This is a genomic window from Bacteroidota bacterium (genome assembly GCA_016722375.1).
Classification (GTDB): domain Bacteria; phylum Bacteroidota; class Bacteroidia; order Chitinophagales; family LD1; genus Bog-950.
The window spans coordinates 57,672-115,342 of sequence record JADKJG010000010.1; the positions used below are offsets into that span (position 1 = coordinate 57,672).

General features: G+C 42.0%; 52 protein-coding genes and 2 pseudogenes (1 of these 54 only partly in view). 17 read left to right on the forward strand and 37 right to left on the reverse strand.

Annotation, left to right across the window (positions count from 1 at the left end):
- Positions 1-37 precede the first annotated feature (37 nt).
- The 10 genes from IPP77_14075 to IPP77_14120 all read right to left on the reverse strand — a co-directional run bounded on the left by IPP77_14075 (position 38) and on the right by IPP77_14120 (position 8,113).
- Positions 38-1,183, reverse strand: a complete 1,146-nt coding sequence (locus tag IPP77_14075; protein ID MBL0310749.1) for a DUF2062 domain-containing protein — start codon at positions 1,181-1,183, stop codon at positions 38-40.
- Positions 1,184-1,218: 35 nt separating this feature from the next.
- Positions 1,219-1,581 (reverse strand): hypothetical protein, encoded by a 363-nt coding sequence (locus IPP77_14080; protein ID MBL0310750.1) that lies wholly within the window; start codon positions 1,579-1,581, stop codon positions 1,219-1,221.
- A gap of 78 nt (positions 1,582-1,659) precedes the next feature.
- Positions 1,660-2,289 (reverse strand): outer membrane lipoprotein carrier protein LolA, encoded by a 630-nt coding sequence (locus IPP77_14085; GenBank protein ID MBL0310751.1) that lies wholly within the window; start codon positions 2,287-2,289, stop codon positions 1,660-1,662.
- 11 nt (positions 2,290-2,300) lie between these two features.
- Positions 2,301-3,068, reverse strand: coding sequence for a polysaccharide deacetylase family protein (locus IPP77_14090; GenBank protein MBL0310752.1), 768 nt, complete (start codon positions 3,066-3,068; stop codon positions 2,301-2,303).
- Complete coding sequence (locus IPP77_14095) at positions 3,061-4,116, reverse strand: beta-ketoacyl synthase chain length factor (protein MBL0310753.1); 1,056 nt, start codon at positions 4,114-4,116, stop codon at positions 3,061-3,063. Before IPP77_14095 ends, IPP77_14090 begins: the two co-directional genes overlap by 8 nt.
- On the reverse strand, positions 4,113-5,309 hold the full coding sequence (locus IPP77_14100) for a beta-ketoacyl-[acyl-carrier-protein] synthase family protein (protein MBL0310754.1): 1,197 nt from the start codon (positions 5,307-5,309) through the stop codon (positions 4,113-4,115). Before IPP77_14100 ends, IPP77_14095 begins: the two co-directional genes overlap by 4 nt.
- A 14-nt stretch (positions 5,310-5,323) precedes the next feature.
- Entirely contained in the window at positions 5,324-5,581 is a 258-nt protein-coding gene (locus IPP77_14105) for an acyl carrier protein (protein ID MBL0310755.1), read from the reverse strand.
- Complete coding sequence (locus IPP77_14110; protein MBL0310756.1) at positions 5,574-6,197, reverse strand: hypothetical protein; 624 nt, start codon at positions 6,195-6,197, stop codon at positions 5,574-5,576. Before IPP77_14110 ends, IPP77_14105 begins: the two co-directional genes overlap by 8 nt.
- Positions 6,198-6,352: 155 nt before the next feature.
- On the reverse strand, positions 6,353-7,321 hold the full coding sequence (gene miaA / locus IPP77_14115; GenBank protein ID MBL0310757.1) for a tRNA (adenosine(37)-N6)-dimethylallyltransferase MiaA: 969 nt from the start codon (positions 7,319-7,321) through the stop codon (positions 6,353-6,355).
- Between the two features lie 63 nt (positions 7,322-7,384).
- Positions 7,385-8,113 (reverse strand): fibronectin type III domain-containing protein, encoded by a 729-nt coding sequence (locus IPP77_14120; GenBank protein ID MBL0310758.1) that lies wholly within the window; start codon positions 8,111-8,113, stop codon positions 7,385-7,387.
- A gap of 264 nt (positions 8,114-8,377) precedes the next feature.
- On the opposite strand from IPP77_14120, the gene IPP77_14125 reads away from it, so the two are divergent.
- Positions 8,378-8,662 carry a hypothetical protein gene (locus IPP77_14125; GenBank protein ID MBL0310759.1) on the forward strand — a complete coding sequence of 95 codons (285 nt, stop codon included), beginning with the start codon at positions 8,378-8,380 and terminating at the stop codon, positions 8,660-8,662.
- A 249-nt stretch (positions 8,663-8,911) separates the two neighbouring features.
- On the opposite strand, the gene IPP77_14130 is transcribed toward IPP77_14125, so the two are convergent.
- Both IPP77_14130 and IPP77_14135 read right to left on the reverse strand, forming a co-directional pair.
- The gene (locus tag IPP77_14130; protein ID MBL0310760.1) at positions 8,912-10,330 is read right to left on the reverse strand and encodes an HD domain-containing protein; all 1,419 of its coding nucleotides are present in this window, start codon (positions 10,328-10,330) and stop codon (positions 8,912-8,914) included.
- Between the two features lie 48 nt (positions 10,331-10,378).
- Entirely contained in the window at positions 10,379-11,920 is a 1,542-nt protein-coding gene (locus IPP77_14135; GenBank protein MBL0310761.1) for a DUF853 family protein, read from the reverse strand.
- A gap of 246 nt (positions 11,921-12,166) precedes the next feature.
- Here IPP77_14135 and IPP77_14140 point away from each other — a divergent pair, with 246 nt between their 5' ends.
- Genes IPP77_14140 through IPP77_14175 form a run of 8 tightly spaced genes read left to right on the forward strand, consistent with a single transcriptional unit; the run spans position 12,167 to position 17,810 of the window.
- A complete protein-coding gene (locus tag IPP77_14140) occupies positions 12,167-13,411 on the forward strand; it encodes a beta-ketoacyl-[acyl-carrier-protein] synthase family protein (GenBank protein ID MBL0310762.1) in 1,245 nt (414 codons plus the stop codon).
- Positions 13,404-13,661 carry an acyl carrier protein gene (locus IPP77_14145; protein MBL0310763.1) on the forward strand — a complete coding sequence of 86 codons (258 nt, stop codon included), beginning with the start codon at positions 13,404-13,406 and terminating at the stop codon, positions 13,659-13,661. The genes IPP77_14140 and IPP77_14145 overlap by 8 nt, the downstream gene beginning before the upstream one ends.
- A complete protein-coding gene (locus tag IPP77_14150) occupies positions 13,662-14,537 on the forward strand; it encodes a lysophospholipid acyltransferase family protein (GenBank protein ID MBL0310764.1) in 876 nt (291 codons plus the stop codon). It abuts the gene before it with no gap.
- Complete coding sequence (locus IPP77_14155) at positions 14,538-14,831, forward strand: hypothetical protein (protein MBL0310765.1); 294 nt, start codon at positions 14,538-14,540, stop codon at positions 14,829-14,831.
- Positions 14,832-14,836: 5 nt separating this feature from the next.
- Positions 14,837-14,992 (forward strand): hypothetical protein, encoded by a 156-nt coding sequence (locus IPP77_14160; protein MBL0310766.1) that lies wholly within the window; start codon positions 14,837-14,839, stop codon positions 14,990-14,992.
- Positions 14,989-15,420, forward strand: a complete 432-nt coding sequence (locus tag IPP77_14165) for an acyl-CoA thioesterase (protein MBL0310767.1) — start codon at positions 14,989-14,991, stop codon at positions 15,418-15,420. The genes IPP77_14160 and IPP77_14165 overlap by 4 nt, the downstream gene beginning before the upstream one ends.
- On the forward strand, positions 15,417-16,544 hold the full coding sequence (locus tag IPP77_14170; protein ID MBL0310768.1) for a beta-ketoacyl synthase: 1,128 nt from the start codon (positions 15,417-15,419) through the stop codon (positions 16,542-16,544). Before IPP77_14165 ends, IPP77_14170 begins: the two co-directional genes overlap by 4 nt.
- A gap of 12 nt (positions 16,545-16,556) precedes the next feature.
- Positions 16,557-17,810: a tryptophan 7-halogenase gene (locus IPP77_14175; GenBank protein ID MBL0310769.1), complete on the forward strand. Its 1,254-nt coding sequence runs from the start codon at positions 16,557-16,559 to the stop codon at positions 17,808-17,810.
- Positions 17,811-18,754: 944 nt separating this feature from the next.
- Here IPP77_14175 and IPP77_14180 read toward each other — a convergent pair.
- The 3 genes from IPP77_14180 to IPP77_14190 form a co-directional block, all read right to left on the reverse strand.
- On the reverse strand, positions 18,755-19,474 hold the full coding sequence (locus tag IPP77_14180) for an oxidoreductase (protein ID MBL0310770.1): 720 nt from the start codon (positions 19,472-19,474) through the stop codon (positions 18,755-18,757).
- A gap of 202 nt (positions 19,475-19,676) precedes the next feature.
- Complete coding sequence (locus IPP77_14185) at positions 19,677-20,357, reverse strand: leucine-rich repeat domain-containing protein (protein ID MBL0310771.1); 681 nt, start codon at positions 20,355-20,357, stop codon at positions 19,677-19,679.
- Positions 20,358-20,364: 7 nt separating this feature from the next.
- The gene (locus IPP77_14190; protein MBL0310772.1) at positions 20,365-21,528 is read right to left on the reverse strand and encodes an aminotransferase class I/II-fold pyridoxal phosphate-dependent enzyme; all 1,164 of its coding nucleotides are present in this window, start codon (positions 21,526-21,528) and stop codon (positions 20,365-20,367) included.
- Between the two features lie 132 nt (positions 21,529-21,660).
- Here IPP77_14190 and IPP77_14195 point away from each other — a divergent pair, with 132 nt between their 5' ends.
- Positions 21,661-23,931, forward strand: coding sequence for a TonB-dependent receptor (locus IPP77_14195; GenBank protein MBL0310773.1), 2,271 nt, complete (start codon positions 21,661-21,663; stop codon positions 23,929-23,931).
- Positions 23,932-23,978: 47 nt separating this feature from the next.
- On the opposite strand, the pseudogene IPP77_14200 reads toward IPP77_14195, so the two are convergent.
- From IPP77_14200 to IPP77_14215, 4 genes and pseudogenes are all read right to left on the reverse strand, one after another.
- Positions 23,979-25,039: pseudogene (locus IPP77_14200) on the reverse strand (anthranilate synthase component I family protein).
- Positions 25,040-25,303: 264 nt separating this feature from the next.
- The gene (locus IPP77_14205) at positions 25,304-26,590 is read right to left on the reverse strand and encodes an adenylosuccinate synthase (protein MBL0310774.1); all 1,287 of its coding nucleotides are present in this window, start codon (positions 26,588-26,590) and stop codon (positions 25,304-25,306) included.
- Between the two features lie 39 nt (positions 26,591-26,629).
- Positions 26,630-26,968, reverse strand: coding sequence for an STAS domain-containing protein (locus IPP77_14210; GenBank protein MBL0310775.1), 339 nt, complete (start codon positions 26,966-26,968; stop codon positions 26,630-26,632).
- Entirely contained in the window at positions 26,952-27,482 is a 531-nt protein-coding gene (locus IPP77_14215; protein MBL0310776.1) for a transcriptional repressor, read from the reverse strand. Before IPP77_14215 ends, IPP77_14210 begins: the two co-directional genes overlap by 17 nt.
- A gap of 183 nt (positions 27,483-27,665) precedes the next feature.
- Here IPP77_14215 and IPP77_14220 point away from each other — a divergent pair, with 183 nt between their 5' ends.
- From IPP77_14220 to IPP77_14230, 3 genes are all read left to right on the forward strand, one after another.
- On the forward strand, positions 27,666-28,103 hold the full coding sequence (locus tag IPP77_14220) for a clan AA aspartic protease (GenBank protein MBL0310777.1): 438 nt from the start codon (positions 27,666-27,668) through the stop codon (positions 28,101-28,103).
- 1,020 nt (positions 28,104-29,123) lie between these two features.
- Positions 29,124-30,059, forward strand: a complete 936-nt coding sequence (queG, locus tag IPP77_14225) for a tRNA epoxyqueuosine(34) reductase QueG (protein ID MBL0310778.1) — start codon at positions 29,124-29,126, stop codon at positions 30,057-30,059.
- A gap of 33 nt (positions 30,060-30,092) precedes the next feature.
- Positions 30,093-30,452, forward strand: coding sequence for a hypothetical protein (locus tag IPP77_14230; protein MBL0310779.1), 360 nt, complete (start codon positions 30,093-30,095; stop codon positions 30,450-30,452).
- A 3-nt stretch (positions 30,453-30,455) separates the two neighbouring features.
- Here the strand turns inward: IPP77_14230 and IPP77_14235 are convergent, their stop codons facing one another.
- On the reverse strand, positions 30,456-31,037 hold the full coding sequence (locus IPP77_14235) for a tRNA-(ms[2]io[6]A)-hydroxylase (GenBank protein ID MBL0310780.1): 582 nt from the start codon (positions 31,035-31,037) through the stop codon (positions 30,456-30,458).
- Between the two features lie 87 nt (positions 31,038-31,124).
- Between IPP77_14235 and IPP77_14240 the strand changes: the two genes are divergently transcribed.
- Positions 31,125-32,138: a glycosyltransferase family 9 protein gene (locus IPP77_14240; GenBank protein MBL0310781.1), complete on the forward strand. Its 1,014-nt coding sequence runs from the start codon at positions 31,125-31,127 to the stop codon at positions 32,136-32,138.
- Positions 32,135-32,818, forward strand: coding sequence for a uracil-DNA glycosylase (ung, locus tag IPP77_14245; GenBank protein ID MBL0310782.1), 684 nt, complete (start codon positions 32,135-32,137; stop codon positions 32,816-32,818). Before IPP77_14240 ends, ung begins: the two co-directional genes overlap by 4 nt.
- A 15-nt stretch (positions 32,819-32,833) precedes the next feature.
- Here ung and IPP77_14250 read toward each other — a convergent pair whose 3' ends face one another.
- Positions 32,834-33,268, reverse strand: coding sequence for a universal stress protein (locus tag IPP77_14250; GenBank protein ID MBL0310783.1), 435 nt, complete (start codon positions 33,266-33,268; stop codon positions 32,834-32,836).
- Positions 33,269-33,938: 670 nt separating this feature from the next.
- On the opposite strand from IPP77_14250, the gene IPP77_14255 reads away from it, so the two are divergent.
- Positions 33,939-35,219, forward strand: a complete 1,281-nt coding sequence (locus IPP77_14255) for an alpha/beta hydrolase (protein ID MBL0310784.1) — start codon at positions 33,939-33,941, stop codon at positions 35,217-35,219.
- 269 nt (positions 35,220-35,488) lie between these two features.
- Here the strand turns inward: IPP77_14255 and IPP77_14260 are convergent, their stop codons facing one another.
- The 16 genes and pseudogenes from IPP77_14260 to IPP77_14335 form a co-directional block, all read right to left on the reverse strand.
- Complete coding sequence (locus IPP77_14260; GenBank protein MBL0310785.1) at positions 35,489-36,304, reverse strand: alpha/beta hydrolase; 816 nt, start codon at positions 36,302-36,304, stop codon at positions 35,489-35,491.
- A gap of 1,029 nt (positions 36,305-37,333) precedes the next feature.
- Positions 37,334-39,421, reverse strand: coding sequence for an OmpA family protein (locus IPP77_14265; GenBank protein MBL0310786.1), 2,088 nt, complete (start codon positions 39,419-39,421; stop codon positions 37,334-37,336).
- A gap of 54 nt (positions 39,422-39,475) precedes the next feature.
- Complete coding sequence (locus tag IPP77_14270; GenBank protein ID MBL0310787.1) at positions 39,476-40,525, reverse strand: PorP/SprF family type IX secretion system membrane protein; 1,050 nt, start codon at positions 40,523-40,525, stop codon at positions 39,476-39,478.
- Between the two features lie 56 nt (positions 40,526-40,581).
- The gene (locus IPP77_14275; GenBank protein ID MBL0310788.1) at positions 40,582-44,166 is read right to left on the reverse strand and encodes a gliding motility-associated C-terminal domain-containing protein; all 3,585 of its coding nucleotides are present in this window, start codon (positions 44,164-44,166) and stop codon (positions 40,582-40,584) included.
- Positions 44,057-45,295 (reverse strand): hypothetical protein, encoded by a 1,239-nt coding sequence (locus tag IPP77_14280; protein ID MBL0310789.1) that lies wholly within the window; start codon positions 45,293-45,295, stop codon positions 44,057-44,059. The genes IPP77_14275 and IPP77_14280 overlap by 110 nt, the downstream gene beginning before the upstream one ends.
- Positions 45,274-45,615: a hypothetical protein gene (locus tag IPP77_14285; protein ID MBL0310790.1), complete on the reverse strand. Its 342-nt coding sequence runs from the start codon at positions 45,613-45,615 to the stop codon at positions 45,274-45,276. Before IPP77_14285 ends, IPP77_14280 begins: the two co-directional genes overlap by 22 nt.
- A 1,166-nt stretch (positions 45,616-46,781) precedes the next feature.
- Complete coding sequence (locus IPP77_14290; protein ID MBL0310791.1) at positions 46,782-47,510, reverse strand: hypothetical protein; 729 nt, start codon at positions 47,508-47,510, stop codon at positions 46,782-46,784.
- Between the two features lie 207 nt (positions 47,511-47,717).
- Complete coding sequence (locus tag IPP77_14295; protein MBL0310792.1) at positions 47,718-49,274, reverse strand: hypothetical protein; 1,557 nt, start codon at positions 49,272-49,274, stop codon at positions 47,718-47,720.
- 30 nt (positions 49,275-49,304) lie between these two features.
- Positions 49,305-50,282: an MCE family protein gene (locus tag IPP77_14300; GenBank protein ID MBL0310793.1), complete on the reverse strand. Its 978-nt coding sequence runs from the start codon at positions 50,280-50,282 to the stop codon at positions 49,305-49,307.
- 106 nt (positions 50,283-50,388) lie between these two features.
- Positions 50,389-52,158: a tetratricopeptide repeat protein gene (locus tag IPP77_14305; GenBank protein MBL0310794.1), complete on the reverse strand. Its 1,770-nt coding sequence runs from the start codon at positions 52,156-52,158 to the stop codon at positions 50,389-50,391.
- A gap of 9 nt (positions 52,159-52,167) precedes the next feature.
- A complete protein-coding gene (locus IPP77_14310) occupies positions 52,168-52,920 on the reverse strand; it encodes a class I SAM-dependent methyltransferase (protein MBL0310795.1) in 753 nt (250 codons plus the stop codon).
- Positions 52,920-53,852: pseudogene (locus tag IPP77_14315) on the reverse strand (glycosyltransferase family 2 protein). Before IPP77_14315 ends, IPP77_14310 begins: the two are co-directional and overlap by 1 nt.
- Positions 53,853-54,932, reverse strand: coding sequence for a DegT/DnrJ/EryC1/StrS family aminotransferase (locus IPP77_14320; protein MBL0310796.1), 1,080 nt, complete (start codon positions 54,930-54,932; stop codon positions 53,853-53,855).
- Positions 54,929-55,306 carry an FdtA/QdtA family cupin domain-containing protein gene (locus IPP77_14325; protein MBL0310797.1) on the reverse strand — a complete coding sequence of 126 codons (378 nt, stop codon included), beginning with the start codon at positions 55,304-55,306 and terminating at the stop codon, positions 54,929-54,931. The genes IPP77_14320 and IPP77_14325 overlap by 4 nt, the downstream gene beginning before the upstream one ends.
- Positions 55,307-55,481: 175 nt before the next feature.
- Positions 55,482-55,844, reverse strand: a complete 363-nt coding sequence (locus tag IPP77_14330; GenBank protein MBL0310798.1) for a hypothetical protein — start codon at positions 55,842-55,844, stop codon at positions 55,482-55,484.
- Between the two features lie 119 nt (positions 55,845-55,963).
- Positions 55,964-57,475 (reverse strand): N-acetylmuramoyl-L-alanine amidase, encoded by a 1,512-nt coding sequence (locus tag IPP77_14335; GenBank protein MBL0310799.1) that lies wholly within the window; start codon positions 57,473-57,475, stop codon positions 55,964-55,966.
- A 195-nt stretch (positions 57,476-57,670) separates the two neighbouring features.
- Here IPP77_14335 and IPP77_14340 point away from each other — a divergent pair, with 195 nt between their 5' ends.
- Position 57,671 carries a 1-nt sliver of a hypothetical protein gene (locus IPP77_14340; protein ID MBL0310800.1) on the forward strand. It continues 2,603 nt past the right edge of the window, so only 1 of the gene's 2,604 nt is visible here; the start codon is cut by the window's right edge — 1 of its three bases falls inside, at position 57,671; its stop codon lies beyond the right edge, outside the window.

Here is a 57,671-nt window from a genome sequence, read left to right on the forward strand (position 1 = left end):
TTTACTTTCCCAGGAATATAATGGTGGCAAAACCAAGTTAGACTACCCTTCTTTTCAATGACTTAACTAGAAGATAGGTTAAAGAACCTGAAAGAAATGCCAAAATAGTTGCCAAGGTGAAACTACCTATCACATATTGAAATACGTTTTGCTGAAGTATTTCAGGTTTAAATTGTTGGCTTAGATTCCAATTCATGTTATTTCCACCCAGCCAAATCCGGCCACACTGATAACTGGCGAAAACAATAATGGGAATCATGGGCGGAATACTGATATTGGAACTTAGAATGCTCAATCCTTTGTTTAATCGGAACACCCAAGCAAAGAAAAGGACAAACCAAATTTGGAAACCCCAAAACGGCGTAATGCCAAAAAAAACACCATTTGCCACCGACCAAGCTTTTACTTCGGCGGTTTCGTGTGAGCGTATCAGGTAATCCTCCAACAAGGCATTGAAATTTTTGGAGAAAAGCGAGCGAACAAAATCTCGGGGCTTGATATATGCAAAGGTCCAGAAGACAAGAACTGTGTTCAATACGCTGATTCGTGAAAAGTCTTTGAAAGGTCGGAAATGAGAGATACGTTCATCTGCAGACGGATAATATACTTTCACCGAAATTGTAATGACATCCAAACCATTCCATGCACCGCGCACAATAACCTCAATCTCAAATTCATATTTGCGGGTAAAAAAACGAATCTTCTCTAATTCACGAATTGGGTACAAGCGATAGCCGGATTGGGTATCAGGCAGAGAGATACCCGTTTCAAGATTAAACCAAAAATTGGAGAACTTATTACCAAAACTGCTTCTGCCCGGCACAGAACTTTGCTCCATATTTCGGGCACCAATGATAATTGCATGCTTATTCTTCTCCAACGATTCAAGCATCGCAGGCAGGTCGTCAGCAAAATGTTGACCATCTGAATCAAGGGTGATAGCGTAATCGTAGCCATTTTTTCTTGCCAAATCGAATCCCTGACGAAGCGCCCAGCCTTTACCCACATTTTTCTGGTATGAATAAACCTTGACCGCAGGAAATCCCATTAATATTTCTGAAGTGTTATCAGTAGATCCATCGTTTACCACAAAAACATCATCGCAATATTCCAATACCCCCGAGAGAACCGATGCAATGGTGACACCGTTGTTATAAGTAGGAATCAGCACACAACAGCGCAGGTCTTTAAACTTTTGCCGATAGTTGTGTTGGTCCATTAATGAACTTCACCTTTAAAACGAAAGAATATTTCCTCCGGCGTAGAATAAGTGGCCGATATATACAGTTCATTGCCCTCCTCCTTTTCAATCTTGATATCCATCATCAGACGTTCCACTTTTTCAGGATTTAGCAAAGCCAGAAATTTAATATGATGAGCACGTTTGATTTCAACGTTTCGTTGCAACAGATGAGAAAGCGTCTCCATCAACATCTGCGTTTGGCAAACACCAGGCACCACAGGTAAATGAGGAAAGTGCCCTTTAAAAATAGGGTGCTGAGCATCAACAGCTACTTCCACGCGAAAATTCTGTTCATCTCTGTCAGATTGAAGGATTTTGAAGAAAGTTCCAAGTAGCATGTCGAAAGCGCTGTATTTTGTTTAAGGACTAAATTAGGAAATGGATGGATGATTGAAGTATTGCAATAATAAAGAGAATTACCTGACGGCAAAGAGAGAATCGTTGATCTGGGTATTTATCTCCTTGCCACTAAAGGTGAGAACAGTATTGTCACCGGAAGGTTCGTTCATCTCAATTCGCAAAGCGGTGAAATCCTTTTTTTCTAAAACAAGAACAATTGTTGAAAGAAATTTCTTTAGCGCGTTTGTTAAAGGCGTCAATTCAACCTTTACTAAAGTTGAATTTTCGAAAAAGCGGGAAGAAAAATCACTCCCCGAAAACAACGTGCTGTTAATTGATCCAAGGATGACGTCATTCAGTTGTCGGAAAATACGATTGCGGTGTACATCTATCTGACTTGATTTCTTTCCGTCCGCCACTAGCATCTTTCCATTATTCATGACTAGCAGGTTTTTCTTTGGCTGCAAATATTCCAACCGTATCTTTCCCTCTTTCTTGAAATAAAATTTTCCTTGCGAAGCCGCTTTGTCAACAAGCATACTAAGATTCTTTTCCTGTTTAAAATTGCATTGAATGGAGGTGATTTTCTGCGAGGCCTCCGTAATCTCTTTCCGCGTAATAGCCTCATCCTTCACCGGAACAAAAGATTGAGCCGACGAAGAAAGGCAGGAAAAAAGAAGTAACGCAAGTGAAATGATTGGTCTCATATCGAGTTAAATTAAGAATTTACATCGAGCAGTTTATCCAAAGAAACGAATCTATAACCACGCTCTCGAGCCTCGCAGATAAGTTTAGAAAGAATGCTAATGGTATGCTTTCCCCAGTCATGAAACAGAATAACATCACCGTTCTTTAAGTTATTAAGCGTCTTTACCAGCAACTGTTCTGGTGATTTGGCAACCGTATCATACGTGCGCAAACTCCATCCAATACTGGTAAACTTTTGTTCCTGAATAACTTTAGCAATTGTTGGATTGGTTACCCCATAAGGTGGGCGAAACAATTTTGGCGACAAACCGGTCACTCGATTTATCTCTTCATCGCATCGTTTCAAATCATCTATCATTTTCTTATTTCCATTCAGTGAAAACCAGAACCCATGATCAAAACTGTGATTGCCAATTAGGTGACCTTCCTTTGCCATTCTTTCAAGCAATGATTCATTACCTGAAATATTCTTTCCAATCAAAAAGAAGGCAGCAGGCACCTTCTCGACTTTCAGTATATCTAGCACCTCCGGAGTAAAGTTTTTTAAAGGCCCGTCGTCAAAGGTGAGGGCTATTTCCTTTTTAGCCCGGCTCCCATGACAAAGCGATTCGGTGAAATAATTTAGACGAATGAAGTAACTGCCTAAAAAAGTGATGAATAGAAAAGTCAAAACCAGAATCAAATAAAGATACCAAGGTAAGTCAACCAGATAGTCCATTCCAATTAAAACAAGCAAGGCCAACACAAAGACTATGCGGATATACCGATGTTTAAACATGAGCAAAGAGCATCAGTGAATGATAACCCAAATAGCAATTGTAGAAGAGGATATTTCGGGGTCTTCTGTTTTGGTTTTTCAGAATGACCACTTCGGGAATCTGTTGAGTTTTCATCATCTGGGCTGCCAGCCAAAAGGCAAAAGCGGAAGAAGTCATGTATTCGCCGCAAAGGTGCTTGTAGGCAACGATAGTTTGTTCTGAAAAAAGTTCAGCATTCAACTCATCAGCGATTCGGTCTGATATATTATCACCCGACACACCACTAATTACTGTATCTAAGTTCTTTAATCCTATATTGTTCTCCTTCAGGAAAGTTAAAATGCGCCGGACTATATCTTCCTTTCCATCCGGTTTATAAAATGTACTATTGTTTACCAGTGTGCCGTAGGAATTATCATTCCGTTGCTTTGAAAGCACAAAAAAAGCAGCTCCCTCACCGGCTATGACACCTTCACTCTTTTGCTTAAGAATATTAAGACTGCTGCAAGGTTCATTTCTCAATTCTTTCGCCACTAGCATCGCAGCATATTTATAATCGCTGATTTCGTCATAAGCGCCTACTAAAATGTTGTCTAAGTTTTCGGCAGCAATCAGTCTCGCATCGGTTAAAGCGCTTTCAAATGAAAAGCCGCGGTTGGAGAACGTATTATTATGCGCATGACATTTCGTGAGCAGGGCGATATTGGAGCTAATCGTGTTATGTGTAGATTGAATAAATGCCGTAGGACTCACCGTAGTTTCATCCGATTCAATCACATGGCGCAGAAACTTTTGTGAGATTTCCGGTAATCCCAAAGCAGAGCCAGTACTAATCGCTCCGGGGGTAATTATCCCTGCATCCTTCAACGCCATCAAACCAGAAGCAGAACCATATTTCATCAGCCGTCCCATTCTTCGAGCTGCGGCATCGGCGAATAAACCCGCATAATCCGGCTCGATGCATGACAGACGATTCACCATATATTCTTTCACCTCCTTAAGAAACACTTGATTATCGTAAGTATGTTGCGGCGAGATGCAACTCATACCATTAATGTAGAGTTTCATCCTTTTACTTTTGAAAAAATAAGCGATGAACAATTTCCGCCAAAGCCAAAGGAATTAGACATCACATGATTAACTTCCTTGTTCTCCTTCAGTTTAGTTACCGGAACAAAATCCAACTCCTTCATCTTTGTTTGAAAACGAAGATTCGGAAAGATGACTCCTTCTTCCATAGCCATAAGGGAAAATACCGCTTCAATACCTCCGCTGCCTCCAAGGGTATGTCCGGTAAATGTCTTTGTAGAACTCGCATCGGGCACCTTTCCGAAAATCCTTTGAATCGCCACCCCTTCCGATAAATCATTATTCGGCGTGCCGGTGCCGTGCAGGTTAATATAATCTATATCCTTCGGATCCAGTCCACTCATCTCTAGTGCTTTCTTCATCGCCAGAAAATTCCCTTTCCCTTCAGGCGAAGAAGCCGTTTGATGAAAAGCGTCGTTCGCATTTGAATATCCGCTCAATACAATTTCAGGCATTTCCGCTAGTGTAGCTGCTACCTTTTCCGAAACCAGCACGACGTATCCGGCGCCTTCCCCCAAGTTTAATCCCTTCCGGTTTTCATCATAAGGAGTACAAGGATTAGAATCTAGAATCATAAGCGAGTTAAAGCCATTGAGCGTGAAACGCGAGAGCGCATCTGCACCACCTGCCAAAACAACGTCAAGCAAATTATTCTTAATCATTCTGGCACCATACATCAGGCTGCTGGATGAAGAAGAACAGGCTGTGCTGATGGTAGTGATATGGTCTTTGATTCTCAGTTTATCAGCTACCAATTCTGTGACATATCCGGTGTCGTAATTCACCTCATCAATCAACTTTTCCGATGAAGAATCGGCCATATAATCTCCAAAGATATCCTCGGTTTTATCCATCGCGCCAACGGTGTTGGCGGAAATAAAACCTACTCGCCATCTTCCAATTTCAGGGATGGCAGCATCTTTCATTGCCTCCTCGGCAGCAATCATACTCAATAAAGCTGTCCGTGGCGCTTCTTCACTTAAACCCGATAGCTTTGCTAACTCTCTATTATTCAATTTCACCTCAGCCGCAGGAATTTTTCCACCGTAATTAGTGGTCAGCACCGAAATCTTTCCTATGCCTGATTGACCCGTACGAAATGAAGTTAGCGTTTCAGAAACACCCTTACCGATAGCAGAGATGACTCCTTTGCCCGCTATAAATACCCGCATGGAATCTTGTAAAATTATTGTGGTTTGTTTGCCTGAATGTAATCAGCGATAGACTTGACAGACGTAAATATTTTGGGACCATCTTCTGGATTTACCAACTTGATGCCATATTTCTGTTGCAATAATACAATTAGCTCCAGCGCATCAATCGAATCGAGACCCAACCCTTCGGCAAATAAAGGCTCATCATTGCCAATATTTTCTGGCTTAATGTGTTTCAAGTTCAGTTGTTCTACAATCTGCGCCTTTAAGGTTGCTATCAAATCACTCATTAGACTTAAAGATTTTGTTTAAAGTTGCTGAATCGTGTTTCAGCGAATGTTTATGCTCTACTTTCTCTACCAAATAAAAATAAGCCTCTGCTTTGCCATTGTAGTAGTTTGCCCACCCCGAAATACAGGATTTTATTTTTCCTGTTTCAAAAAGCGAGTCCACATAAGCCGACTGAAACAGAGGGTCAAATATATCAAAAACAAAACAGGCTGTTTCGCCCTTCACCTGATGACGGATACACAATTCCCCGATCAGCACATTCGGTAGCGTATAAACGAAAAGCGAAGGACTGGGGGTTCCGGCTATGCTCTCTTCATAACGAATATCTGTATCCAGACTTGAATCTGCATTAGAAATAAAAATTCCCAACTCTTCGGGTGCCAAACCCGCCTTCCAGTCTTGATTTTTCAATAGAATTTCTGCTGCCAAAAACCCCGTTTTGCACAGTTGATCCATCTTGAAGAAACGGGGATAGTTCATCTCAAAAAACTCATAAACCTGATCCAGAAAACCAGTTTCAGCACTGTTCTTGTCCTTATAAAGCAAGTTCCCTTCTCGCCAAACCTCCTGGTCCCGAATGACAACATAAGAAGAAATAAAACAGTTCTCTTTCATTTTAAACAGCCTGCAAGAAAGAAAATATGAGGATATGGACGATGTATCATTAACCAAAACAGATGATAGCCAGTCCAAAGATAAGTTTCATACAGGGAGGCTACTGCCTACTTTTAGAATTAATGTAACAGAGGAATGAAGATGCCAACCGGATTCTATCTATCCTTTAGCCTCACATCAAGAAACTCCACAATCTCCCTTTCCTGTTTTGGCTCAAACCAGTTAACCCCAGCATCTTTTTTAAACCAAGTCAACTGCCGCTTGGCATAATTGCGGGTGTTTTGTTGTATGAGTGCCACGGCTTCGGGCAAAGACATTTTGTCTTCTATAAAATCAAAGAGTTCAGCATAGCCCACTGTATTTAATGCGAGCAGTTTTTTGTGCAGATATAGTTGCTTGACTTCATCGAGCAGCCCTCGATTCATCATATCCTCTACTCTTTGATTGATTCTTTCATACAGTTTTTCTCTATCCATGTTCAACCCGATTTTAATCGGTATGAAATTCCGCTCTGCTTTTTTGCCAATGCGCTGTTCTGAATACTTTTTTCCGGTAGTGTAGATTATTTCTAAGGCTCGTTTCAAACGAACAGGATTTTTTTTATCCACCACTGAAAAATATTCTGGGTCTAAGCGCTCTACCTCTTCCTGTAACCAGCCTAATTCTTTTTCATTCAAAAATTTTCTGGCTGTCCAAAGTTGGTTGTCGTCTGTCTTTTCAAATTTATCAAAACCACTGCACACTGCATTGATGAACAAACCCGAACCGCCCACCATCACCGCAATATCCTTCTTCTCATAGTATTTGTCCAGAAACTCCAGCACCTCCGCTTCATATTTGCCCGCGCTATAGTTTCGGGTATGGATAGAAATGTTGTTGATGAAGTGATGCGGCACTTCTTCTAGTTCTTTCTCAGAAGGCTTCGCCGTGCCTATATTCATCTCCCGATAAAACTGTCGTGAATCTGCCGATATGATTTCAGCATCATAGTGTTTCGCAATGTTGATAGCTAAGGCAGTTTTGCCAATAGCCGTCGGGCCGCAAATCACAATCAGATATTTCCCCTTCGCAGACACGCGATAAACATAAACAATCTGATAATTGTCATGGCTGTGGTGGCCCATTTCTAAAAACAAAAAAGGCGCTCCGGTTAAGGAAGCGCCTTTTAATATACGGATAGATAATACTTAAACTGTAGGCAGGTTCACACGAATCAGGCATAATTCGCTGAAGTTGTTATAACCCGCATGGCTCAAGGTAGCGATACGAAAATAATATGTCAATCCCGGTACAAGGTCGGTAATAGTCGCCGAAGCCTTTGCCGCTTCTATTACTATCGGCCAGCCTTCAGAAGGGTTCATAGAGACTTCGATACGATAGCCCGTCTTTTTCGCAACCGCATCCCATCTCAGTTCAACAGTACCGAGCAGACCACCGTTCAACGCTTTCACATTATCCGGTGCAGGAAGAAAGCCAAGTGGATTTTTCATATCGTTCACATCCATGCCGCTGGTGATAATGATTTCCGGGTTGCCGCCCGAAGTGTACTGCACATAGTATTGCAGCTTTTGCATGATCTCTTCCAGATCCTTCCTTCTGGCATTGCGCACAATGGTCTTGGCGCGAGAGCGATCCATCGCCTGTTCCGCCACAGCCAGCGCATCAATAGCGATGGTCACATCGGCCAGCGTGGGGTTGGGATCGGGGAAGAATGCATTACCAGTCATCTTGGTAACGATGTCCCTCGCCTTTCCGATTTGCTGCAGCGGCGTTAGGTTGGTGAAGTTCAACTTTACGTTAAACAAAATAATTGCGAACAATTCAGCGGCTTCTGCTTTCGAAGCCTTCTTCATTGCTTTCTTGATCTTCAGAAGTTCTTTCTTCTTATAGACCTTCATTTGAAATAAAGATTTCATGTGGTTAAAAAATTTAAGTAAAAAATAGAAACCCGTCTTTACCAGATTTCACCTCCATTGCTTGCCGGCCTTTCTTTTTTTTAAAGCCGCTTCTGCGCCGTTGGTGAGTTCATATACGCCACCTCCCCAAAAAGTGTTTCAGGCCTTGAAAAATATTTTTGCGATAAGCGGCGATAAAAAACGCTGTATATATAATAAGGTATAAAATCACCGGAACCGGTGCTGGAACCGGTTTTATTTTTCACATATTTTTGCATTTTACAAATGTCATTTGTATGCCTGACTGTGGCAAGTCACCAAGTGACTGTGGCAAGTCACCAAGTGACTGTGGACAGTCACCAAGTGACTGTGGTAAGTCACCAAGTGACTGTGGCAAGTCACCAAGTGACTGTGGACAGTCACCAAGTGACTGTGGTAAGTCACCAAGTAACTGTGGACAGTCACCAAGTGACTGTGGACAGTCACCAAGTAACTGTGGACAGTCACCAAGTGACTGTGGTAAGTCACCAAGTGATTGTGGACAGTCATCAAGAGATTTGGGGAAGTTAGCTCGTGCTTTGGGCTAATCAGGTGGTAATTTGCTCACTTTTAAGGGAAAATTGAGTGAAAATGGTTGTTGGTGGTGGTAGTTCTCGCGCTCTTGTTGGAGTTTTAGCTTTCAAATAAGAATAACAGAGCAAGCGCCACCAACAAACAATTCGCATTATGGTTGTTGGTGACGGTCGCTATATTTATTTTTCAAAGGATGAACTAAACACCAACGGCACGAATCAACAACTATCAACCAGCAACCTTCAACTAACCCTTCACGGGTTTCAGTCCCAACTTCTCCCCCAGTTCCAGCATCATCCTAAAAGCCTCTTCATAATCATTTCGGATTTTGCCTTCCAGAATCGCTTCTTTGATTTCTTCTTTAATGATGCCGATTTCTTTGGATGGCTTGATGCCAAAGGTTTCCATAATCAACTCACCGGTTACCGGTGGCTGAAAATTTCTAACCTGATCTTTTTCTTCTACCTCCTTCAATTTCTCACGAACCATTTCAAAGCGCATGAGGTAACGTTTTACCTTTTCGCGATTCTTCGAGGTGATGTCTGCTTCGCAAAGCATCATCAGGTTTTCAATGTCATCACCGGCTTCAAACAACAAACGCCGCAAGGCAGAGTCCGTAATCTCTTCTTTGGTTAAGGCAATGGGGCGCAGATGCAGGAACACCATCTTGCGCACAAACTTCATTTCGGCACCCATCGGCAATTTCATTCTTCCGAAAATCTTTGGCACCCATTTGCTGCCCAATACTTCATGTCCATGAAAAGTCCAGCCCTGACCTGCTACAAATTTCTTGGTTGGCGGCTTGGCAATGTCGTGAAGAATCGCCGCCCAGCGCAGCCATAAGTCCTTGCTTGTTCTGGTTAAATTATCCAGCACTTGAAGGGTATGGTAAAAGTTGTCCTTATGGCCCTTGCCTTCATAATTCTCCACCCCTTTCAGGTTTTGCATTTCAGGGAAAATTAGTTTCAATAAGCCCGACTCTTCGAGCAGGATAAAACCTATAGAGGGCTTTTTTGCCAAAATAATTTTGTTCAATTCATCTGTGATCCGTTCCTGAGAAATGATCGCAATACGTTCTGCATTCTTTTTAATAGAAGCAAAAGTTTCAGGCTGAATGGTAAAGTCTAATTGTGTGGCAAAACGAATCGCCCGCATCATCCTCAGTGGGTCATCGCTGAAAGTGATGTCCGGGTCGAGGGGTGTGCGGATGATTTTGGCCTCCAAATCTTTCAAGCCATCAAAAGGGTCAATCAGTTTGCCGAATGTTTTTTTGTTGAGGCTTACCGCCATCGCGTTGATGGTAAAATCACGACGCAACTGGTCATCTTCAAGGGTGCCTTCCTCCACTACCGGTTTGCGCGAATCTCTTTGGTAAGATTCTTTTCGCGCGCCTACAAACTCTAAATCCAAATCTTCCCAACGGAAATGAGCCGTGCCGTATGTTTTAAACACCGTGACATTCAGTTGTGGGTTTATTTTTTTTGCTGTGGCTTCTGCTAAGTCCATGCCATTGCCAACGCATACAAAATCAATATCCTTACAATCACGTTGAATCAATTGGTCGCGTACATAGCCGCCAACGGCATAGGTTTCAAGCCCAAGCTCTTCGGCAGCTTCGGATACAAAATTAAATACCGGATGGGCGAGGGAAATATTCTTATTCACGCGTCAAACCTACTTGAAAAAGGAAAGAAGGCAAAGAGAATATATAACTTATCTTCTTCTGCCGCCAAAGCCAAGAACACCCAACAAGCCACGGGTTACTTCGCGAATCACCATTTTACCTGTAGTGCTTTTTGCAAAATCACCGAGGGCACCTACACCTTTCTCTACCGTACTTTTTTCTGTTTGTTGAGAAGGAATGGCCGTCTTACCGCTTTCGGGATTATTCTGAACGGGGGAAGAATTGATTTTTCTATTAAGCATTTCAAAAGCGCTATCGCGGTCAATCACTTCATTATACTTTTTTACTAGCGAGGAGCGGTTGTTGATGGCATCTATTTCTTGCGGAGTGAGAATATCCATTCGGGAATGAGGTGCTTGCAACAAAGTAGCAGCCAAAGGCGTGGGATTTCCTTTTTCATTCAAAACAGTAATGAGTGCCTCTCCCATTCCGAGCGATGTAAGCAAAGTTTCGGTATCATAGAAATCGGTCAGCGGATAGTTTTCTGCCGTCAACTTGATTTGCTTCCGGTCTTTGGCGGTGAAAGCCCGTAGCGCATGTTGCACTTTCATCCCTAACTGCGCCAACACATCATCCGGGACATCAGTTGGATTTTGGGTGCAGAAGAAAACCCCCACTCCCTTAGAGCGAATGAGTTTGACAATAGTTTCTATCTGGTCGTGCAGTGCTTTGCTCGCCTCTTCAAAGATTAAATGCGCTTCGTCAATGAATATCACCAGCTTCGGCACCCCGCTATCGCCTTCTTCTGGAAATGAAGCGTAAATCTCTGCTAACAAGCTCAGCATAAAAGTAGAGAATAACTTCGGCCTGTCCTGTATATCCGTGAGGCGAAGAATAGAAATTATTCCTCTGCCGTTTTCATCTATCCGCACTAAATCATCCACCTCAAAGCTCTTTTCACCAAAGAAAATTTCAGCGCCTTGTTGCTCCAGCGTAATGATGCCACGCAGAATGGTGGAGACGGTCGCGGTCGAAACTTTACCATAGTTCTCCTCTATTTCCTTCTTTCCCTCGTTGGTCAGATAGTTCAATACCTTTTTAAAATCCTTCAAATCCAGTAGCGGAAGTTTATTGTCGTCGCAATATTTAAAAGCAATCGAAACGACTCCTTCCTGCACATCATTCAGACCTAAGATTTTAGAAAACAGAACAGGCCCGAACTCCGAAACCGTTGCCCGCAGGCGCACCCCATTCTCTTTTGAAAGGGTGAGGAATTCCACTGAGTTACCCAGTGCTGTCCACGGTGTCCCTATTTTCTGGTGCCGCTCTTCAATTTTAGGATTAGCCGTTCCAGCAGCAGCGATGCCCGACAAATCGCCTTTAATATCCATCACGAGTACCGGTACGCCTTTTGCGGACAACTGCTCGGAGATTACCTGCAATGTTTTTGTCTTTCCGGTACCGGTAGCGCCTGCTATCAGTCCATGCCGGTTAAAAGTTTTAAGCGGTGCCTTCACCTGCAAACCCGCTACGGCCTCTCCGTTCAGCATCGCAGCACCTACAACAATATAATCGCCTTTACAATCATAGCCCGTTGTTAAGGCTTCTTTAAATTTTTCTATGTCTGCCATTTGTCTGCTTCATTTATGAAAGCGCGAAAGTATGGATTTTATAAGCCATTCAGATATATTGATTTCGTGTTGTTTATTGCAAGGACCAATGTTCTATGAAAATTCAAAGATCGGTAATGAGTCTGACATCCTACACCACCATAACTCTCTAGTCAGCCGCATGAAAACAAGCAGGATTGTGGTGGAAGTCATCGTCTTGCTGTAGCTGCTCTTGCAGACAAACTTTCAATCTCTTATTATTGGGGCGTGAAAAACAGAGTAGTTATTACAGGCATCGGGATTTATTCCTGTATCGGCAAGAATCTAGACGAAGTGACAGATTCTTTGCATCAGGGCAAATCCGGCATTATACTCGATGCAGCGCGCAAAGACTTTGGCTATCGCTCTGGTTTGACCGGTAGTTGTGAACAGCCGCAATTAAAAGGCCTACTGGACCGACGTTCGCGCATCATGTTGTCCGAACCTGGAGAATATGCCTACATGGCTACGCTCGAAGCATTAAAAGGAGCAGGGATTGATCAGGATTTTTTAGACCATCACGAAACCGGAATTATATACGGAAACGACAGCACGGCGCAGGCAGTCGTGGAGAGTACGGATATCATTCGTCAGAAAAAGAACACGGCCTTTGCTGGAAGCGGTGCGGTGTTCCAGACCATGAATAGCACGGTGAACATGAATCTGGCGACCATTTTCAAACTAAAGGGCATCAACTTTACGGTGAGTTCGGCTTGCGCCAGCGGCTCTCATGCTATCGGAATGGCTACTATATTAATACGACATGGTTATCAGGATCGGATGATTTGCGGCGGTGCGCAGGAATTAAACGTTTTTTCAATGGGGACTTTTGATGCCTTAGGCGCATTTTCAGTTCGAGAAAATGAGCCACAAAAAGCATCTCGTCCTTTTGACCGCGACCGCGACGGATTGATTCCCAGCGGTGGAGCAGCTACTGTTATATTGGAATCATTAGAATCTGCACAAAAAAGAGGTGTAAAGATTTTGGGTGAAATAATAGGATATGGATTTTCATCGAATGGTGGACATATCTCCAACCCAACGGTGGATGGTCCAGTCCGCTCACTGATGATGTGCCTGAGAGATGGAAATATCAAACCGGATGAAGTAGATTATATCAATGCTCATGCAACTTCTACCCAGCAGGGCGATGCCAGCGAAGCCCAGGCCATCGCTGCTGTTTTTGGCGCCTACCGTCCTTTGGTGAGTAGTACAAAATCCATGACGGGGCATGAATGTTGGATGGCAGGCGCTAGTGAAATTGTTTACTCTACGCTGATGATGCATCATGATTTTGTTGCGCCAAACATCAATTTTGAAAACCCCGATGAATATTCAGCCAAATTGAATATTGCCACAATAGCGAAAGTGAAAAATATTGATGTATTTTTGTCAAATTCGTTTGGATTTGGAGGTATCAATTCCTCCTTGTTAGTAAAAAATGGAAATAACACCTACACACACAATGAGTAAAGAAGAAATAATTACCAAGATCAATGGATTTTTGGTGGAAGAATTTGAAGTAGAAATCGAAACAATAACACCCGAGGCACCGTTAAAAGAAACTTTAGATTTGGACAGCTTGGACTATGTGGACCTCGTCGTTATTCTTGAAGGCAACTTCGGCATCAAGGTAAAACAAGAAGAATTTTCCGGCATCCTCACTTTTCAGCAGCTATACGATTACGTCATTCAACGCTCCACCCAAAGCGCAGAGGTATAAATGGCGGATTGGGGAGGCAAGTCGAAGGGTACAGCGCTTGGCTATCGCTTTTTTGTGGTAGTGCTGAAAACCTTCGGGGTATATCCAGCCTATTTTTTTCTCTATTTTGTCGTCCTCTATTACTTCCTTTTTTCATGGGAAAGCACCGGGCATATCTATCGTTACTTTCACGAGCGAATTGGTTTTGGAAAACTGAAATCCATTTTGAAAGTTTATCAGAATTACCTTTTGTTAGGTCAAATGCTGATTGATAAAGTGGTGGTGATGTCGGGAGTCAGTAAAATCACTTCCGAGTCTTTTGGCGCGGATAACATGAGAAAAATAGTGGGAGAGAAAAGAGGGGGAATATTGCTGGGCGCTCATCTTGGCAATTGGGAAATAGCGGGCCATTTTCTTATGGGTTATGGAGACACCATCAATATCCTGATCTATGATCGGGAACATGAACAAATCAAAGAGTATCTGGAGCGCGCTACCGGCGGAAGAAAGTTTAACATGATTCCTATAAAGGATGATTTGACGCATATCTACGCCATCGGAGAAGCCTTGGGGAGGAATGAAATTATTGCTACTACCGCCGACCGATATATGGCGGGTATGAGAACAGTTCCTGCAAATTTCTTGGGTAAAACGGCTTATTTCCCGCAAGGAATTTTTCAGATTATCAAGTCTTTTCGTGCTCCCTATACCTTTGTTTATGGCGTGAAGAAAAAGTCCCAGCATTATCATTTCTTCTGCCGCCCCTATAGGGACGTAACAAAGGAAACGACCATTGAAATGATTGTAGAAGATTATGTTCGCGACCTGGAGGGCATGGTAAAAGCCCATCCCGAACAGTGGTTTAATTATTTTGATTTTTGGAAGAAAGCTGCCTAAATGCTACCCGTTACCGGCGATAAACTTATTGACCTCATTCCACAGAAGCTGCCATTTGTGTTGGTCAGCTCTTTAGAGAGTTTAAGCGAAGATACCTGTCGCACCACCTTTCATTTTACAGAGAAACATGTTTTATGTAACTATGGTGTATTGACACCAGCCGGCTTGATGGAAAACATGGCACAGAGCTGCGCTGCCAAAATGGGCTATGAATGTTTCTTGGCGCATAAAAAAATACCGGTTGGTTTTATCGGTGATATCCGTGATTTCGTTTTTCGCAACTGCCAAAAGTAGGTGAAGTGATAGTGACTGAAATTAAGATTCTTCATCGCATTTTTGATATGACCCTGATTAACGGTAGGGTCATGTTGCATGAAAATGAAATCGCTTCTTGCTCTATGAAGATTTTCGTAGAACCCGAGAAGCAAGAACACAAAGAAAATATGGAGGGATGAAACATACCTATACTTTATCGGCAAAAACAACTTTTAAGGTTCGCTTCAACGAGTGTGACCCTTTGGGGATTGTTTGGCATGGGAACTATGCCAAATATTTTGAAGAGGGACGAGAATCTTTCTGTCAGGAGCATGGCTTGAATTATCTCAATTTATATAACAAAGGCTTTTCCACTCCGCTGATTCACATGGCTTCTGATTTTAAACGCCCTATTCGCTATCGCGATGCGGTGGTTATTGAAACGCTTTTCCGCAAAACCGATGCGGCCAAGATCATGTTTGATTACATCCTTCGTAAAGAGATTGGCGATGAAACCATTTGCACAGGCTCTACTACCCAGGTATTTGTAGAGAACGGAAGTCTATCACTATTGATGGTCGCACCGGAGGTTTTCGTGAACTGGAAAAAGAATGCGGAGGCAAGATGAAATCGGTCTATCTCGCTGCAGATAATATCTCCTCCCCTCTCGGGAAATCTACCAAAGCAAACTTTGAAGGGGTGAGCCAAGGTTTGACTTCTATTTGTTCTATCCAGAATGACGCTATTTCTCCCGTTTCTTTTTATGCTTCCCTATTTGAAAAGTCTTTCTGGCAGCAAACAGAAAATGAATTTACCCGCTTTGAAAAATTATGTATCACCTCCATCACAGAGGCTTTAAAACAAACCGAGATTTCTATTTCTTCTCCCGATACCCTTTTTATTCTTTCCACCACCAAAGGAAATATAGAACTCATCGAGAAAACAAAGGTGAATCGAGAAATTGCCGACCGCGTTTCTTTATTTAAAACAGCGGAAAACCTTACCCTCCATTTTAATTCGCCCAACAAACCATTAGTGATTTCCAATGCCTGTATTTCAGGGGTGTTGGCAGTAATTATTGCCAAGCGATTATTACAAGCCGGAAAATATCGCCATGCGGTTATTTGCGGAGCCGATGTTCTTTCTCGTTTTGTGATTTCAGGCTTTCAATCACTTTATGCCATGAGTACAAAACCCTGCAAGCCTTTTGACAAAAGCAGAGATGGCATCAACCTTGGCGAATGTGCTGCCACCATGATTTTGACTACCGAAAAAAATTATTCTAAAAATATTTTGATTAATGCCGGCGCAAGCACTAATGATGCCAATCATATTTCCGGCCCATCGCGTACCGGTCTGGAATTATCACACGCTGTTCAAACAGCTATCAGCGATAGCAGCCTTACGGCAAAAGATTTATCATTCATCTCTGCACATGGAACCGCTACTATATATAACGACGAGATGGAAGCCAAGGCTTTCTCTCATGCCTCGCTAAACGAAGTTCCCCTTCATAGCCTGAAAGGAAACTTCGGTCATACCCTTGGAGCCGCAGGTATTTTAGAATCCGTACTCACTTGCCATTCCTTGCTGGAAGGAGCAGTTCTGCCGAGCAGAAATTTTACTGAATCAGGTGTGTCTCAAACCGTAAACGTAAATACCTCATTCATTAAAAGCGATAAAAAACATGCGCTCAAAACCGCTTCCGGCTTCGGAGGTTGTAACGCGGCGATCATCTATTCAATCAACTAAAAAATAACCATCATGAAAAACGAAAAAGTGGACGTATTAGTGATTGGCGCCGGGCCTTCTGGCACCGTAGCGGCCTCCATCATCAACAAAGCAGGATTCAAAGTAAAGATCGTAGAAAAAGAAAAATTTCCTCGCTTCGTCATCGGCGAAAGTTTATTGCCTCGCTGCATGGAGGCCTTTGAAGAAGCAGGATTTTTAGATGCCTTAAAGAAACAAGGCTATCAGGAAAAGTTTGGTGCCAAATTCGTCAACCCAGAGAAAAAGGTGATGGACTTTAACTTCGACCATCAATTTACCAAAGGCTGGACGCATACCTGGCAAATGCCTCGCGCAGATTTTGACAACATCCTTGCAACCGAAGTACAAAAGATGGGCGTAGAGATTGAATTTCAAACCACCGTCACCGGAATTAAATTCGAGGGCACCAACTCTACCACTACCGTTACTGGTGTCGACGGCTCCGTGAGAACTATTGAAGCCCGCTTTATAGTAGATGGCTCCGGCTATGGACGGGTAATTCCTCGCCTGTTTCAGTTAGACCAGCCTTCCGATCTTCCTTCGCGCAAAACCATCTTTACCCACATACGCGACGATAAGAGAATGGAGTATGCAGAACCCAACCGCATCTTAATCATAGAACACCAACCCGGTGTGTGGGCTTGGTGCATTCCCTTTTCAAACGGCAACACCTCCTGCGGCTTCGTGAGCAAGCCCGATTTCTTCAACGATTTCACCGGTAGCCCCGAAAAACAACTTCGCGATATCATTGCTACCGAATGGAGCATAGCCGACCGTTTCAAAGATGCCTCCTTCCTCTTTGAACCAAAGATTCTACAATCCTGGTCCACCAGCACCAAACAGTTTTTTGGCAATGGCTATGTTCTGACCGGAAACGTGACCGAGTTTCTCGACCCGGTGTTTTCATCCGGTGTAACCCTCGCCGCCGCTTCATCTCAACTCGCCGCGCATCTGGTCATCAAACAACTGAAAGAGAGCAAGGTAGATTGGCAGAAAGAATATACCGACGTGATGATGGAAGGCGTAGAGACCTTCCGGTCCTACATCAATGCTTGGTATGACGGCTCGTTGCAAAAAATCTTCTTTGCCGAAGAAAGAAACCCCGAAGTCATCAGTCAAATCTGTTCTGTCCTTGCGGGCTACGTTTGGGACAATGAAAATCCCTACGTCAAAAATCACCGCACCCATATCGATCGCATGGTGCGATTGCTATCGGTGGGCAAAAAGCTGAAGGAATTGAACAATTAATTTTTTTGGGGCGGCTTACGGGCTTTCGCCTATATCTTTTTCTTAACTCTAAAATTATTCTGGAAAGAAAAAGGATGCCGGCTCTATCCCTGCCGCAGTGCAGCGCTCTTCATCAAAAATGTCTTTGATAGGCTTTCTCATTAAATAATAAACAGATGATGATTTCAACCTACAAAAGTCTTTGACACTTCTTTGGTTTATAAATTCAACGGGCTTTCGCTTTGCTTACTGGTGGCGTTTAATCTGCTATAAATTGGGAAACTAAACCTACGCAAGGGCGAGGAGAGCTATTTTTGGAAATTCCGTCTCTTTTTTCGCTCTTTGTAGCACAAGAAAAGCTGATGTACGCCATTTTTGGAAATTGTACTACATTCCTGAAATTTGTACGCCGTTTGGATCTCAATAGCGTACGTTTATTTCTTTTTGTACGCTATTGAGACCCAAACGGCGTACAAAAATTTTTTTTGGCGTACAATTCAATGCGTTTGTCGTACAAACCACTGTATTTGTCGTACAAATCGGGTCATTTGGCGTACATTTTTCAAAAACGTACGCCATTTTTGAAAAATGTACGCCATGGGCTAAAAATGTACTTGGACAGCAATAAATAGAGCCCGCATCTGCCAAAACTGCGTTCTTTTCTACGGATAGGCATCTATCCCACCGATAGATAATAGACTTCTTCGGAAAATCGTCCATTTGTCTCCCTCTGGAGGGAGTGTAAAGGGAGGAAATTAAACAAACCCGATTTTCCGAAGAAGTCTAATCTGAAATATAGAGCGCCGCACCCGCGGCAGGGATAGCGCGGAAATCCTTTTCTTCCTTTAAAAATTTATAGCGCAGAAAAGATTGGAGCAAAAGCCCGACACCGACCTTCCAAAAAAAATTAAATAGAGTAAGGTCGGGGTGCCGCCCAAAATAAATGATGGATGGTTGCGAAGCTGTTAATCGTACAGCTCGAACTTGATGCGGTCGCGGGTGTAGCCCATCGCGGTAAGGCGGTCGCGGGCCTCCTTTACCATTGCTTTCCAGCCGCAGATGTAGAAATGAGCCGGGCGCTTGTCAGCAAAAATTTCTTCATAGACTTGGTGTACATAGCCCAGTTTTCCGTTCCATGTTTCGGGCGTTTCGCGCGAAAGCACGGGGATGAACTTGAACTCGGGGTACTTGGCCTCATACTCCGCCATTTCGGTTTTGTACAAGATGTCGGCCTGATAGCGGCTGCCGAAGATGAGGTAGATGTTTTTGTGCGGTATGCCTTTGGTCATGATATGCTGGATCATAGAGCGGAAAGGCGCGATACCTGTTCCGGTGCAGATGAGGCAGAGGTCGTCTTCGATTTCGGGATGCAATACGAACTTGCCCAGCGGGCCAGCATAGGGCACCTTCACTCCTACTTTGTAATGATCCCACATGTGCGGCGTGCCGAGACCGGTAGGGTTTAGGACGATGAGTAGTTCGAACACGTTGTCTCCGCCGGGTGCAGAGGCAATGGAGTAGCTGCGGTGCGATACTTTGGAGATGATGGGCAGGTCGAGCAGCACAAACTGACCGGGCTTGAAGAAGAAATCTTCCAAGTGCGGCACTTTGAAATAAAAGCGCTTGGTGGTAGGCGTTTCTTCAACTATTTCAATGATTTCGGTATCGTGGTAATGGTGCGCCATATAGCTTGGTTTCCGATGTTGGGGTTTATGATTTTAAGCCTTCTTTCTTCGTTTCAAAGGCCGAATAAAACAAAATAAATGCTCTTAACAAATCGGGGTTTATAACATCGGGGCGCGTTCCACATCTGGGCGAAGGTTGTGGCGATAGACCGGGTAAATTGTGTATGTACATTACTCTCTTCTTTAGAAGGGGAAGCCGAGGTCAAAGCAGGACTTGGCAGTTGGGGACGAGCCAGAGCAAATCATCCACTTGGGCCGCGGTGATTTTGGTTCCTTTGAGGTTCAAAAGGCGCAGTTGTTTCAGGTTCCGGATTTCCTTCGGAATTTCGGCCAACGTTTTGTTGAAACTGATGTCAATGGTCTTTAGGGTATTGATAGCGACGAGTGGAAAAGGGATGCTGACGAAATGGTTGTAGCTGAAATCCACTATTTCCAACCAAGGGATATTCGACATTTCGGCAGGCAGGGTTTTTAAATTATTCTTCATCGCCACCAATCGTTTCAATTTCACCAATTTGCCCATTTCCTTTGGCAAACTGCTTAGTTGGTTGAAACCAATTTCCAGTTCCTCCAGCGTTCGAAGGCTGGCAATGGTGGATGGTAGCGCGGTAAGTTTATTGGAGGTCAGGTTGAGCTTCTTCAACTTCTTTAAGGCAAAAATTCCTTTGGGAAGTGCGGTAAGTTTGTTGGAGGAAAGATTAAGTTTTTCGAGATTGACCAGTTTTGAAATATCTTCCGAGACGGTGGTCAGCCCCTGTCCACTCAAATTGAGCGAAGTAGCCGTAGCAATATTCTTCAGTGCATCCGCCAATGATTTATATTCTTTGGCATCTGCACTGGTCACTACAAAAACCAGTAACAGAAGTAAAAACCTGCGAAACATTTCCGCGCTATCCTATTTTATCAAGCGCTTGCTTCAAATCCGCGATGAGGATATCAGGATCTTCCAATCCGATATAAAAACGTATTAAGGTGAAAGGATAAATGCTGGCATCGTAATTTTCTTTGGGATGAAAGGAGCAGGCCGGCATCAACAGCGATTCATGACCGCCCCAAGATACTGCCATTAGGAAACGCTTGAGGTTGTCGCAAAAAGTTTCGACCTCGTCAATGCTTTTAGCCTTCAACTGAATAGTGAATAAACCACCGCACCATTTCATCTGCTTCTTAGCCAACTCGTATTGAGGAAAAGACTTGGACCAAGGATAATACATCCGCTCCACCTTGGGATGCGCTTCCATAAATTCCACTACTTTTTCGGTCGAGGATTTTACTCGTTCCAAACGAAGAGGAAGGGTACGCAAACTGCGCAACATCAGCCAAGCATCGTTTGGAGAGATGATGGCACCCAGCATCATGAGCTGCGTAGCGAAAATTTTATCTATCATTTTCTGGTTGCTCATCAAATAGCCCGCTACTACATCACTGTGTCCACCAAAATATTTTGTTGCGGAATGAACTTCTATGTCAATACCCATTTCCAACACAGGCTGCCCCAAGGAATTGCAATAAGAATTGTCAATCACGGTTACAATATTGTGCTTTTTGGCCAGGCTGGTTACCGCCCGTATATCTTGCAATTCAAAAGTATAAGTGTTGGGGCTTTCGAGCATATAAAGTCGAGTATTGGACTTTGTGGCGTTCACAAAGTTCTGGATATCTGTGCCATCAATCATCGTGGTTTCAACGCCAAAACGATTGAGGTATTCGTTGAGCAAACGGTTTGTCCAGCTATAAGGCTTCTTTACACAAACCACATGGTCACCCGCTTTCACATTCGACATCACCGCCGCCGAAACAGCAGCAATTCCGCTACTGAAAACCAACGCATCTTCTGCACCGGCCAAAGCAGCAATTTTCTTTCTTAAAATCCGAACGGTGGGATTATTGCCTCGAGTGTATAACGATTCTTCATTCTCATGCTGAAAAGCATTGCGCATCGTCGCTACATCTTTAAAGCAAAAATTAGTACTCTGTATGATTGGCGGCGCTACGGCATTGAAATAATTCTCACGCTCTTCGCCTAAATGATTCAAAATGTATGATAAGTCCATGCAGCAAATATAGTGACTCTCTTTGTTTTTGCCAATGTCATTCTAAGTATATAGTAGAACTAAAGATAGGCAATAACTTTAACATTGTAGAAAATGCCAAATACATAAATTGCGCGCTATAAATATCTCTTGATGAAAAAATCACTACTCGCGTTCCTACTTATTATTACTTCATTCTCTTTGGCGTTTTCACAAAAAGGTTCGGTGAAAGGTTTTGTATATGATAAATCTAACGGTGAGGGGATTGCATTCGCTGCGGTTAAAGTAGAGGGAACCAATTTTGGTGCCTCTACCGACGATCAGGGGTTTTTCCATATTCCCAACCTCAAGACAGGAAGCTATAAACTAACATTCAGTTTTGTAGGATATGAATCAGTTGTTAAGGAAGTAGAGATTGTAAATAATGTATCCTTGAATCTCAAGATCATGATGAGTGCTGCATCGAAAGAATTGAGCGATGTGGAGATTAATGCAGAAAAGCAGAAGCGCAAAACGGAAAGCCGCGTATCAGTCATTTCTATTCGTCCGGCAGATATGCGCAAGATGCCTTCTATAGGTGGTGAACCGGATTTGGCACAATACTTACAACTGCTGCCCGGAATTATTTCTACCGGCGATCAGGGCGGCCAGGTGATCATTCGCGGAGGCACGCCGATTCAAACTCGTTTTCTTTTGGATGGAATTACCATTTACAATCCGTTTCACTCTATTGGTATGTTCTCTATTTATGAGACGGATCTGATACGGAACGTGGATGTATATTCCGGAGCCTTCCCTTCCCAATATGGAGGAAGAATTTCAGCGGTGGTGGATGTTACTACACGGGATGGCAACCGGAAGAAATTCAGCGGCAAGATAGGCGTCAGCCCTTTCATGGCTCATGCACTGCTGGAAATTCCGCTGATCAAAGAGCGAGAAGGGAAAAGTACTAGCGCCAGCCTGATTCTCAATTCTAAGATTTCGTTTTTAGATCAAGCTTCTAAGGCGCTGTACACCTATGCTGACAAAAATGGATTGCCCTATTCATTCTACGACGGGTATGGGAAATTTTCGCTTTCCATGGGTGGCAATAAACTGAATATCACCGGATTTAACTTTCATGACAAAACGAACTTTACCGATGCGCGTTATGTTTGGAACACCTTCGGTGTAGGTGGTAGCTTTTTGGCTGTACCCAAAAACTCTAACCTGTATTTCACCACCCACGCTAGCTATTCTCAATACACGATTAACCTGACCGGTGCAAATGAACCGGCTCGATCCAGCACCATTGGAGGGTTCAACGTAGGGATGGATTTCAGCTACTACATGAAGAACGGTGAATTGAAATATGGTTTGCTAGTAGAGGGAAACAAAACCGATTTTGAATTTGAGAATACTTATGGACAAAAGGTCACTCAGAACCAAAACACAACGGACCTCAGCGTGTATTTCAACTTCCATAAATACTACCGCAGGTTTGTGTTTGAGGCAGGAGGAAGGTTTCAGTATTACGGAAAAATAGGTGGCATTTCTCCCGAACCGCGATTCAGTATGAAATATAATGTGAATGATATTATCCGTCTGAAATTAGCGAGCGGGCTTTACTCACAAAACTTCTTGAGTACCAAAAGCGACCGCGATGTGGTGAACCTATTCACGGGATTTCTCTCCGCGCCGGATGAATCTACGCAAGATGCCAACGGGAAGGTATATGACAATATACGCAACATGCAGCGGAGTGTTCACGGGGTGTTCGGTATCGAACTCGACTTACCTAAGAATATCGTCGTTAACATCGAACCCTATTACAAATACTTCTGGCACCTGTTCAACATCAACCGATACAAACAGTTCAATACAGACGCCAATTTTTTGGTGGAGAGAGGCGATGCTTATGGGCTGGATATTTCTGCCAAGTGGCAGTGGAAAGGATTATACCTTTATGGAACGTACTCTTTGGCCTGGACCCATCGCTACGATGGACAACAGGAATATCCTCCTCACTTTGACCGCCGCCATAACGCCAACTTAATGGCATCGTATGCTTTTGGAAAGAAGCAGGATTGGGAAGTAAGTGTTCGATGGAATTTGGGTAGCGGTTTCCCATTCACCCAAACCCAATCATTATACGAGTCTAATCCATTCGACAACGGCATCGGAACAAACTATACTACCACTAATGGCCAACTAGGTATAATTTATGACACAAAAATTAACGGTGGCCGTTTACCCTATTATCACCGTTTAGACTTTTCGGCTCGTAAAATCTTTAATATCAAGGATAAACTCAAAATAGAAATTACACTAAGTGTAGCGAATGTGTATAATCGAAAGAATATTTTCTATTTCGATCGGATTACCTTCTCTCGCGTGAATCAACTCCCAATACTTCCTAGTCTGGCGGTGGCGTTTAGCTTTTAAGATTAGTCCTATCAGGGATCAGACAATCTCCTCTAAGGAGGGTTTGGTTACTGGTCAATCTGTGCATCAAGAACCTTCATCATTCCAGCTGCTTTAAGTAAGAGTTCGTTATATTCTTTTTCGGGAATAGAATCTGCCGTAATAGCACTTCCCACACAGATGGAAATATACTTTTCATGAGCATGATAGAAGATACTGCGGATCACGACGTTCAAATCAAAATCTTGTTGTGGGGTGATATATCCCACAGCCCCGGAGTATAAACCTCGCTTAAAATCTTCATAATGCTCAATGTTCTTCATCACCTCTACTTTGGGAGCGCCGGTCATGCTGCCCATAGGAAAGGCGTTTTCGATGACCTCGGCAAAATCTACCCCCTCTCGAAGTTCAGCACTGACAGTAGAAATCATTTGATTCACGGTGTTGAATTCATAGATATCACATAGCTCTTCCACTTTTACACTTCCTGCTCTCGAGGTGCGCGACAAATCATTTCGGACCAAATCAACGATCATCACGTTCTCTGCAATTTCCTTCTTATCCCTTCGGAGTTCCTCTTTTAAGCCTTTGTTTTCTTCCTCGGTATTTCCTTTATGTATGGTCCCTTTAATAGGTTGGGAAACGATTCTCCCGGATTCATTTTTCAGAAACCGTTCCGGGCTGGCGCAAAGCAGAAATTTATCGTGATGTTTAAAGAAGCAACTGAAGGAGCTTTTGACTGCTCGTTAAGTTTCAAAAATGTTTCAACCGGATGAATCTTTCCATGATGCGTATAAAATTCATTGCAGTAATTCATTTCATAGAAATCACCACGGGCGATTTGATATTTTATCTGCTCAACATTTTGCAAATATTTTTTGCGGCTTGTCCTCGCTTGTAACTGAAGTGGTTTGTGGTCAAGCGGTATTGGGATATGAACCTTATCAATATGTTCTAGTAGCTCAAAAGTCTCAGGATAATTCCTATTCACCGTTAGTTGATTCCCTTCAATTTGCAGCAGATACCTTGGTTTGAAAAAATACAAATCGGGAAACTGCAGAATATCCGAATGTCGGCTTTGAGTTTTAGAGGTTTGGTTTTTAAGATCGTAGGAAAAGAAACCGAAAATATCAGTGTCCGTATTTTTCTGGAATGCTCTCAGCTTTTCAAAAGCCTTACTTCCACAAGAGACCTCATCCAGCGCATCAATAGCCAATACCCAATCTTTGCTCCGATACTTATCTTTTGGATAATCGTTGCTGTCGAGCAAAGCGATTATTGGAAAATGATTCGCCCAATAAAGAACCTTTTTTTTAAAGGTGGGGAGGTCAGAAAGGGAAATAGTTGTTGAATCCGGGGGTGAGATATCCTTCTTCATAACCATGAAGGAAAATCAGGATACCGATTCCAACGTTTTCTTGAAAAGTAGTTTCTCCCTTTCAGGGCCAGTAGAAATCATGCTGATATTAGTTTGCAGATATTCTTCCACAAAAGCAAGATAGCCTATGAAAGTTTCTGGTAAGTCGTCGTATGAAGAGAAATTCCTCAAATCAGTTTTCCAACCACATAGTTTGTGATACACTGGTTTGATGTTGGTGTGGACTATATCAAAGGGAAGTTCTTTCGTTTGCTTTCCTTCAATTTCATAATCCGTGCAGACTTCAATAGCTTCAAAATCATTTAATACGTCTGCTTTGGTCATGGCGATTTGAGTCACTCCATTCACCATGATGGCATATTGTAGTGCAGGTAAGTCCAACCATCCGGTACGCCGAGGTCGCCCGGTGGTGGCACCAAACTCATTTCCTGCCTGACGCAAACGTTCGCCGGTCGCATCATTTAATTCCGTCGGGAAAGGACCACTTCCCACTCTAGTTGCATAAGCCTTCGCAATTCCGATGACTTCCTTTATTTTATTAGGTGGAATACCCAATCCGTTACAAGCACCAGAGGTGATAGTATTTGAAGAGGTAACAAAAGGATATGTTCCGAAATCAATATCTAACATAGTGCCCTGCGCCCCTTCGGCTAAAATGCTTTTCCCTTTGCTCAAAGCATTATTCAGAAAATACTCAGAATCAATCAGGTTCAGAGACCGCATAAAGTCAATCGCCTCAAACCAAACTTCTTCGCTCTCAGTCAAAGAAAATTCAAAGTCATAAATCTTGAGAAGGTGCAAATGCTTTTCCTTCACCTTTTCATATAATGATTTGAAATCCTTGCTTAATACATCGCCCACTCGCAGACCATTCCTGCCGGTCTTATCCATATAAGTTGGAGAGATACCGCGCAACGTTGATCCTATTTTGCTTTCTCCTTTATGTGCCTCCGAAGCGGCATCCAAAATTTTATGTGTCGGGAGAATAAGGTGTGCCTTTTTGGAAATAAACAATCGCTTGTTTATCTCAACCCCTTTAGCAGACAACTGTTCAATCTCCTTTTTTAATGTAACAGGATCAATGACCACGCCGTTGCCAATTACATTCATTGGCCTGTCATGCAAAATGCCGGAAGGCACCGTGTGCAAAACTGTTTTGACTCCATCAATCACTAGAGTATGCCCTGCGTTCGGCCCACCCTGAAAACGTGCTATGATATCATATTGACCAGCAAGATGATCCACAATCTTTCCCTTTCCCTCGTCTCCCCATTGAAGACCTAATAGAATATCTACCTGCATGTGTATTAATTAAACATTAAAAATGTTGGATACCACGGATTAAACGCCTTTAAGAAAATTGATGGCTGCCACTTCATCATCAAAAGATCTGAATATACTTTCGAGCTTAGTCATTTGTAAAAGTTTTTTCATCTGGTCAGGTAGTGAACATATAGATAGTTCCCCTCCCGAGTTCCGGACCTTACCTACTGCAGTAAGCAACATGCCCAAGCCGGTACTGTTGATAAATTTCATTTCTCCCAGATTAAACAACACCTTTTTATTCCCAGTGTCCACCTGATTTTTTATCAAATCCATGACCACACCGTTGGTATGTTCTCCCAACAAATTCCCTTCAATATAAATTACCAGAATTCCGTCTTTAATCTCGTTTCTCATTCGATAGTTGTTTTACTGATTGTTTTTTAATTAATTTTTTATCGGCACCTTCGATTTCTCGTTTTAACTGACAACTTCCACAAATCCCGTACATATTTAATGAATGGTGCGTAATTTGGAAATTTAATAACTCACCCATCATACTTTTAATCTGTTGAATGCGTGGGTCGCAAAATTCAACTACTTTTTTACAATCCACACAAATAATATGGTCATGTTGTTTATAACCATAGCTTTTTTCATATTGAGCCAGATTCTTTCCAAATTGATGTTTCCTTACCAAATCACATTGGATTAAGAGATCCAATGTGTTATAAACCGTCGCCCGACTTACATTCAATCGTTTTTTTTTAAGATCGTGAAATAGAGATTCCGCATCAAAGTGGTCCGTTCGAGAATATATTTCTTCCAGAATAGAAATCCGCTCGTTTGTCTTTCGGAGCGCCTTATTTTCAAGATAAGCGGAGAAGATATTTTTTACCTCCTCAAATTGTTGATTATGGCCAGTAGAAATCACACTCAAAAATATAAAGTTTAGGCTCTTATTAGCAAGCCACAAATATACCTGCTATAATTAAGATGGTTATCTGCTTTTGTAACCGATGGCAACAAAGTTTGGATAATACACTCGAGAAAACTGAAACTGGGAAAAGCACTCGCTCCATATTGGTAGACTAATATTGTTTATTTTTGGCGCATGAAGAAAAAAGACAAACAAGAATCCGTAAAAATCATCTTAGCAGAACTCGACAAAGGAGGGTATCATCTGTTTTTAAATGTCAGCGTAAATGGAAAAAAATGTCGCTTTCTGATTGATACAGGTGCATCAAAAACAGTAATAGATAAAGGCTATTTTGAAAAGAATGAGGGCAAAAAAAATCTGGTCGCCTTGAAACAAGAAACCGCCGGACTTCATTCATCTGTGGCCGAATCCTATTATGGAAAAATCAAAGAGTTGAAAATAGGAAAACATAAAAAAGCGAATTTTAAGATAGCAGCTATTGACCTGTCTCATGTTAACAATGCCTACAAAAAATTAAGTCTTCCAAAAATTCAGGGAATCTTAGGCTCCGAGTTGATGTTGGAACACAAAATGATTGTAGATTATGGTCTGATGAAGATTATACTACCTTAACTAAAAAAGCATTGGCGGTTTTCTTCATTTTGCTAAATTTGTGCAGCTAATTAATAAAGTGAAGAATAATACTAGCTCTAATACTCGTCGGCTCGTTATCAGTTTAGGTTTTCTATACCTGATTCACTTGGTTTCCATAAATACCTTGGTTGCTAACCTTTATTCCGTTCAAACTTCTAATCATACAGGTAGTAGTTTATTATGTGTTTCAGATGATAAAAATCCCACAAATACAGATAAGAGTCCTTATTGCATACACATTACCAAACATATTGTTTCCACTTCTTCGAGGTTAGTAGCTAAGTTAAATGAAACAACATGTTCTCATTGCTTATTTGATTTAACTTGGTTACAGCAACCGAAATTTATTGGTTATGAAGACAGAAATACTTTCTCTCTTCCAGATGATGCCTATAGGCGTTATCAGCTATTTCATGTCTTTCTAATTTGATTTATTGAATTTTCAACCCTGCAATCAGCTCTGAAACAGAACTGATTGCAGGGTTATGATATGGCATAGCAATATGTCGTCGGCAACGAGACAGGCGGTAAACGTTTGGGTGGTAAGCTGCCTGTTCTCGCTCGCCCGACAAAAAAAGTAGCGTGATGTTCTTTGATTATAGATTATAGCATAGCAATATGCTTTCGGCAACAAGGCAGGCAGTAAACGTTTGGGTGGTAAGCTGTCTGTCCTTGCTTGTCCGATCTTATTTGTGTAAATCCTCATCAACTTATGGCATAGCAATATGTCGTCGGCAACGAGACAGGCGGTAAACGTTTGGGTGGTAAGCTGCCTGTTCTCGCTCGTCCGACAAAAAAAGTAGCGTGATGTTCTTTGATTATAAATTATAGCATAGCAATATGCTTTCAGCAACGAGGCAGGCAGTAAACGTTTGGGTGGTAAGCTGCCTGTCCTCTGTTGTCTGAATATAGTTTGATTCATTCCACCTCCTTTTATCCGCTAAGACTATTATTTTCGAAAAACCTTTTTGGCCCAATATATCGGCCGGATGGCAGATGATGCAGATAAACCAATATGAGCTAACTAAGGAAATTAAACAGGAGGCAAAGCGCTTAGGTTTTGATTCCTGCGGGGTTTCCAAAGCAGAAGAGCTTACAGAAGAAGCTAAGATACTTGAAGCATGGCTAAATCAACCCATGCAGGGCAAAATGAGCTACATGGCGAATCATTTTGACAAACGAACGAATCCGCAGAATCTGGTGGAGGGAGCCAAAAGCGTTATCTCCCTTTCTTTTAATTATTATACCGACAAAAAGCAAAGAGATATTCAATCTCCCAAGATTGCTATGTATGCCTTAGGCAATGACTACCACGATTTTATTCGAGATAGACTAAATAACTTTGTACAATTTATCCGGCAGAAAGTCGGAGAGATAAGTATCCGCAGCTTCGTAGATTCCGCACCTGTGATGGAACGTGTCTGGGCACAACGTGGAGGGATTGGCTGGGTAGGAAAAAACAGCAATATTCTTTCAAAACGGAAAGGATCCTATTTCTTTTTGGCTGAAATCATTCTTGATGTAGCCCTAGAATACGATTCGCCGGTCAAGGATTATTGTGGTGCATGTACCCAATGTATTGACGCTTGTCCAACAGATGCCATTTACGAACCTTATAAAGTAGATGCCAGCAAGTGTATTTCCTACTTTACTATTGAACTGAAAGATGAAATATTGCCAGAGGATTATAAAGGCAAGTTCGAAAACTGGATGTTCGGTTGCGATATTTGCCAACAAGTCTGCCCGATTAATTCTCAATCTACTCGTCACCAAGAACCTGAATTAGAACCGTCTGAGCAATTATTAAATATGACCCGACAAGATTGGGAAGATTTGAATGAAGAAACCTTCAAACAACTGTTTCGCCTCTCACCAATCAAGCGAACTAAATTCAAGGGCTTGAAAAGAAATATTAACTTCCTGTTTTCAAAATAATTTCCTTGCAGTATCAATCATTAAAGTAGTCCTATGAAATCAACGACATTCATTCTCCTTTTTTCTCTTTTGCTTGCCTCCTGTGCTGAGGAAAGAAATGATGCCGTCAAGAGTCAATCTCCCGATGGTCATATTACGCTAACCGTTTCTGCCAAACGAGAATCTGCATTTTCTCCTTGGAGTACGAACCTGGTTGCGCAAGGGGAGGGGTTGAAAGGAAATATCAGTTTCGAGTTTTATGCAAAGGATATAAATGATGAAACAGTTAAGTTTGAGTGGGAAGGAAGTGAAACCTGCACCGTAACTTTTATGCAGCAGGACGATACCAAAAGAGTTTTTGAGTTTACTCCAAATTCAAGTTTAGGTATGTGGAAAGATTTGACGGAGAAATAAAAATCAGTGTATTCGATCACCACGAATGTCGAGGCTCTTCATAATGCCTGCCTCATATTCTAGCCATTCATCCCACCGCTTCAATACTTTGTCCTTGCCGCCAAAATCGCAAGCCATATCCAGAAATAGCTTGTAATGCCCTGCCTCGCTCACCATCAGGTTTTTATAGAACTGCTTCAAATCATCATCCTCCATATTTTGAGAAAGTAGTTTGAATCGTTCACAACTGCGCGCCTCGATCAAAGCAGAAAACAACAATTTCTCTACCAAGGAGTTTACCCGCGAGCCTCCTGTTCTAACAAACTTGCGTAATTCATTTACATAAACATCCTTTCTCTGTAGCCCCAGTTTCAAGCCCCTCTTTTTCAAATGCTCCACCACCAACTCAAAGTGGCCCCACTCTTCTTTCACTATCGGGGACAAGGCCTCCACCACCGCTTCAAAGTCAGGATAATTCTGAATCAGGGAGATGGAAGTAGAAGCGGCTTTCTGTTCGCAATAGGCATGGTCAGTAAGAATTTCTTCTATTGACTTTCCCGCCAAATCGGCCCAACGCGGGTCTGTAGGTAATTTTAATCCAAGCATATTATCCTGTTATCCTCTTAATTTTCGGCTAAAATAATCATTGGCTACTCTCTATCCTTGCCCTGCCTTTTTCTACTTTCACGCACCATGAAATTGCTCATTCTCCGTTTTTCCTCTATTGGCGATATCGTATTGACTACGCCTGTCATTCGCTGCCTGAAAAATAAATTTCCCGAGGCCGAGATACATTACGCAACTAAAGAAGCCTTTAAGAATATTCTTCAACACAATCCATACCTCACCAAAATTCATTCGCTCCAAGATTCGATGGTAAGGCTGGCAGAAACATTAAAAAAAGAAAGCTTCGATTACATCATAGACCTGCACCATAATCAAAGAACCTTACAACTCAAATTTATATTAAACACACCTTCCTCTTCTTTCGACAAAATCAATCTGGAAAAATGGTTGATGGTGAATTTCAAAATCAACCAACTGCCAAAGCAGCACATTGTTGATCGCTACCTTAAAGCCTGCAAAGAGTTTGAAATAATAAACGACGGCGAAGGACTGGATTACTTTATATCACAGGACGACCACGTGAATGTTGAAAGTATCTTTCCGGACCTACGCAACGGATATATCGCTTGGGTGATTGGCGCAAAGCAAAACACCAAAAAATTTCCACCCGATAAAATCGCACGTATTCTTTCTCAAATAGAGTATCCGGTTGTTCTCTTGGGAGGAAAGGAAGATTTCGGGCAAGGCGAATCAATTATCTCCGCTATCCAAAATTCACGATCAAAGGTGTTCAATGCCTGTGGCAAATATTCACTTAATCAATCTGCCTCGCTGGTTCAACAGGCGAAGTTGGTATTGACCAATGACACCGGGCTGATGCACATAGCTGCCGCATTTAAAAAACCTATTATTTCCTTTTGGGGAAATACCATACCGGAGTTTGGAATGTCGCCCTATTATGGAAGGCATCAGGTGACCAACAAGAGATTTGAAATTAAAGACTTGAATTGTCGTCCCTGTTCAAAACTAGGTTATGATGCCTGTCCGAAGGGACATTTTGATTGCATGAATAAATTAGATGAACCGGAAATAGTTTCTTCCATCCAACATTTTCTTCGGACTGATACTTTCACAGTATGAGCAATATTGAAGCACCGGTACAGTTAGAAAGCGGTTGGAAAGAATTGCTGTCGGACGATTTTCAAAAGCCCTACTTCCCGCTTATCAAAAAGTTTATTCTCGAACAAAAAGCAAAAGGCAAAAAGGTTTATCCGCCCGGTCCGCTCGTGTTCAATGCCTTTAATCTAACGCCACTTGAGCAACTCAAAGTGGTGATTATTGGCCAAGACCCCTATCACGGCGCGGGGCAGGCACACGGTCTTTGTTTTTCGGTGCCGATGGGTGTCAAGCCTCCGCCATCGTTGGTAAATATCTTTAAAGAAATCAATAACGATTTAGGTATTGCTCCCCCCAATCATGGCAATCTGGAAAAATGGGCAAAGCAGGGTGTCCTTTTGCTCAATGCCTCGCTCACAGTGAATGAAAGCGAAGCCAATTCTCATGCTAAATGTGGTTGGCAAACTTTCACGGATGCTGTTATCAAAAAGATTTCCGAATCTAAAACCGGTATTGTTTTTCTGTTGTGGGGACGATTCGCGCAAGATAAAGAGACATTGATTGATATGTCCAAACATATTGTGTTCAAGTCGGCGCATCCATCACCTTTTTCGGTAACGCATTTTTATGGATGCAAACATTTCTCGAAAACAAACGAAGCGCTCAGGCAACAAGGTAAAGAACCTATAGACTGGAGTCTTTAACAAACCGGTACCGGTTCACACAAGCGGAACAATCAGCACCGGTATCTTTGATTCTTTAATAATCTCAGCCGACACACTTCCCACAAAGGCCTTGTACAAAAATCCATGTTCCTGACGGCCAACAATAATCAAATCAATGTTTAATTTTTCTGCTTCTGCCATCACCATCTCGATGGTGGAACCCTGTATCAGCAGTCCTTCTGCCTCAATGCCTTTAGCAGTGAACCGGCTCGCATACTCCTGAAGTTTCCGATGTTCATCGCGCAATTCCTCCGCGCGGCTGTCGCGAATATATTGTGGCCCTACTCCATAACCCACAAAATCCGGGTCCGGAGCGGCAATATGCAATACCCATACTTTTGATTTAAAGGCAGTAGCTATTTCTAATGCCTTATCTACCAGCAGCGATTCTTGTTCGCTAAAATCTATGGTTACTAATATGTTTTTCATGGATAAATGTTTTCGGTATCAAGTTTATAAATCTACCTCATTCAATCATCTTGAAGCAGCCTCTTATTTCGTGAAGCAAATTAATAAACCTAATCCAATAAATAAATGAGTGATTTCAACAGAAGCAATTTTGATTGAATATCTGTGTCTTATCGGTATCAATCCGTGCCACCTGTGCGCTATTCTATCTTGTTATTGAAAGCACTCACTTAGGTTACTTAAAATCATACGCTATGATTTGAAGAACAAGAGTTGAACATCATTTATGAATGAATAATAGTTAAAAGCGCTAGAAAGGACAAGAGAGCAAACATGTTAGCTAAAAACACCTATGCAAAATTTAATCACCGCTTGACAAAATTCTATGAGGATACAAAACATGGTAAAGATTACCGCAATCGGGAATTGCGGCAATCCACTTATATCTAGTTGGCTTGCCGCAAGTTTTACCATATTTATAGCGGATAATAGATGTTGTACGCAACCCTAAAGCGAAACTCCGCTCACCTTCAAGAGACAGGATATTCAAGTGGAAGCCCCTAACAGTCCAACGCAAGACTTAACTGTTAATTAAGTATGAATCTATCTGAACCCTACCATTATGAAGATAAAGCACGTCTGTTTGCATATTATTTTCTCCAATGCAAGGATAAAGCCATTTCTTTGACTTATGAAAACAGTAATACTGATACCTATGGAAGCCATTAGGCAATATTTTAAACCAAATTTTAAAAATTTTATGAAAACATTTATTTGTTCTTTTACTATATTACTTTTTTCCTTATGTGCTAAAGGACAGGAAAGCAACCCCTTTACCATCGGATTTGAAAAAAGTTCACCATCAAAAATATTAGGTGAACAACGTAAAGTTTGGATTCATATTCCAAACAGCAATGGAGGAGATGAAAATACCGGCAAAGGACGTTACCCGGTAATTTATTTATTAGACGGAGATGCCAATTTTAATAATGTCGTTAGCATAACGGAATTCATAAGTAACGCAGGTCTTTGTCCCCCAATGATCGTTGTTGGGATTTTGCATCCTGCCCGAATGACGGATCTAACATTTGGTACAGATAAAGAAACTCCCGGTATCGTTGGAAATGGCGAAAAATTCATGCTCTATGTAGAAAAGGAATTGATGCCGTACATCGAATCGAATTACCCAGCAGCTCCTTATAAAATCTTCATTGGTCACTCTGTTGGCGGACTAACTGTTGTAAATACGCTGATACATCATCCAAATTTATTCAATTCGTATGTTTCTCTTGATGGTGCTTTGTGGTGGAACGATCATCAAATTGTTAAGGATGCAAAAACAACGTTAACAAAAACAAATTATAAAGGGAAAACCTTGTTTATCGCATTGGCAAACCGAATGGAGAAAGGAATGGATACATTGAAAGTTCAAACGGATACTACTGAGGGTACTGAACTTATCCGCAGCAATCTGGAATTCATTAAAGATATTTTCAAGAACAAAACAAATCAATTACGTTTCCAACATAAATATTATGAAAATGACGATCACGGTTCTGTTCGGTTGATCGGTGAGTATGATGCTCTCCGGTTTATTTTTGAATATTACAAATTGAAAATTTATAATAGTGACCTGGACGACCCCCATTTTAAATTGGATTCTTTATTAACAACACACTATAATAATGTTTCTGAGCAAATTGGCTATCCCGTTAAGCCAGATGAAAGCCTGGTTAATGGTCTTGGATATTATATGCTGAGGCAAAAACAATTTATTAAGGCAGAGGCACTGTTTAAACTAAATATTGCAAACTACCCGGAAACCGCTAATTGTTATGATGGATTGGGTGATTTGTACCTGGCAAAAGGTGACAAATTAAAAGCCATAGAGAGTTTCAAAAAAACCTTAACGTTTAAATTAATTCCTGAAACAAAAGAAAAGCTTGAAAAATTATTAAAGGAAAAAAAGTAAAGTTCAATATTGCAACCATCATTCGTGCGACACAGACAAACTTAACAGATAAGCGAGCAGAAAGGTATGCGTACAACATCGGTTTGGCAATACGACGGGTATAGTGCTAAATCCAAGATTTTTGCTTCCTTTGAAGTTCAGTGATAATAGAAAGTTTCTCCTTTTTTATCCGCCACATCGCCAAGCCGAAAAACGTTATACCGATTGTCCAAGCTACTTATTCTAAAATCTTTACTATTTGATTCGATTCATTTGACAATGATTGAACATTAAGCAGTCAAAAACATTTGTAGGTGTTTATTGAAATCATCCGGCTGTTCAAGATTGGATACGTGTCCTGCATTATCAATAACCTTTAGGATTGAACCTTTGATTTCCTTATTCATAAATTCGGATTGTACAAGAGGTGTTATTACATCTTCTCTGCCACAGATAATCAAAGTAGGAATAGCAATTGTGTGTAAACAGGAACAGGTTTCAGACCGTTCAGCAAGCGCAATGAGTCCTTCAGCCATGATTTTTTGCGTATTAGAAAACACAACCCTTCGTAGCTTTTCAACCACTTCTTTCTTGTTGTTTAGCGAATCCTTGTAAAAGACTCCTTTTATAAATCCTTCGTTGAATGCTGTTACTCCTTCATCCCGAATTTGGCTGATTGATTTGTAACGCTTTTCTTTCGCTTCAGGCGTATCGGCAATACATTGTGTATCGCATAAAATTAAAGATTGGAAGCGCTGAGGGAATCTTTTCATTGCATTTAGCGCTATGTACCCTCCCATAGAAAGCCCGCAAACTATTGCTTTGTCAATTTGTAATTTATCAATAAACATTATTAAGTCTTCAACAAACAAGTCAATGCTTAATGATGCTTTCTCATCCCTTGATTTTCCAAATCCGCGAATATCATAAGCGATAACCCGGCTTGATGACTTTAAAAATTCGAGTTGGCTGTGCCACATTGTTTTGTCGAATGGGAAACCATGAAGAAAGACGACTGGAATACTCCCTTCCCCAATATCGTCATAAGAAATATTGATGTCATTTACTTCGATAGTTAGATTGTATCCTGTAGCTGTTGTTTTCATTTTTATTCTCTATTGTTTTTTCCGTACAATGATGATTCTCTTTATACTGAATACCCTTACATAAATAGTAAAACGATTTATATAATTCACACTTTCTTCCCTACAAAGCAATGCCATTAAGTTAAGGATTTCGACTGCGATGCGGTTTTCAAGGTTCATTCTAATAAGTGTTTGAATCTGAATTCCCCGTAGCTATTATCATGGCTAAAGCCATTTAGCATGAGCCGGATGCTCACCACGCTGAAGCGTGGTGTTATAACTCCGCCATTTATGGCGGAGTATTTGGTGTAAAACTGGTTTGGCTTTAGCCACAAATAATCATGTTTGGAACACAATTACGGCTTAACTTAATGGCATCGCCCTACAGAGTGTCTCTGAAACGTCGGCTTTACTGCTTAAGTCGGGCAAGGAAACTCTGCTTATGTGTTGCAGACACGTAATAGCCTTATTACAATGGTACTGATGCTAATTGCATCGGTCTCGATGTCATATTACAATGGCAGTGATGCTAATTGCATCGGTATCGGTGTTATATTACAATGGCATTGATGTTGATTGCATTGACCTCGATGTCATATTACAATGGTACTGATGCTGATTGCATTGACCTCGATGTCATATTACAATGGCATTGATGCTGATTGCATTGACCTCGATGTCATATTACAATGGTACTGATGCTGATTGCATTGACCTCGATGTTATATTACAATGGTACTGATGCTAATTGCATTGACCTCAATGTCATATTACAATGGCATTGATGCTAATTGCATCGGTCTCGGTGTCTTATTACAATGGCTGTATTCAGTTCCTAACTTACCCCCGAACATTAGACTTTTTCCACAATTCACTAGGCCACTTCATAAAATCAGTTTTATTAAGATCCTCCCTCTGAATCTCCATGCGAGCGGGAGACAAATTCAATTACTTTCTGAAGCGGCCTGGCAAAGAGGAGGTCTAATACCATAAAAAAAGCGAGGCTACCAAAAAGGCAGCCTCGCTTTCGTATCAATTAAACCTTAGTTCTTACTTCTTCTTCTTTCCTGTAAAGCCCGGTCCGGTCTTTACTTGCTTCACCACTTCACCTACGCTTTCAAATTCGACACCATCTTCTGCTTTGTCCACAATGATTTTGAATTCTACACGACGGTTGCGTGCTCTGCCTTCCGGATCATCTTCTCCATTTGGCAGTTCATTTGGAACGGCAGGCATCTTCTCGCCAAACCATTTAGCTACAATTCTACCTTCTGCAATCTTCTTCTTTTTAATCAGGAAGGTCTTCACCTCGTTAGAACGACGCTGAGAAAGTTTTTCGTTGTATTCATCCGTTCCTTTATTGTCGGTATGCCCCTGAATCTCTACGGAATAGCCGGGATGTTCGTTCATGACGCGCACCACTGAATCAATTTGTCCTTTGTAGAAATCAATCACGTTTGATTTGTCGAAGGCAAAATACACGTTCGGAATCTTGATATGAATTTTGATAATCGGGTCTAGGAAGAAAGTTTGCTCGATGGTATCGCGCTCTTCCTCTTCTGCTACTGTCAGGTTATCAATAGATGGCCAGTAGCCTTCTAGGTTCCCGTTGACTTTGTAGGCCGTGTTTCTGTTCAGCGCAAAGTAGAAAGGAACATTGGTAGTCTTGGTGCTATTCACAAACTCAAAGTTGTTGCCCGTTGATTTATACATCGAAGCATCTACTCCTGAAACCGGTGTATTGGTAGCATCTCCTCTCTTAACATAAATAGCCTTCAAAGTAACATCAGGTTTTACGTTCACCGACCAGATGTCGTCGCAACAAGTAGTTCCTCTTGAAGAAGAAGTACCCACGCGGTTAGAAACCATGAATCCTTTATTTCCTTTTTCATCCAAAGCAAAGTAAAGATCATCGGCTTGCGAGTTGACAGGCACGCCCATGTTGGTAGCCACGCCCCATTTGCCGGGAGTTCCTGAAACCTTATAAATGTCCAAACCACCCATAGTAGGACGACCACTGGTAGCAAAATAAAGCACTTTGTTCTTCATGTCATAAGACGGAGTGATGTCATCACCTGCGGTGTTTACCTCATCTCCGGCATTGACCACTTCACCAAAAGTTCCGTCGCTGTTCATTTTTGCATAGAAAATATCCAATCCTCCTTTGGTTCCTTTTCTATCGGACACAAAATAAAGGATGTTGTTACTCTCAGCATCTACACCAAAAGCTGCCTGTGTAGAAGTTCCTTCCGGATTGTTCAAGGCCGTCAATTCTTCCGGCTCGTTCCAGTTCAGTGCATCTTTCTTTGTAGTTCTATAAAGTTTGCATCTGCCCCAATTAGAAAGCAGAGAGCTATCCTGACACATTGTATAGATCAAAGTCTTTTCGTCGCCAGACATAATGGCATTCAATACGTTCTTCTCATCTGCATTGGGAGGAGAAGGCAGTTTGGTCTTGTTAGAATAAGAAGCACCTGCCTTTTCAGCCATATAGATGGCGCTCTCATAGTTTGCCTTGTTGGCAAAAAGATCTACTGCTGTATCGGTTTGCTGAGAAGAGAATAGCACCCGGTTGTTTGCAAAAGGTTTAGGCGAATAATCCTGTAGGGGACTGTTTACTGCACCTTCTGTCCTTACCACCTTGATTTTGGTGGTGTTTTTCATCCATACCAAAGCAGAATCGCAACCTTCAATTTCTGCTTGAGCTAAAGCCTTCAGGTTATCGTCGCGCTTGTCAAGTTTTATCGCCATATAGGCATTAAAAGATTTCTTGGCATCTTCATAGCGCCCATTCATCTTCTGCATTTGTCCCAAATAGAAATTGTCGTTGACATAAGCCTCCGGGTCTTTCTCAATCACCAACTTGTAGTACTTTTCAGCAGCTTCGTAATCGCGCATGAAACGATTGGACTCGCCCAACAGATGCGGAACATCAATCTTGTTCGGCTTATCTTTATATACGTCTTCCAGATAGGAAGCGGCATTATAATAGCTTCCGTCCTTCAATAGCTTACGGGATATTTTCAGTTTCTTTCCTGCTTTTACCTTTGGATATTTTTGAACCGTTTTAGTTTCTTTGTCCTGCGCACCGAGAAAAAGTGTCAGGGGAATCAGAGCAGCTAATAAAAAATACTTCATAGTTTAGTCTTAAGTTTTCTGGGGTTTTAAAATTCTTTCCCTGGTGATTAAATTTTAGTAACGAGGATTGAAGAGATACATGTGCTCCTTCGGAACCTTGACAATTCCGATATAACTCAGGGTAACTTCGAATGCCTGCGCATAAGGACCTCCGATATTTTTAGAATCTGCTCTTTGCTTACCCAAAGCTGCATCATAAGCAAATCCGGCACGGAAGCCTCTGATTTCAAATCCTACCTTAGGTATCAAAGTATAGTTGCCTTTGTTCAAACGATTCCACAAGCCTAAGAATATAGTAGCGCGCTTAGCAGGGTCTCTCACTACGTGGATACCGCCGGTCAAACCGAAATTAGTTTCCTGTGCCTTTGCCTGATTTTGATAAAGTACTCCGGGGATGATGACTGCTTTATCCTTGATGTCAAATTCAAAGCCTCCGTGAATGGTATGGCGGAAAGGAGTTTTAAATTTGTCTATGCTGTTCAGCACATAGTCCTGAGCATAGCGCGTAGCGTTATTAAAGGAGTAGCCGGCATATACCCTTCCACTTTTCATGAAACTGTATTTGGCAAACAAGCCCACGTTGAACTGTCCTTTGATTTTGCCTTTGCCAAGAGATTCGGTTGATTGTCCATAATCCAGTGTATTAGGATCAAAGCCGTCAGCAAATTTCAACTTGCTGAAATCTACCTTGTTCATAATCACACCTCCCTGAAAGCCCACACCCAACTGGAATTTGCCTTCGGGACCAAAACCCATGTTGTAAGCAACAGAAGCTAGAATATGATTGATGTTAAAAGTCTTACCATTTTGCTGGTCATTGACAAACACCACACCTACTCCTAATGCACCATGCTTAATCTTCTCTCTCAAAAGGGAGAAATCAACACTGACAGAGGGCGTAGAAAAAGCCGGATTACTGGTAGTCATACCAGGCCATTGGTTGCGGTATATTCCTGTAATTCTGTAAAGCCCATTGAAGTTTCCGGTCATTGCCGGGTTCAATGTTAGCGGCGAAGAATAAAACTGGGAAAAGTGAATATCCTGTGACGATAAGGTCAGGCCTGTTGCCAACAAGAATAAGATGGCGTAGAATCTTACTTTCATGTGTTATGGATTGTTTTATTTAATCGGGTTCAAAGAAAATAATTTTTATCAAATGATTAGCGCAAAAGTGTGAACGAGCCGGAATCATGATGCTGAATGTTTATTCCAGAGTTGTTCTGGTCGGGTCCCAGCATCTTAATATAATAGATATAGGTGCCTACAGGCTGCTCCGCTCCTTTGAATGTTCCATCCCAATAGCCGTTGCCGTCATAGATTAATTGTCCCCAACGATTATAGATTTTCATAGACTCAATGGTATATACCTCTTCCAGATGCTTAGGAATAACCGGCCCGTAGGTATCGTTCATGCCATCTCCGTTAGGCGTAAAGGCATCAGGCATAGGCGGAACGCCCGGCGGAATGACGGTGAGCAACACCGTATCATAAGCTACGCATCCAAATTCCTCATCTAAAACCATCACGGTATAGGTAGTGGTGACAAGGGGTGCCTTTACATAAGGTGACTTTTCGGTGGAGTCTACCAGATAAGTAGAAGGGCTCCATGAATAGTTAAAGGTGCCGGTATAACTTGTAGCAGCCACATCCAACGTAGCATCGCGGCCAGAGAATACTGTTCCAGAAGCAGGGTCAGAAACCACAGCATCTACTACCAAACAACGGATACCAATTTCAATCGCATCGGTGCCTGTACAGTTGAATTGATCGGTTACGGTCAAGGAGTAGCTCCCTGTCTTGGAAACCGAAATGCTTGAAGCGGTGCTATCGTTTGACCACAGATAGGTGCCGTTAGCACCGGAAGCTAAGGTCACTGCCGTATCACAATGACAAAGATTTATGTCATCACCCAAATTTACTACCGGTGGATTGTTCGCAATAATCGTAATCGTATCTCGTGAAGTACATCCATCCTTGGAAGCCGCCACTGAATAATCACCCGGTGTCGAAATCACCAGAGAATCTGCTTGTGTATTTCCCGGAGTCCAAGTATAAGTAGCTCCCGATTCTATATTAACCCGGAGAACGGAACTGCCCTGCCCTACACATATTGCATTTGGCATTGCAGTAATCTCAGGACTCGGTGCAGGTAACGCCCTTACGCTTGCTGTATCCATTGCTTTAACTATACAGCCCCGATTATCCGTGGCGGTGTAAGTATAAACACCAGAAGTACTCACATTAATATTTTGAGTAGTGCCTCCATTATTCCATTTATATATGACAAAGCCGCTGCTACCGATTAGCTCAATAGAACTGCCCAAACAAAATGAAGTATCACCAGCCGGTGTGACCATTGCAGGACTCAGTATATATTTAGAAACAGTCACTGTGTCTGAATTATAAAAACATTTGCCGTCAAACACCCGCACCCAATAGCCCTTTACATTGGGTACCTGTGGCGCTGTACTAATGGAAGGTACCGTATCACCCGTGGACCATTGATAGGATGAATAAGGCGAACCACTAGGGGTTAGTTGCACCGTGTCATAGGGACAAATACTTGTATCGCGCCCCAGAGTTACTGGACCTCGTTCAATAATTTTAATCCTAATCGTATCATTCACCCTACAACCAATAGGGCTAAACGCTGTTAAGCGGTAAGTAGTAGAAGTAGTTGGCCAAACGAAAGGACTTTGAGCGGTATCTGATGAAATATTAGCACTTGGAATCCAGCGGAATGAAGCGCCTGTACCATTAAATATGATTTGAGAAGTATCACCGGGACAGGTAGAATCCGGAGAGACACCGATAGTGTAAGGGAAATCACCAATGCTTACTTTAATCGTATCACGCATCACACAGCCATTATTTAAAGTGGCCACAAAGGAATATTCGGTGGGCGTTCCTGGAAAAGCCTTTGGATTTAGAATCGTTGGATCTGACAAACCGGAGGATGGAGTCCAAAGAATAGAAGAAATCAAACTGTTAGCCGTGCTTTGCGGAGTGAACCGAAAAGCAATAGGCGAAGAGGTCGTCCATGAAGATGCATTATATCCTACAGGGCTATTTCCCACTGTACCGGTCGTGTTCTCCACACCCAGTGTATTCGTCATACCGGAAGATGTCTGAGAGAAGATGTGCATCTCAATCACATTCGTGCCTTCATATATCTGCATCTCGCCGCTCAAAGCCCCTATTCCGGTAACAAAGCGTACATTATTCCATCGAATCACCACCACGCGGTTTGGTGCCGAGCCGGTAGTAAAATAGTCAATCGTTCCGCCTAGATTGGTGTTCATATCACTCCAACATAAAGCAATCACATTATTCGGTGAAGCCGCTGCCGGCAAGGATTGCCCCAAACAACAACCTGCACCCTGACCAGAGGAGAAGGTGATAAAACCGTTGGTAGAAATATAATACTGCGTAACGGTGCTACAGAAAAAGCTGAACGAAAAAGGCAAAGTCTTCACCGGGCTGACCACATCATCACCCACCGGTCCGGCAGTAGTGCTACCAGGTGGAGTAATTGGCGAATATGGGATCGGTGTTACTATATAGCCGGGGATGCAGCTAGTCACCGGTGGATGAATAAACCTTGCTCTCAATTCTATAGAATCCGTGTTACAAACAACGGTATCCGGTCCCGCCGTCATCGCTAGGCTTGTATCTATAAAGAGTTGAATGGTCGTATCCCCTGAACACAATCCGTCGCTCACTTTCACATGATAGGTAACATTATAGTTCACCACTGCGGTAGGATTAGAAGTATCTGGCAGAATTGTTCCATCAGAACCCGTCCAAGTATAGCTCAACTGATTGATAGGCGAAACACACATTCCAAACCTAGTGTTTGGCCGATTTCTTCCAACAGTACCCTGCGCGTTGATATTGGTGCAGCCCGAACTGGTAGTAAGGGTTGCTGTTCCATAACGAACTGAGTTCAACTCCGTGCTTTGACTATAAAACACCGGATCGGCTGAGGTGCTGACACTGGTGTCATAACAAATCTCCACTAGCAGGTTTGAAAATCCATCCCAATTATATGGCGTATCAAAAGTGTGAATGTTCCAACCGGCAGTAGTACTATATGTCATCGGATTAAGCACCGTAACAAAAGACGCTGTAACGTAAGAGCCTGCAACGAGCGACTTCAACGGCGTGCAAGCCAATTTAATCGTAAAACTACCGAAAGGGCGAACACTATTTTTTGTGGCTACATTGAAACCAAGACTTGTAATAGCTCCTGCACCCATACCGAGCGACTGCAATTCATATCCTTGATACAAATACTGAAATCTGCCATCCGTCTGACCGGTGTAGGGGGTGGTGTTGGTGGACGTAGAAGTGGTAGCTGTTCCCAAATCTTTTGAAATCACTTTACTATTTGCCATACAAGGATTCTGCGGATCGCTCACCGCGCCACAGTTCACCAAACCTACTATCGGATTCAATACCACCGACGCTCCGGGGCATACATAATTATCTGATGGAAACACAATCAATTTTGGACCGATACCCTGAACCACTACCTGAAAACTATCCGTCACCATACACTGCGCCTGCGACACCATCGTAACACTATAGGTGGTCGTAGCCGTAGGGCGTACATCTGTGGTAGCCGAAGTTGGGTTAGTAATACCTCCCGATGCTGGCGACCACGAATAAGTGAAGGGTCCTCCGGTTGGGGGAACTCCTGCGGCTGTCAACGAAGTGCTGGCGTTCCAGACAAATAGTATCATCCGGCGAAGTGATACTGATGTCGAAAGGTGGAACCACAAAGACTACTACTGTATCGGTCTTCTTACATCCGCCAATTAGGTTTCCCGTTACCACATAACTGGTGGTAGCAGCCGGAGCTATAAATATAGAGGAACTATCACTGTTCGCATTAACGATACCCGTAGTCGGTGTCCACGAAAAATGGTTTCCGCCTATGGCTGATACTTCTACCGGATCGCCGGTTGTACAATAAAATTTATCAGGTCCGGCATAGGTTTCATCCAACACTGAAATGGTATAAGTAATCAACTGCAAACCAGGAATGGGGCAGGCATTATCCAACACTTGAATCGTAAAATAACGGAAACCGGTATCGTTAGGCATAGGCAACCAAGTGAAGGTAATATTCACCGTGTCGGGGCTGCCGGCAGTAACATAGGTAACCGTTGCACCCGGAATGGCGGCTGCTACGTTTGAACTTACCGTCAACGGCTGACCATCGGGGTCCTTGGCACCAATAGTGAAACTCACCTCGTTTCCCGGACAAAGCCCGATTGAATTACAATCAAACACTACTGCACCGGTCGTGTTGCCGTTATTCAAACAACTATTAATCTGTGGTGCATTATTATTACAGTTGATCACAATAATCTCAATATCGCGCATCGTACTTCCTATCAACACTCCGTTGCGATATTCTTGCACCAATACATCCACCACATAAACACCTTGTGCAGTGGGCGTGAAAGACATCTGTCCGGTCTGGGTATTAAATCCAAAACCCGAGGCGGTGGGTAATGGGCTGTTCACATTATACCCGCCCTGATAGCTCAGGTTAGCACCATTATCATTTTGAGGGGTAATTAAAGAGTAAACCAATGAATCACCATCCGTATCTACCGAACCGTGCGAATAATTCACCGGTTGGTTCACACAGAAATAAGGCACAGGTAAGGAAGTGAATATCGGCGCACTATTACACACCACATTACTTGTATTCAGGGTAGCTGCTACGCCGAAATAGAGGCTGGGTGGATTGTTATCAAATAAATTAGTAGAAGTATTGCGACAACAATCGCCGTATCGAAAGGTATAGGTATTGCAATTCGCCTGAACAGTCACCGTGCCTACATACGTATAGCGCTGCACCCCGGATAAGAGCCGCCTCGGCAGGTAGATAGATAGGTTGGGCAAAGTTGAGACACCTCCTGTCCGCTTTGATTTTGATCCAATGTCAACGTAACCGAAGAATTGCCACAAGAAGAAAGGACATCTACCGGTATTGTATTTGTTACTGCCACACCGCTGCAATCGCGATAAAGCGTCACGACAATCTGATATTGATTTCCACCCAAGCACCGATAGGAAATATCCGAACCCATGATATGGGTGGCCATCAGTGGAGCGGTAAGAAAACAACAAGCAACAAGTGCTAATAACCCTTTAAATAGAGTGGAAAGTCCTTTCATAAGAATGAGGATGGATACAGAAAATTCGATGGCTAAAATAGATATTTTGAAGAAAGTGGTTAATTATTGATAAAGAATCCTTCCAGTAAAATTTAATCCTCCTAATAAATCTAGGCAAGCGATTAAATGAAACAAAACGCCAACGACCCTGACCGGTTAGTTTGCTGTTGATATAAAACTCCTTCAGTTTCCTCAGCTCTATCTGTGGCCTATTTTGTTTAACTATCTACTTTATCTATAGGGGAAAGAAAATGTTCAGAGAAAAACAGATTCCGGACAATGCCACATGCAACTACTTCTTCAAAGAAATCAACCCAAAGATCACCACCTTTCTAGATGGGAGATATTTAATGAGGCATTGGGTGTTGCCTTAAAAGTCACAATAAAACAGTAATTAATAGCCATGTATCACCAATTTTGATCGGCTTAGAATATCAATTTGCCAAATCCGTTTGTTACGACCTGTAAGTAATGAAAGACCTAGTCAGAAACAATGTTTGGAGACATTTAGGAGCACAGACTCTAAAAAGGCCTCGTTTTTCGGCCAATAAACACCTTCTGATATTAAGATAATCCCCATTTTGAGCAAACAGGCACCTATCTCAAGCTAACAGGTACCGAATAGCTACGAACAGGGACCGATCTTTAGCTAACAGGTACCGAATAGCAGTTAACAGGCATCCGTCTTTAGCTAACAGGGACCGAGTAGCAACTAACAGGGACCTGTCTCTTGCTAACAGGGACCGAATAGCTACGAACAGGGACCTATCTCTTGCTAACAGGTACCGAATAGCTACGAACAGGGACCTGTCTCTTACTAACAGGTACCGAATAGCGGCTAACAGGGACCTGTCTCTTACTAACAGGTACCGAATAGCTGGAGATGGGTACCGAATAGAAATAAGTCGGTCAAAAACGGAAAAGGAAGAGGACAATTTGGCAGAGATTGGGGTAAAATGGAAAAAGCAGAGGAAGCAAACACAAAGACGGTAACAAGCAAACCTGTCCGCCCTGTAAGTTTTGCCTACCTCAATTAAACAACTCTTTCTTATTTATCAGAAACCAATTTTAAAATTCCCATCAGTCCATATATAGTTGAATTATCTGACGATTGAAAGTCAACTGAGAGATGAATTGGATATGGTCCAAGAAGAGGTCGGTGGAGTTTAATTCATACAAACCTTGCTCATGTCATTGGGCATCGCGTACATCAGTTTGATTAGCTCAACGGATTTGCTATAATCTTCCCAACGCTGATAAAGTATTTCGGTTTGTTCAATTAACTGGTTGTAGCGATCTATCACCTGGTTGCAGGTTTCTATAAATTCTTCTTGTTTATCGGCCATATTGCCGATGCTGTCAAAAAATGCCTGTTCATCCTGATCATACTGATCTGAATCGAGTGAACAGGTTTCACTTTTTTGTGCAAATCTGTCACGGAACTCTTTGTACTCGTCAAACAGTTCAGAAAATAATTCATCTTTTGTATTCAACGGGGTGAAGACCAAATACATTTTTTCACTTTCATCTGCCAGTTGCTGCATTTCCTCATTGAAACGGTGCATAACACTAAAAAAGTTGCGAGCGTCGGCCGCAATCATTTCAATAGATGGACGGTTCACAACCACACGGTTTATAGTTTGTGCGGCATTTTTTTCGAGGATGGCGAGTTGCACATGCAAGCGGGTGTATTGCGACAGCGACCGGTCAATATGTTCGCTGTGTTGTTCATATTTATTTTGAACTGATTCGTATTCGCCATACAAATCCTTCACAAAATTGTGCAGGGCGGTGTAGCGCTCCAGCATTTCTTCTTCAAAAGGGTGAAAAGGTTTTAGCTCGTTATAGCTAAGATCTATGGTGCGTAGCGGAAGTTCTATTTTCTTGTTCATCATAATGAGGTATGTTAGATACTAACAAGATATAGAGCCAAGGATACTTTGTCAAGCTAATCTGCGCACAATTTGTACGAATCATTGCGGGGCTTGGGGAATACAAGTGGCAAGAGTAGAACGGGAAGGAGAGATTGACTGATTTACAGATTGACCAACAGTCCAGATGGCTGCTTTTAATACATCTGTCTATCCTTCAATTATTAAAGCCTATTCCAGCAGTGCTTCTCTGCTCTTGGGTTTGCGATCTATCTGCCATTTAAAATCTTTCAATTGCATTTGCTCTTTGGTGAGCATCTTCATCGGTGTGAAAACGGCTTCCGGTTTTTTGATGAATACAATCTTCTTGATCTTTTTGTTTTCAAAGTGAAGACTGATGGTGTTGGACTGTGCCTTGTTCGCTCCGATGAATTTATCCTTTTCGTCTTTTCCGAAATAAAGGCTTTCGCTGTTCCCTTCCACATCTAAACGTCGCATTTCATTGTCTTCAAAATAGCCGAAGATGTTGGTTCCTTTTATCTGGTCGTAATATTTTTTCCCGGTAGGAGAAATAATAAACCCCGACCGATAGATGCTGAAGTGATCGGCCTTTCGATTTTTCGTGTAGAAGTAAATGGTGTCTCCGCTCATCTGGGTTTGGTCGCTCCATATCACCGGCTGTTGATACATGCGGAAGATGGAATCTTCAAAAGAATAGAAGAGCGAATCGCAAACACCCTGCATATCTTTCATAAACAGTTGCACATTTCGGTAGGCAAAAAAATTGCGCACGGTATCAGTTTCAGATTTTGTCATGGACTTGAGGGTATCGCCGGTAAGCAACAAAGAATCCTTTTCCATTTTATAAATCATCAAAGGTTTTTGAGTGGCCATGATGTATTGTCGCCGATCCGAATATTCTCCATAGTGCCCGAGAATCTCCACTCCCATCGAGGAATCAATCCATTGAAAGGGGCCAATCACCTTACTAAAACCGATGGCCCGTTCGTAGAAAATACTATCCGCATTCAATTGTTGGGGTGGGTTATAAACCGTGGTGTTCTTTCCAAAAGCAGAAATATTGTGCTCGCTGTCGTACCAGCCGCTGGAGCATACAATCCGGCTTTCGGCATTGATGATTTCTGTGTGGCCGAGAAAGGTAGATACTTTGGTGCCGGTGTGATATTTCAGCGTGTCGGAGTATAAGGTATAATCAGGATCTTTGATGACTACATCTCCTTTGAAAAACACTTCGTTAGTATTGGAATAATAATACCCACGCTTGCTGGTGATGACCGTTGAGTCTTTGAGCACCCGGCCGCTGTCTACATAATAGCTGAGGCGGTTCTTTACATCATAAAACAGTTGGTTAGTAAATAGTTTCATGTTTCCGTCGCTTAGTTGGGCATTACCCTGAAGCGAAGAAAACTTTCGGTTGCCATCGTGATGTAAAGTATTGGAGAAAGCATTTACGGTATCTTGTTGAATATGGATATGCCCCCAAGCATCTACGGAGTTGGTTTCTTTGTCGAGATGAGCGCTGTCGCACCACATCAGGATTTCATCCTGCTTGAGCCTTACATTACCTACCAGCTTAGTAATCTTCTTTCCTCCACTTTCCTGAAAGCGCAACTCATCGGCGTTCAGTATTTCTACTTCCTTTTTTTCATCGCTCTTTTGAGAAAACGAAAATACAGGCAACAAGAATCCTGCCAAAAGAAGCAGGTAAGCATAAACCGGTTTTTGATTTTGGATAATTATACGGAGCAAAGGAATTGATGCAATCACAAAAACAAAGTTCGGAAAATTGAGCAGAGCTTATTTCCCGGACTCGTTGTATCTCTTCTCCATGCGGGTTTCGTGCTTTTTGGCACCAAATACACTTACATTGATATAGCGATATGGGCGCTCCTTGACATCTTTTAAGAGGACGTTGAGGTTACCTACAGTAGTGTCGAGTTTGGTATAAAGTTCATCTTCCTTCACCAATTTGCCTATGGTACCTTTTCCGTCTTTAATACCCTGAATCACACCGTTCAGTTCCATCACGGTAGCATTGAGGTTGTTGACCGTTTGCTTGAGGTTTGCCTGCTTCAGCGAGTCGGTGATACTCCTAGCGTTATGAAGAATGGTTGTAATAGCCTCGTTGCTCTTTTCGATATTGCCGCTGATACTTTGCAGATTTTTGATGGTTAGTTTCAGGTTCTCCTGATTGTCGGCCAAAATGCTGTTGATTTTATCAAGTGCATCGTTAATTCCGCCGAGGGTGGTATAAATACCATCAGGGTTTCTTTTGTCGAAAAGATATTTGATGCCGATAATGCTAGTGTCTAATTGAGGAATTATTTTTCTGACATCCATCATGATGGGGTCAATCTGTGAACCGAGTTGTTCGGTCAGATCTCTCTTAAACAAGGTATTTATTGTATCGCCGTCTTTCAAATACTCCTTTGAATTTCCGAAGGAAAGGGAAACCTTTTTACTACCCAGAAAGTCCGTAGAAATCAAATTAGCTAGGGTGCTGTCACTTTTAGGTACTTTAATACCCTTTTCGATTACCAGTTCGACTACTATTTTCCCATCATCATGGTTGCGCGACATTTTGCCTACACGCCCAATCGGGAAACCGTTTACTTCTACCAAGTTTGATTTGTATAGCCCATCAACACGGTCGTAAACAGCGTAGTAAACATTTTCATTGGTGAAAATGTCAATGCCTTTGAGAAAATAAAAGCCCAGAATAAAAATCGTAATAGCGATTACAGAAAAGATACCAACCTTAGCAGGATTCGACACAGAATAAATTTTGTCAAAAATATGTTTTTGAGATTGAAATCAAAGAGAATGAAGCGAGTGACGTGTTCTGAATATCAAAGCAGCAGTCATATCGAATCTTTCTTAATCACATCTCATCTACCTCCATATCCTGTTTCTTATCATAAAGAATCAAGTACTGACGGGCTTGATCTACTCCTAACTCAATAGCTCTCCTCCAGTCCGCAACGGCTCCCAGAGTGTCTGCTAAGCTAATCTTAGCCACCGCTCGGTTAAAAAAAGTGAGTCCCCGGCCATCATTGATCTGGATAGATGAATCATAATCTGCCAAGGCATCGGCAATTCTATCCAAATGAAATTTGGCGGCGCCTCTGTTACTGTATGCGTCGAAATAATCGGGTTCTATCTCGATTGCTTTGTTGAAGTCTTCTAAAGCTGGCTCATAGTTTTTTAGCAAATCTCTTAAGGAGCCCCTATTGTTGTAAGCTGCGGCATATTTTGGATCTAGTTCAATCGCCTTTGTCAGATCCTCCAATGCACCAACATTGTCACCGATGCTGTTTTTGGCAATAGCTCTTTGATTGTAAGCCACTGCAACATTAGGTTGCTTGTCAATGACATCATTAAAAAGAGTGATGCTGTTTTCCCATACCTTAATTCTAATGGTAGTTCGCCAGGTACAAAAGACTATAAAAGCTAGCATAGCGCCGATGACATAGTTTTTAATCTTACCTGCATAGGAGAACTTATCATCTTTGACATAAACATAAAATTGGCCCATAATAAAAAACAAACCAGTATAGGATAAATAGGTATAGCGGTTGGCAGTTCCAAAAAATCCGGAGGGGACAATCCGTAACAATACAGAAATCGCGATGATAAAAAACAGAGTGCCAAAAATGAGTTCCTTTCTAAACTTCCCAGCGCGATAAACTCCCCAAATAATCAACGGGATAACCGGAATAGCGAGGAAATATTTGAGGGGTAATGTGGTCGAACTATCTGGGTAGCCATATATGGTACTAAGCTCACGGGGATATATAAACTTTTCAAAGTAAAACACAATGGAATAATTAGAGACTAAAAAGTTATCGAACAGTGAATAGTTTTGTCCCACTTCAAATATAGAGTCCCCCTCGTCGCTGTGAGTCATTAGAGTTAAAATTCCAAAGCCTAATGCGATTAGGAAGAATGGTATTTTCTCTAGGAACAGTCTCTTATCAATTTTTCTTGACAGGTAATAATCTACAAGAAACAATATGGGGGCAAAAGTAACTGCGGATGGTTTTGAAAGACAGGCTAAGATGAAAAGTAAGGCCGCATAGACCAGAAATTTAATTCGATAGTTATTATGTATATAGTCCAGATAAAGGGACTGTCCATAAAAGAAAAAGATTAGAAATAGAGAAGTCTTTATCTGGCAAGCCCAAGTGACCACCGAAACGTGCATGGGGTGTATAGCGAAGAGTATGGCTACTATAGTGGCGACTTCATATCTTCCTGTTAGCCGAAAGATAAATTTATAAAGCATGATGGTAGCCAGAATGTGCAAAATGATACTTAACAAATGATAGGCTTGAGGATTCAGTTCCCAGAAATGATACACGAAAGAATAGACGGCAAAAGGGAGAGGATTGTACATTCCAATAACCGGCGTAGTAAATATCTTTGCCATTCCTTCAAGAGAGAAATCTCTGATCAGTTCATTGCTGATAATATAATCTGGGTCATCCCAATTGGTAAAATCATATTTGATTGCCGGAGAGAATAACACCAATATATAAATTGCAATAGCGGTCAGAATAATTGCATTTCTCCATTGAAAGTTTTCTCCTCCTGAGTCCTTTGTCTGAGACTGCTTTTTCTTTGTTCGATCCTTTCTGTTAGTTTTTGCCATTTGTTTATCTTAAATCTTCTTTTTAAATACTAAAAACAGGGAACTGCCAAAGGGCTTTCGGCTGAATAAATTATTCTCCAATTTGGTTGTCAAATACAAAGCTGAGTTGAGTAACCCATATTCGGGTTTTATATCCGATTCCATCTTTACTGGCATGTTAAATCTCATCCTGACCCTTTGGCTGATTCTTTTAGTCCAGATAAAGGGAGATAGAAAGAACGGCCAATAGGTTTCTTGTACCAACTCATATTTATTTTGGTCAAATGCGGTCCATAAGTCCTTCTTCTGGAACCTTTTTTTAATTCCTACCCGCACATCATGCATCCCACGAAAAGCACTGATGGACGGCATATTACAGATCAATAGTCCCCCAGACTTCAATACTTCATGAATGTCATCAGTAATCTTTCTTTGCTCTTGTTCATCAAAAAAATAGAGTACATCGTTGCTGATAATTATATCTGCTTCCTGACTTTTGAAATGGGACGAAATTCGTTGCAAATCTCCCTGACGAACTTGGATACCTTTGCTTTGGCAGATTTGAACTGCTGTCTTGGAAGAATCAAACCCCGAAATGTTCTCATATCCATTCGCTTTCAAAAAAGTAATCAGCCCGCAGGTGCCACATCCAGCATCCAAAATAGAGATGTCTTTTTCTGTAAAATACTTTCCGATAGAGCGAAGTACCAATTGATGCAAAGACCTGTACCACCAATGATTCCCCTCCCCCAGCGCCATTTTATAGTATTCTTCTTCAACCATTATGAATCCTTTGGGTTTTTATGATTGAAACTTCGTTTCTTAACCACCCATTGCGGGGTATTGTTCTGGTCTAAGTATTGTTTACCTTGATATTCTCCAATTAGCCCCAAGAAGATAATTTGGAATCCACTAAAGATTAGAGTGATAACTACCGTAGATGTCCAGCCCGGTGGCTCTTGATAAACGACTTTAGATAAAACAAAGAGGGCCGCCATGATAACGCCCACGATGAAAATAAAAATACCTGAAATGGTAAATACCCTCAGGGGCTTTATAGAAAAGTTGACAAACATGTTCAGATAAAGAGAAAGTAACTTTGCTGCCGTATAATTTGATTTGCCATTTAATCTTTTGGCATGATCCACATAAACACTGCATATATTGTTGGTGCTGCGAATTATCAATCCATCAATATACGGAAACGGCCCTTTGTATTTGATTATTTCCTCGACTACCTACTTTCTAATAATCTTAAAACTTGATAGGTAAAGATCAGATGGTTTGTCCATCAAAAAGTTCGTGACCGAGTTGTTTATAGCGCTCAGAATATTGCGAACCAGATGATGATTTTTGACATGATATTTTGAATATACCACATCCCATCCCTCTTCAATTGCGTTTAATAATTTAAGAATCTCGGAAGGTGGATTTTGAAAATCGTCATCTATGATTACCGCATACTCGCCTCCTACAAAATTCAACCCGCACATGACCGCATTATGCTCGCCAAAGTTTCGTCTAAGAGAGATAAACTTTATCCGATCTCTTTGAGCGGCAATTTCATCGCATATAGCCTCGGTTTTATCCTGACTTCCATCATTAATCAGAATTATCTCAAAATCAATTCCCTTTAAATCAACAAACACCTGTTCTACCAATTCTGCAATTGTAGCTTGCGCATTAAACACCGGAATAATTACTGAAAGTTTCATTCAATATTGATTTATCGTTTCAACAATATGGTTCAACTCCGCTTCGGTCAAGGTTGGATTTAGTGGTATGCTCAATACCTCCGAATGAATTTTATCCGCAATAGGCATTTTCCAATCATTCCATTCTATAAATGCTTTTTGTTTATAAAAAGGAATCGGATAATGGACTTGGGTTTCAATACCATGTGTTTGCAAGAAGTTTATCAACTGATTTCGATCAGGCGTTCGAATAACAAAAAGGTGCCAAACACTTGACTCATCAAATTGTGGCAATACGATTTTTGGCTGCCTAATGTTCCTCAAATAATATCGAGCTATTTCCCTCCGCCTTTCGTTTTCCGAATCCAGATAATTTAGCTTTACCCGAAGTATAGCGGCCTGCAATTCATCCAACCGACTGTTATATCCTTTCCGAATGGAATGATTTTTTTTCTCAAAACCATAATTACGCATTTCTCGAATCGTAGTTGCCAACGAGGAATCATTAGTTAACACCGCTCCTCCATCACCTACTGCTCCCAGATTTTTAGTAGGATAAAAACTAAACGCTGCAATATCCCCCCAATTACCGGCTTTAACTCCCTGATATGATGCTCCATGAGCCTGTGCACAATCTTCTATTATTCGCAGGTTATATCTCTTTGCGACGGAAGCTATCTTATCCATTTCGCACACCCGCCCATAAAGGTGGGTAACCAATATAGCTCTGGTATTCTCTGTAACGCTTGCTTCAATTTTTTCGTAATCAATGTTATATGTATCCATTTTAGGATCTACCAACACCGGTTTAAGTCCGTTATAGCAAACTGCCAAAGCTGCTGATATATAGCTGTTGGATGCCAGAATAATTTCGGAGTTCTGTGTGAAATCAAATGCCTTGATTGCCAGAAATAATGCATCGGTGCCGTTAGCTACGCTGATACAATTATTCACCCCACAATACTTTGCAAACTCCGTTTCAAAGATTTTGCCTTGCTCTCCCAATATATATCGCCCTGAGCGCAATACATTAATTAATGCATTTTGCAACTCCGTGAAATGCAATTCATTCATTTTCTGCAAATCAAGGAATGGGATCATCTGGCTTGGTTATACTCTTCAAAAATGTAATCATCTTGATTGAAATACTCTGATGCGCAGGATAGCAGAATAGTATTCGGGGCAAAGTCATAAAGGTCGTGCCAATCTTTTGGCTCCAGTATCAGACAGTTCTTAGGCGTATTCAAATGATAATGCTGCCCCTCTTGCCCATTATTTACCCTTACCCGACAACTCCCCGTCAGGCAGATCAGCGCTTGATGGGTGGTTTTATGTCTATGTCCTCCCCTTTTCGATTCATCTACTCCGTAGATATAAAACAGTCTCTTAATCGGAAATGGGATTTCGTGATCCTCTAACACGCTTAGATTACCTCTGGTATCTGAAAATGTTCTTAAGGTCAAAAGATTTGCCATGTACTTATGGGTAAAACAAAGAATCAGGTTAAAAACTAAAACAGCAACGAGGGCGATGACCCTAAAACTGAATTCACCACTTGAAAAGCCTTAGCCTTTCATGAGTTTATCAGGCTCTCTGGCTCTCTTCTATTACAGACTAAAACCTGAGCAGCCTAAATCCTGCCATTAACTATTAAATAATGAGTACTCGTAGATTGAGATACCGCCTATAAGCATCATCTCCCGTAGAGGGAGTGAAGTCAAAATGTTTTGGAGTAAGTATTATTAAATCTGAAAGCCACTGCTGATTTTCAGAAAATTCAGGGTGCTGAATATTAAACGTCTTTAGCGATAGAGACTTTATCTTATACCTTATCTCAAAAAGAAAACAGGCCATGGAATCGCCCTCATCCTCAGAATAAATACTCGACAATTCCTGACACTCTGCGATGGCACCATCCGCTGAGATCAGCGTAATATCATCCGTTATAAACAGGTTAAGGATGGTGAAAGCATGAACCAAATAGAGAATGTGGAAGACGAAAAACGTCTTCAACAGGTTCGGATACTTTTTATATTGTCTAGTCATTATTCCTAAAACGGAAATCAGTGTATCCTGAATTTCCGATGTGAAACTATCTATTTTACCTTCTGCAAGCAGAAAGCCAAAAACCTCTATTTCCCTTCCGCGACTTTCATCTCATCTGCCGACATCCTTTTGCCATTCCTGAATCCCGCAATAAATGCGCCGCTGTAACTACTACTGATAGCCTTGATTAAATACTTCTTGGCCTCGCTGAAGGTACCGGCCGATGCTCCATAATACCTTATAAATCCTGTTCCCGTTGGTTCGGAGCTGTAATTCGGGAATACCCGAATCAATTTATCCCGATCCTTCGCACCTAATTCTCCTTTAAGCGCGAACAGTTGAATTTTGAATACGGCAGCCGGTTCTGTTTTGGCTTCTGGCACCTCCTCTTTCTTTACCGTTACCGGTGGTGCCTTTTCAGTCTTGATTACAGGTGGCGGTGGCGGAGTAACAATTTCCGTAGCCTTCACTACCGGTTCCTTCTCTACCACCGAGGTGCTCGACGAAGATGGCTTCACCTGAACTACCGCCGTGGAAGTAGAATTCCCTCCTCCACTGCGCACCTCAATCGGCTTTTTAATCGTTTGTGCATTTTGTGAGCTTGCGTTGGTGCTACTAGTTTCCGGTTTGGTTATAACTGGTTCACTTTTTATAGTTTCCGAAGAGACTACTTTTGTTTTTGAGTTCTCGTCTTTTGTCGGAGTGCTCGCTTCCGGCGTGACTTTCTTTTCCACCTTTTCTTCTACCGGCTCCTTTTTTACTTCCGGCTGCTTTTCTTTAGGTTCTTCGGGTTTTGATGCGACCTCCACCTCTCCCCCATTTCCTTTTTCTAAAAACATTTTATAATCCTTAAAGGCATTGAATAGCGCATGTGCAATTTGATCCTGCCCCTTTTCCGAAGTCAAATATTTTTCTTCTTCCGGGTTAGAGATAAATCCGATTTCGGCCAGCAAACTGGGCATGGCAGTTTTGTATAGCACATAAAAGCCGGCTTGCTTCACCCCCATACTTTTGCGACGTGCTCCGTTTTCCATCTGGTTTTCAATCTTGGAGGCAAATTCTATACTTTGATCTAAAAAAGCATTCTGCTTCATGCTCATAATGATATGCCCTTCCGGAGTGTTCGGATCAAACTCATAGTTCTTGTCGCGGTCTTCCTCCAACAAAATAACCGAGTTCTCCCGCTTGGCCACTTCTAAGTTCGCCTCCGTGCGGTGCAGACCCAACACATAAGTACTGGAGCCATAAGCATCGGGATTATTGTTAGAGTTACAGTGAACTGCAATGAAAAGATCTGCCTTGTTTTTGTTGGCAATCTCAGCCCGTTCGTGTAGTTCGAGGAACACATCGGTCTTTCGGGTATAAACCACCTTTACATTGGGATAATTGCTTTGGATATAATCACCGATTTTTAAGGCTACGGCTAGCGCCACATCCTTTTCTTTGGTGCCTTTAGGACCAATTGCGCCGGGGTCTTTTCCACCGTGGCCCGCATCAATCACAATAGTTTTTATCGTAAAACTACCCCCGGCAATTCCTTCCACCGAGATCAAAAAGCATGTTAAGACTAAAATGAAACGAAAGCTCACACTATAGATTTTTTAATTTTGACACTTATTCCATCCTTATTCCTATTCATAGAATCGTATAACGGTTTGACTTCTTACATTCATTTCTTCAAAAACCAAATATATCCCATTGCGATGGTCCAAAGACCACTTGTCGCAATGTATTTAGCCACAGCCCTGTTATTATTGTCCAATTTTCTGTTTGCCGAAAAAAATACGAGTGCCT

Coding starts and splice junctions, on each gene's coding strand:
- IPP77_14080 (MBL0310750.1), bottom strand. CDS start 1,581: ATGCTACTTGGAACTTTCTTCAAAATCCTTCAATCTGACAGAGATGAA.
- IPP77_14085 (MBL0310751.1), bottom strand. CDS start 2,289: ATGAGACCAATCATTTCACTTGCGTTACTTCTTTTTTCCTGCCTTTCT.
- IPP77_14090 (MBL0310752.1), bottom strand. CDS start 3,068: ATGTTTAAACATCGGTATATCCGCATAGTCTTTGTGTTGGCCTTGCTT.
- IPP77_14095 (MBL0310753.1), bottom strand. CDS start 4,116: ATGAAACTCTACATTAATGGTATGAGTTGCATCTCGCCGCAACATACT.
- IPP77_14100 (MBL0310754.1), bottom strand. CDS start 5,309: ATGCGGGTATTTATAGCGGGCAAAGGAGTCATCTCTGCTATCGGTAAG.
- IPP77_14105 (MBL0310755.1), bottom strand. CDS start 5,581: ATGAGTGATTTGATAGCAACCTTAAAGGCGCAGATTGTAGAACAACTG.
- IPP77_14110 (MBL0310756.1), bottom strand. CDS start 6,197: ATGAAAGAGAACTGTTTTATTTCTTCTTATGTTGTCATTCGGGACCAG.
- miaA (MBL0310757.1), bottom strand. CDS start 7,321: ATGGGCCACCACAGCCATGACAATTATCAGATTGTTTATGTTTATCGC.
- IPP77_14120 (MBL0310758.1), bottom strand. CDS start 8,113: ATGAAATCTTTATTTCAAATGAAGGTCTATAAGAAGAAAGAACTTCTG.
- IPP77_14125 (MBL0310759.1), top strand. CDS start 8,378: ATGTCATTTGTATGCCTGACTGTGGCAAGTCACCAAGTGACTGTGGCA.
- IPP77_14135 (MBL0310761.1), bottom strand. CDS start 11,920: ATGGCAGACATAGAAAAATTTAAAGAAGCCTTAACAACGGGCTATGAT.
- IPP77_14145 (MBL0310763.1), top strand. CDS start 13,404: ATGAGTAAAGAAGAAATAATTACCAAGATCAATGGATTTTTGGTGGAA.
- IPP77_14150 (MBL0310764.1), top strand. CDS start 13,662: ATGGCGGATTGGGGAGGCAAGTCGAAGGGTACAGCGCTTGGCTATCGC.
- IPP77_14155 (MBL0310765.1), top strand. CDS start 14,538: ATGCTACCCGTTACCGGCGATAAACTTATTGACCTCATTCCACAGAAG.
- IPP77_14165 (MBL0310767.1), top strand. CDS start 14,989: ATGAAACATACCTATACTTTATCGGCAAAAACAACTTTTAAGGTTCGC.
- IPP77_14170 (MBL0310768.1), top strand. CDS start 15,417: ATGAAATCGGTCTATCTCGCTGCAGATAATATCTCCTCCCCTCTCGGG.
- IPP77_14175 (MBL0310769.1), top strand. CDS start 16,557: ATGAAAAACGAAAAAGTGGACGTATTAGTGATTGGCGCCGGGCCTTCT.
- IPP77_14180 (MBL0310770.1), bottom strand. CDS start 19,474: ATGGCGCACCATTACCACGATACCGAAATCATTGAAATAGTTGAAGAA.
- IPP77_14185 (MBL0310771.1), bottom strand. CDS start 20,357: ATGTTTCGCAGGTTTTTACTTCTGTTACTGGTTTTTGTAGTGACCAGT.
- IPP77_14190 (MBL0310772.1), bottom strand. CDS start 21,528: ATGGACTTATCATACATTTTGAATCATTTAGGCGAAGAGCGTGAGAAT.
- IPP77_14195 (MBL0310773.1), top strand. CDS start 21,661: ATGAAAAAATCACTACTCGCGTTCCTACTTATTATTACTTCATTCTCT.
- IPP77_14205 (MBL0310774.1), bottom strand. CDS start 26,590: ATGCAGGTAGATATTCTATTAGGTCTTCAATGGGGAGACGAGGGAAAG.
- IPP77_14210 (MBL0310775.1), bottom strand. CDS start 26,968: ATGAGAAACGAGATTAAAGACGGAATTCTGGTAATTTATATTGAAGGG.
- IPP77_14220 (MBL0310777.1), top strand. CDS start 27,666: ATGAAGAAAAAAGACAAACAAGAATCCGTAAAAATCATCTTAGCAGAA.
- queG (MBL0310778.1), top strand. CDS start 29,124: ATGCAGATAAACCAATATGAGCTAACTAAGGAAATTAAACAGGAGGCA.
- IPP77_14230 (MBL0310779.1), top strand. CDS start 30,093: ATGAAATCAACGACATTCATTCTCCTTTTTTCTCTTTTGCTTGCCTCC.
- IPP77_14235 (MBL0310780.1), bottom strand. CDS start 31,037: ATGCTTGGATTAAAATTACCTACAGACCCGCGTTGGGCCGATTTGGCG.
- IPP77_14240 (MBL0310781.1), top strand. CDS start 31,125: ATGAAATTGCTCATTCTCCGTTTTTCCTCTATTGGCGATATCGTATTG.
- ung (MBL0310782.1), top strand. CDS start 32,135: ATGAGCAATATTGAAGCACCGGTACAGTTAGAAAGCGGTTGGAAAGAA.
- IPP77_14250 (MBL0310783.1), bottom strand. CDS start 33,268: ATGAAAAACATATTAGTAACCATAGATTTTAGCGAACAAGAATCGCTG.
- IPP77_14255 (MBL0310784.1), top strand. CDS start 33,939: ATGAAAACAGTAATACTGATACCTATGGAAGCCATTAGGCAATATTTT.
- IPP77_14260 (MBL0310785.1), bottom strand. CDS start 36,304: ATGAAAACAACAGCTACAGGATACAATCTAACTATCGAAGTAAATGAC.
- IPP77_14265 (MBL0310786.1), bottom strand. CDS start 39,421: ATGAAGTATTTTTTATTAGCTGCTCTGATTCCCCTGACACTTTTTCTC.
- IPP77_14270 (MBL0310787.1), bottom strand. CDS start 40,525: ATGAAAGTAAGATTCTACGCCATCTTATTCTTGTTGGCAACAGGCCTG.
- IPP77_14275 (MBL0310788.1), bottom strand. CDS start 44,166: ATGATACTATTTGTCTGGAACGCCAGCACTTCGTTGACAGCCGCAGGA.
- IPP77_14285 (MBL0310790.1), bottom strand. CDS start 45,615: ATGAAAGGACTTTCCACTCTATTTAAAGGGTTATTAGCACTTGTTGCT.
- IPP77_14290 (MBL0310791.1), bottom strand. CDS start 47,510: ATGATGAACAAGAAAATAGAACTTCCGCTACGCACCATAGATCTTAGC.
- IPP77_14305 (MBL0310794.1), bottom strand. CDS start 52,158: ATGGCAAAAACTAACAGAAAGGATCGAACAAAGAAAAAGCAGTCTCAG.
- IPP77_14310 (MBL0310795.1), bottom strand. CDS start 52,920: ATGGTTGAAGAAGAATACTATAAAATGGCGCTGGGGGAGGGGAATCAT.
- IPP77_14320 (MBL0310796.1), bottom strand. CDS start 54,932: ATGATCCCATTCCTTGATTTGCAGAAAATGAATGAATTGCATTTCACG.
- IPP77_14325 (MBL0310797.1), bottom strand. CDS start 55,306: ATGGCAAATCTTTTGACCTTAAGAACATTTTCAGATACCAGAGGTAAT.